Raw genomic sequence first — 44,278 nt, 5'->3', positions numbered from 1 at the left:
TGGATGTTACCCAGCTACAGAATCGTTCCCATACGTTGGCGCTTTCGCGTCTTTGTAAGGTTGTTGTCATTGTTTTATAAGTGCTTGATTTTTGGATAATCGGAAGCTTTTGCCTCCTTGAATTCAATATAACCTCATTATTTAGTTTTGTAAAGAATTTTTTATAATTTCTTTAGATAATTCTCATTTAGGCATGGTTTTCTTTAGGAAATTAACACCGCTAGTGCTTAGCCCAAGCATATTGTAGCCATTATTAATGATGGGCGTTCGCCTTAAAGCCCGATAATATACTTTTGCCACTCTTCATGCAGCCCGCTTTTTAGATGCTTGCTGACTTCAAAGTAAAGACTGCTATAAGGTTTGCGGGGTTGGTGGTATAACGGCATTTTTGCTTCTTGAGGGGTGCGACTGCCCTTTCTCACGTTGCAACGAACGCAGGCCGTCACCATGTTTTCCCAAGTATCAGCCCCACCACGCGATCGCGGAATGACATGGTCTAAGGTCAAATCGTCACCAGTGTAGCCACAGTATTGGCAGCCATGACCGTCCCGGTGGAGAATATTACGACGAGTAAGAGGAATTTCTTTGTAGGGTACGCGCACGAAATGACGTAGCCGAATAACGGTGGGCAAAGGGAACCCTGTATAAATAAACTTACCGTTATGTTCTACTTGCTCTGCTTTGCCTTTAATTAACAAAACAGCGGCTCGTCGCCAACTTGTGATGTTGAGCGGTTCGTAAGAGGCGTTGAGAACTAAAACCTTGGCCATCGATTAATTGCAAATCGCCAACATTTTTTACCGATGTTAACACAATTTAGCTAGGTGTGAACCGAAGATCGCCACACTTATCTAGTGCTACTACTAATCTACCAATAAAAGAGGTGATCGCGCCGGAAGAATCCTCTTAAATTGCGACTCTTTTTTGCTATTAGTTAAAGCTAACGATTTTATTACGTGTGAGATTGAGAACAGTGATGGTAAATCGAAAACCAGTCCAACAAATAACATCTATTGGCTGCGATCTTGGGCTTGGCTCCCGTCAACGCGCTTGGGTGGAGATCGATCTAAGTGCCATCAAACATAATATTAAGGAATTAAAAAGTCTGTTATCGCCCCAAACAGCGCTCATGGCGGTGGTAAAAGCTGACGCTTACGGTCATGGGGCTGTTACGGTTGCTAAAACGGTTATAGAAGCTGGCGCTAACTGGCTAGGAGTGGCAACTGTACCGGAAGGAATTGAACTGCGCTCTAGTGGGATTAAAGCACCAATTTTGGTATTGGGAGCAACCTATACTGTTGAGCAAATTGAGGCGGTAGCTCATTGGCAACTTCAACCTACTTTATGCAGCCCGGAAACTGCTAAATTGTATTCTCAAACTTTAATTGACACTCTGGCTGTACATATTAAATTAGACACAGGAATGTCGCGCTTAGGACCATCTTGGCAGCAAGCAGTAGAATTTGTGCAATTGGTGCATAGTCTGCCGCATCTCCAGATTGCTAGTATCTACTCTCATTTGGCAACGGCGGAATGTATTGATCGCACAGTGATGAGACAGCAACAACAACGATTTGACCAAGCTACTTCTCAGCTTGCAGACATCAACTTACCTCTACCTTGCTTGCACCTAGCCAATTCTGCCGCTACTTTGACTGAGATTGGACTGCATTACGACTTGGTGCGGGTAGGTTTAGCCGTTTATGGTCTTTACCCTGCGCCGCATCTGCAAGCGGCTGTTGACCTCAAACCAGTTTTGCAGGTAAAAGCTAGGGTAACGCAAGTAAAAACTATTGCGCCTCACACTGGTGTAAGTTACGGTTACAAATTTGTAAGCGATCGCGTTACTCTGCTGGCTGTTGTGGGAATTGGTTACGCCGATGGAGTTCCGCGTAATTTATCTAATCAGATGATGGCGATCGTTCGCGGTCAAAAAGTTCCCCAAATTGGGGCAATTACCATGGATCAATTGATGCTAGATGTTAGTGCTATTCCCGATTTACAACTAGGAGAAGTAGTCACTTTGCTAGGAATTGATGGTACAGAACAAATCTCTGCTGATGATTGGGCAACCCAACTAAATACAATTTCTTGGGAAATTCTGTGCGCCTTCAAGCACCGCCTACCTCGGATAGCTATATAAAAGCAATTAATTGCCCAAGCTACAAAGGTTTAGGACTCTATTTAGCTGGATAATTTTAATAATTAGTTTTGCAAATAGCTCTTAACCAACTGATAAGTTGCGTTTGTTTAATCCAGTATTGTTTTAAATATAGCAATAGTCACTGTTGGTATTACTTAGTTAATAATTAATTAAAATCTTGACGATTGAAAAATCTAAAGGCTAGTTTATAGCAATCAATTAGGCTAGTTTTGCCCGCTCCGACCCTTGGGCATAGAGAATACCGCTCATGAAAAATATAAAAATCTGGAAATCGGCTTTAAGTTTTATAGCATTAGTTGTTTTATCTGTGCTTGGTACAAAACCTAACTCGGCAACAGCAACAATGCCAAAAGCAGACATCCAAGCAACGACGACAAGCAATGAAATAATAATTGCTCAAGCTTATCCGTACAATAATCCCCGGTTGAGATACGGCAGAGTAGCAACTCAAGACGGTGACGATCTATACATTCGTTCGCGCCCTAACGGCAGAGTAATTGGAGCCGTCCCTTTTGGTTGGGTAGTAGTTACAGTTAAAAGAGATGCTACTAGCCAGTGGATTTATATTGACGAGCAATATCCTTATAATTCGGCTCCGGCGCTAAAACGAGGCTGGGTAGCGGCTAAATTCATCAAACCCATAGGGCGATTTTGCGAAAAGCCTAGGGCTTTTATTCGCACTAATATGAATGGATTGTTTGCAAGTTCGCAAGTTTTAGTTAATGAAGATTGAATACAAATGGGCGATCGCCTAGCAAGTTCGCTGAAAAAAGATCGCTAATCTACCAGCCCCAAGTCCCGGCTCCGCCTTTAAAAGGACCTACGATATCGCTAGTAACCCAGCCGCCGTAAAAATCTCCTGGTTGGGGCTGCACCTTTTCCCCGTCAATATAGCAAGCATCCATTAAATGCGGATAAAAAGCTACATAATCTTTGATTGCTGCGAAATCTATTGTCGGAGCTGGATAAAACCAAGCAGCATTTTGTTCTTGTTTTTCGCCAACTAATACAGTGTAATAGGCGGCTCTACCTTTCCACTCACACCAGCTAGAATGAGGCATTAATACTAGATGCTCCATTAATAAGTCGCTAGGTGGAATGTAATAAACTGGCGGGTGACTTGTCTCTAATACGCGCTTGGCATGATGCGTATCAGCGATTTTGACTTGATTAAATATAACTTGAATATGCTTATTTGTATCCTCTAGGCGAGGGGGACGCGGGTAATCCCAAACAGATTCTTGACCGGGCTGTGGTTCAATGCGTTGCCGATTAAACATTTTTAGTTAAGCCAGAGTAAGTTTGTTTTCAACTTAAATTTAACTTACTCTGGCTGCATTACTTAAACCTTGTATTAGCGGAAACGACCTGGGTTTAACTGGGGCTGATTTCTTGTTGGTACGCTATTGTTGAGCATTGCACCTGTTCCGCCATCGGCACGATCTAAGAAAGGTCGAAGATTGATAGCTTTGCTTGGTTGGCTATTATTTGCACCACCTAATATCGATCTGCCTTTATTTATCAATCGATCTACTTGATTGTTACCTCGTCCTTCGGTGTAGGTATAGACTCCCTGAGTTTGCTGTCCGCTATCGGCTACCGTCAAATTTTCAAAGACGCGATCGCGTGTGGTCAAAGGATCTTGTCCGGGGGGGACGGTAAGTACAATTCGACAACTAGGAACTTTCTCGGTAGTGACGCAAACGGTATTGTAACCATTTTCGACATCTGTCGTTAGTTCAATTAAGCCGTCTGGTCTGTACTGCTCTAGTCTTCTAGCAATTTCGTTGCAACGTTTTTGAGGATCCCAACCCCCACCTAATTGCGAAGGAGTTGCCCAAGCAAAAGCTTGATTTGGTTGACTTTCAGGAAAATACATAACGGTGTACTGACCGTTGTTAGACTGACATCCAAAACGAGTATTGCGATCGTAAATGGGATTTGAGCCGCTATTTGAACCCGTAGAAGCACCGGAGTTGGTATCGACAACAACATCCGATGGAGTTTGAGCCTTAGCCATCAGGCTAGTTTGTCCGAGCATAAAAGCCGCACCGAGAACTAAACTCAAACTTTTTACTGGGAATTTAAACTTGTTTGGTGACATAAAACCCCTGTTAATTTCGTTAAACGACTCTTTTTTTAGTTTTGCAACCATTCTTCATTTATGACGTTTTTTTTGTCTTGCTGTTTCTGTTTTACCAAAAGTTTTTTAATTTTGCTTCCTAAGCCTCTGTTACTTTAGTTCCAACAAGTATTCTGTATAAGTAGCAATGCTTGTAAAACCTAGCTTTTTGTAGCAAGCGATCGCGCTATGATTATCTGCTTTAACATTTAAACCTATATGGTCTACTGCTTTTAGCAAAACTTGGCAAAGTTTTGCGCAAACGGTCGTTCCTAGTCCCTGTCCCCGCCATTGAGGATGAGTTGTAATACTGCCTATTGCCGCAACTTTGTATTTTTGGGAGTAGCTATGAACCCCTGCAACACTCACCAAAGTCTCGCCACGTCGAATGCCGTAATAGTAACCAGTTTTCAGCATAAACGGTTCAAACCAATTGCCTGGATAGCTGAAATCGTATAGTTGTTCCAATTCCTTGGTATTTGCTGCTGATAGGGCGATTGCTTCCGATACATCAATAGTATCTAGTTGCGAACTCTCTGTCAGCGCCATTTTGTAGTGTACGCCGTGGGATTGGATGTGATAATCGCCTGCAAGTCCATTTACCGCATCATCACTTAAATGAGCATAAAATCGCCGTGGCAAAAGGGGTAAAAGAAGTCTCAGTAGTTCCTGCAATTCCTCAGCGTCTTCACTGAGTCCTAGTAAAACAGGCATTGACTTAGTGTACAGCAAGACAATTTGTTTAATTTGTTGTTCGCTAGAGAGGGCGTACCAACTTGTGTAATCCCAAAACAACTCATCCAAGTCGCCAATACTATACAAGTTTAGAAATGTATGCTGCCGTAAAAAGGCTTCAATTTCAGCTTTATCGTGCAGACATATCCTGTGCATAGCTCAAACTAGCCAATCGCTTGTTGCAACCGAGGCTTATCTTGCCCAAGCTGATGCAGAATTAGCCATGATTGAATCAAATCAGGTCCGTGCATAGAGCCAGTCAATGCGGCTCTGAGACTCCGCATCACTAAGCCTTTTTTAACATTTTTCTCTTTGGTTACTTGTTTAATAATCTCTTGAATCGCAGATTCGCTAAAATCTGCGGTGTTGTCCAATGCGGTAAGAATACCTTGCAAAACAGTGTTCGCCCCTTCTTGCTGCAACGAACTGCCTGCTTCTTCGCTATATTCCATCGATTTGGTGAAAAATAGCTTGCTCATTTCTACCGCGTCGGGAAGGCGAATTAGACTAGCACCAATTAAACTTGTAACTTGCTCAAGCCAAACGCGATCGCTTGTAGCATCAAATTCATACCCAGCTTTTTGCCAGTAAGGAATCAGCAAGTCTGTTAGCTTGCTTGCAGGCATACTATGCAAATATTGACTGTTTAACCAATCTAACTTTGCCCAGTCAAACTTTGCGCCAGCTTTGTTGACGCGCTCAAACCCAAATTGCTCGGCGGCGGTTGTCAGAGCGAATATTTCTTGAGTTGAGTCTGGGGGCGACCAACCAAGCAAGGTCATATAGTTGACCAGTGCTTCGGGGACAAAACCCATCTCTTTGAAGTCAAAAATCGAAGTTACACCATCGCGTTTAGAGAGTTTTTTGCCTTCTATATTCAAGATCAAAGGTGTATGGGCAAATTCTGGGGCTTTGGCACCAAAAGCTTCGTATAACAAAATTTGTTTAGCAGTATTTGCTATATGATCCTCTCCCCGGATAACATGACTTATTTGCATATCCATGTCATCAATTACTACGGCAAAATTGTACAAAGCTTGCCCAATCTCATTTTCGGCGGCACGGGCAATTACCATATCGCCCCCCAAATCGCTACCTTGCCAACTCATTTGTCCGCGTACCATGTCGTTCCAAACAATTTCGCGATCGTCTTCTATTTTGAAGCGAATTACCGGGCGACGACCTTCGGCTACAAAAGCCGCTTGTTGTTCTGGGGTTAAATTGCGGTGGCGGTTGTCATAACGGGGTGCTTCATTTCTAGCTCTTTGCTGCTCTCGCATTTCTCCTAGCTCGGCTTCGCTAGTATAGCAGTAGTAAGCTAATCCTTTGTCTAGCAAGGTTTTTACCCCTTGCTTATACATATCTAGGCGCTTGGATTGGTAAAAGGGTCCTTCGTCCCAAGTTAGCCCCAACCACTGCAAACCGTCGAATATATTTTGTGTATATTCATCGCGCGATCGCTCTATATCCGTATCCTCAATCCGTAAAATAAACGTGCCGCCATGATGACGAGCGTATAACCAATTAAAAACAGCAGTTCTTGCCGTACCAATGTGTAGGTTTCCGGTAGGACTAGGAGCAATGCGGACGCGAACAGTCATAAATTCAGGCTGAGTCGATATCTAATTTTTACTTAAACGGGACTGACGGGGCTCGAACCCGCAACTTCCGCCGTGACAGGGCGGTGCTCTAACCAATTGAACTACAGTCCCTTATTTCAGGGCTTTACTATACTGACAGCTTTTTGAGAGTTTGTCAAATAATCAATCGCCTTTAAAATTAATTGTCTGCGTTAGTGAGAATGTCGCCTAGAAATTTTAAATTTGCGTTTGACGATTAGCCCTGCAACGGCAATTACAGCTAACCCAGCACTGGCGGAAGGTTCGGGTACTGGTTCCACACTAAAAGCTAAGATTTGGGTAAACTGAGTAGAACTAAAATTATTATCGCTAACAACAATCAAAGAACGTCGCCCGTTTGGTAAATCGGGACCAAAAGTAAGACCTTCGATATTATCTAAAGTTAAATTTAGATCGTCGAAATCAAACAAAAGCTCTTTTTGAGCAGAGTTGATATTGCTGATATCGGCGGTACTCAAACTATTAATATCGCTGATATCTTCTGCCCCTTCTAGAGACACCTCGTACAATTTAATTGTGTTTCCTGCGCCCACAGAGAAAGAACGCTCCAAACTGAGAAAATGAGTATCGTCAATGGCGAGTAAATCTACCAGTCCATTAGTATTAAACCCCTCCGCCGTAGTCGGAGGTTCAGCAACTTTATCTGTTAAGTAAAGATATTCTGCGGCGGGTTTACCCGTATCTAAATTGTAGCTAAGAATTCGTGAAGGACTGCCATTCCTGACTGTTGCTACAGCGCCATCTTGAACTAAAGCATTTTCTGTAGCTGTAAATAGATAATTTTGACTAGGCGTTACTGTCAAGCTTTCAAATGCTAAGTTATTGCGAATACCGCTAGTTTGGGGAGAAGTTGGCAAGTATTTGGGATCGATAGGTAACGCTTGTAATTGCTCTCCAGTTAAAGAAAATTCATTAACAAATGGGTTTGTTAAGTTAGTAGCAGTGGCATCACCTTCTGAAGAAATATATAAAGTATTCTTACTCGTCAAAGCAATTCCTTCAGGATCGAGACTTAAAGCCGGAAAATTTTGCCCAGATTGGTTTGTTAATAAAGTAACATCAGTAAATTTAACTTTTCCTAAAGAGTTTTTATCAAGTTCGATAGTAAGTGTATAAAATCTTGCAGGCGCGTTTTGACTGCGATCGTCAGAGATACTGTAATAGACATTTTTACTAGCATCATAAGTAATTCCAGAAAGTCCGCCGAGTTCAGTTCCTTCTACTTGCGTATCGGTAGGGAACGTAGCTTCGCCAATAAAATCTATATCTTTGATAGTAGAAGCTATGCTTGGTGTTACAGAGAGTAAGGTAGCGGTAACGCCACCGATTAAACTAAGAACAATGACTTTATATGGAGAAAATATTTGGGTAATATTGCTCATGAAAATGGAGACATCATAATCTACATCAGCACCTTATCAGTACAAAGATAAGCAGGAATTAAAGCAAGGTTATCTGAGCGTTATTAGTTAGGAATTTTGCAGGAAAGTAACAAACCAATCTTTGAGATGGCGAGTAGCCAGACAGTCATCTTCGTTGTATTGAACGATCGCATCGAGTAAAGTGCGATCGCCTGTTTCTAACCATTTATCGTACCAAAGTATCGACTGAGAACCGTTTGCTTCTGGGTTGCGCCACTGGAAACCCAACCAGCGCGCCACAGTTTTGAGAGCATAACTTTCTGTGGGTAAAACTACCGTTTGTGCTACTTGTTCGTAAATGTCTATAAATCTTGCCAGTAATGCTGATATTTGCTCGTTTGGGGTGTGATAAAGCTTGGCTAATCGCTTGACTGTATCAACTTCGTAGGGGCAAAAGTGAAAGATGGGTGCTTGGGGATATTGCGCAACTAGATCGAGGAATTGGTGCCAAATTTGTGCTTCTTGGGCTTGGTTTTCTGCTAAAAAGGCGTAGTATTTGCTGGTATTTGCAATGCGATCGCAAACTATAACTCCTAACAAGTAATCTAAATTTAGGTCTGGCTGCGCTTCAATATCAAAATAAAGTTCTATAGGAGCAATTAAAGATCCAGGATTTGGCGGCAGATATTTACCTTGCAATAAATCCCGTAAAACTGTTTGAGATGTTGGCGTGGGTAAAGTTGCTTGAATTTCATAAGCACTACCAAAAGGTAAAAGAATCGGGCTATTTTGCATTGCCGATTGAGCTTGCAATACCAATTGCTGGGCGCTTTTACCTTCAAAACTTGGTAAACTATCAATTTCGTTGGGATTTGCTCTAGCTAGAGACTCTAGAGTAACTAGGTTAATAGTTTGCAAATCGCTGTAGCGACTAGGCGTTACCCCAGGTAAAAGGGAAAGATGTTCAGTAGCTTTTGCTTCGGCGTAACATTGAGTAAGCCAGCCACAAAAGTTGCATTTTTGACGAGAAATGAATACTTCAGGAATTTCTGGCGAGTTTAGGGTACTAATGCACTCCTCAACTGATAGGTGCATTTGGGGAATCCATTTATTCAAATTCACTTCATAGGCATCGGTACGCCGCAGTATAAGTAAAGCTGTGGGAGGATCGGCGGATTGGCAAGTCGCCAACATTTCGGCATCATACGCTGCCACAATTTGATACTCTAATTTGGGACGTTTGCCTAATTGAATATTTGCGGGGAGATAAAACCAATCTCCAAATTTGGAACGTCCTTCTTGCTTAATTAATAAATGCGGACGACTTAGTAAACTAATTTCCTCAGAGTAAGGTGCAAGTATTACTCCCTTGTAAATACATTCAACCCCTTGCTGCATTAATTCTAGGGTTGCTTTTGTTCCTGCTTCCCAGTCATTTTTAGGATATTCTGGGCGGTGATAAGTGTACTGAGCTAAGACAAATTTTTGATAGGCAAATTTTTCTTGAATTAATCTATGCAACCCATCACCAACTGGATCTCTTTGGCTAAGATCGCCATTAGTATCTAAAAAAGCCCTCCGCTTGCAGCGTTGGTATTGTAATAGTAATTCAGCATTAAGCAGCATGACTCTAGCCTAACAATAATTCGCAGGCAAATTCTTACTTTTCTACCAGCTTGCTCCACTAAAGTTAAGAAAGCTGTTATTTTTTGTTTATGAGTATTTCTACTTCCCAATCTCAGCTTGAACTACACAGGCAGCAGTTTCCAGCTTTAGCAAATAAGACTTATTTTAATTATGGCGGTCAAGGTCCAATTCCTCAATCGGCAATTGAGGCAATAAATAATGCTCAAGAATATATCCAGACTCACGGACCATTTTCAACTAAAGTTAATGGTTGGATTGCTCAAGAAGTCGAGCAAACAAGAAATGCGATCGCATTTGAACTAAATACTTCTGCCGATACTATTACGTTAACGGAAGATGTTACGGTGGGCTGCAATATTGCTTTGTGGGGCAACGATTGGCAACAAGGCGATCGCATATTACTCACTGACTGCGAACATCCAGGTATCATTGCTACGGTAAGGGAAATTGGGCGCAGATTTGGGGTAGAACTTGATACTTGTCCCATTATGGCTACTTTGAATGAAGGCGATCCTGTACAGGTAATTGAGCAACATTTAAAACCGCGTACTCGACTTGTCGTATTAAGTCATTTACTTTGGAATACTGGGCAAGTTTTACCGCTTGACAAAATAGTTAAAGTATGCAAAAGCGCTAATGTAAGAATTTTAGCAGATGCGGCGCAATCGGTTGGCTCTTTGCCCTTAAATTTAGCCCAATTAGGAGTAGATTATTATGCCTTTACAGGACATAAATGGTGGTGTGGTGCGGCGGGTGTAGGCGGCTTGTACGTGCATCCAGAAGCTAGAGAGTTTTTGCAGCCAACGTTTATTGGCTGGCGGGGAATTACTATCGACAATCGAGGAAATCCCACAGGTTGGCAACCAGATGGACGCAGATATGAAGTAGCAACTTCAGCTTACGGACAGTATGCAGGACTCAGGGCAGCGATCGCAACTCATCAGCAATGGGGAAGTGCGGAGGAACGCTATCAGCAAATTTGTCAATTAAGTAAGTATTTGTGGGAAAAATTAACTCAGATACCTAAAGTTAAATGTTTGCGAACATCTCCCCCAGAGGCGGGACTTGTATCATTTCAAGTTAGTAATAATCAAAATCGACAATTGGTAGAGTTTCTAGAGGCGCAAAAAATAATGACACGGATATTACTCGACCCTGATTGCGTCCGTGCTTGCGTTCATTATCTAACACTGACCTCAGAAATAGATCGATTAGTTGAAGGTATCGAAAGATTTTCCAGCAATATTTAGCTTACATTGCGATCGCTTATACCCCAAGAAGATTCTCAATATTGGCTATTATTAGCAGCAGGTTCGACTTTGGCAGGAAATTTGGCGCTATTTGGTGCGGTAGCTAATTTAATTGCGGTCGAAGCAGCAGGCAAATTAGGTTATAAACTAACATTTTGGCAACACTTGCGGCTTGGCTTGCCTTTGACGGTGGTAACTTTGCGGATAGCTTACTTTTGGATTATTTAAATTGCTACCTTATGCCTAGACCGATTATTTATATAGCTATCACCAATCACGGTTTTGGTCATACTACTCGCGCAGCTTCTATTGCTGCAACTATTCAAAAACTTTGTCCCGATGTATTGCTAATCATAGTTACAACTGCACCGCGTTGGTTATTGGAGTCATATATAGAGGGAAATTTTATTTATCGCCCACGTAGCTTTGATATTGGTGTAGTACAAACAGATAGCTTGACAATGGATAAAGCCGCTACTTTAGAGAAATTGCAAGCACTTAAGGCAAAACAGCGCAGTATTGTGTCTTCCGAAGGCAACTTTATTCGCCAAAATTGCGTTAGCCTAATTTTGGCTGATATTCCCCCTTTAGCTGCAATATTTGCGAAAAATGCTGGAATTCCCTGCTGGGCAATGAGTAACTTTAGCTGGAATTTTATTTATCAAGATTGGGGAAAGGAATTTAGAGAAATAGGCGATTGGATGAGCGAATGTTATAGTCAATGCGACTTGTTGTTTCGCCTACCATTCCACGAACCGATGAGCGCTTTTAATAATATTACCGATGTTGGTTTGACAGGCGGTTCTCCTCGCTACCAATTGGATGAACTGCGCGCAACTTGGCAAATAACTACTCCCATAGAACGTACAGCTTTACTTACCTTTGGTGGCTTGGGTTTGCAGCAAATACCCTATCATAACCTGAAGAACTTTCCAGATTGGCAATTTATCAGCTTCGATGCTTCTGCACCCAGTTTGCCCAATTTAATTAAAATTGCTGATAGAAAATATCGCCCAGTAGACTTTATGCAGCTATGTAGCAGAATAATTTCTAAGCCAGGTTATAGCACTTTCGCTGAAGCAGTACGTTTGGGTATTCCTATTGTGACTGTGACTCGCGATGACTTTGCGGAAGCGGCTTTACTGCTAGAAGGTATTACCAACTATTCCCAACATCAAATTCTGTCGCCTGTAGAGTTTTTTCAGGGAAATTGGGAATTTTTACATCAATCGCCCCAACCACCACACAAAGCCGAATCTATAGCTAAAAATGGAAATGAAGAAGTCGCACAATCGGTTATTAGCTATTTTTCATAATTATGCACCATCAACAATTACTCAAAATTGCCACTAAAGGCAAGTCTCTATACAAAATTACGTCCAAAATAGAGTCTATAGTTGCCGACTCAGGGGTAAAAACGGGGCTTTGTACGATATTTCTGCGTCATACTTCTGCAAGCTTGATAATTCAAGAGAATGCCGACCCTGACGTACTTTTAGATTTGTCCAACTTCCTCGCCAAATTAGTCCCCGAATCTGCACTCTACATTCATAATGCCGAAGGGGCGGACGATATGCCGGCCCATATTCGTACAGCCTTAACTCATACCTCAGAACAAATACCCATCGCTCAAAATCGGCTCGTATTAGGCACTTGGCAAGGAATTTATATCTGGGAACATCGAGAACGAAGCCAACAAAGAGAACTTGTAGTTCACATTATGGGAGAGTAATTTTTGCTTCTGGCAATATTAGCATGGCATCGCCAAAGGAATAAAAACGGTAAGCAGATGCGATCGCTTCTTTATACAAGTCTAACAATCGCTGTCGTCCAATTAACGCACTAACTAGCATCAGCAAACTAGAACGGGGCAAGTGAAAATTAGTAATTAACCCCTCTACAACTCGCCATTGATAGCCAGGATAGATGAATATCTGAGTCTTCCCGCAAAACGGCTCTAATTGCCCCGATTGCGCTGCCGCCCCTTCTAATGCCCTAACCGCCGTTGTTCCCACCGCAATAATTCTCCCGCCTTTAGCTTTGGTAGCGCGGATTTGTTCTACGGTGGCGGCGGAAACTTCTATCCATTCGCCGTGCATTTGGTGAGTAGTTACGTCTTCCACTTCTACCGGGCGAAATGTACCGACACCAACGTGCAGAGTTACAAAAGCCGAGTTTATGCCCGATTCTGCCAGTTTTTGGATTAATTCAGGTGTAAAGTGGAGTCCGGCGGTGGGAGATGCGATCGCGCCCAAGTTTTGAGCGTACACTGTTTGATACTGGTCATCTTCTGCCTGGGAATTTGTAATATAAGGCGGCAAAGGCATTTTCCCAAAAGAGTCTATTACTTGCAGCAAAGATAAATTATTAGGGACATCAAACCGCAACAAACGCCCTCCTGTTGGTTCATCGACTTCCAGTACCGTAACTGTGACAGATTTTTCTCCTTTACTCTCAAATACAATCTGCGCCCCTGGCTGCAAGCGTTTTCCTGGCTTAACTAAAGCCAGCCAAATATTAAACTGTTTTTCTTCTAGTAGCAAAACTTCTATAGCTGCGCCGCTAGTTTTGCGCCCGTAAAGCCGTGCAGGAATAACCCGCGTATCGTTCATTATTAGCAAGTCACCCGATTGCAGCAGTTGAGGCAAATCTCTAAAAATGCTGTGCTTGTAACCAGTGGGCGAATCTACAACCAGTAGCTTAGCGCTATCTCTAGGAGATGCTGGATTTTGAGCAATTTGTTCTAAAGGAAGTTCGTAATCATAACTAGCCAAAGAGTAATCTAAAAAATTCAGCGATTTTGCTGCGTCAAAAGTAGGACTAAAATCTCTAAATGAATCTTGAGGCATAATCTCGAAAATTAGTAAACTATAGAACTATAGTTTTTGAAACTTTTATTGGACATAAAATCAAAAACTTTGGGTAGATCTACCCAGCTAAAAGTAGGCGTTACCCCCTAGTCATAAAGATCTCCGCTTTGTCACAATGGAGGTGTAAGATTGACTCGTCTCCAAAAAGCAGCAATGGAATACCTTTATTATCTTGCTAATGCTACCCTCACCTTGAGGATTGTCGAGCATCTGCATCGCAGACCCCAAATGCCCGTTAGCTTTGTTAGTGTAATTCATCAAATTGATGGCTGGGTTGTCAAAATTAAAATGGCATCTCCCCTAGATTCGCAACAGGCTGGAGATCTTAGGGCATTTTTGCATGAGTTGGGCATACCCTACGAGGCTCCCATGCGCGTAAATATGGCTCTTTGGAGCTTAGAAGCTGGGCAATCGCCCATTGATGTCATGCGGCGCTATCAAGTAGCAGTGGTTTCTCATGGTAGCCCGGAAAGAGAGGAAATTGAAGCCTTTCGGCAGCAATTTGTGCAAGGGTTGGGTTACTGTCCAGAGACTTTAGCTTAGTTGGAAGGCAGCAGGGATATATTCTTGTAAAGATAAATTGTATGTTAGGTCAGGCAAAGTCTTTTTACAATAAACCAGTGCCACATCGAAGCTACAAGTATAATCGGCAAATTCTTGATTAGTAGCCAAAAAGCAGCTTGCAGTTTTCCAGAGTTTGGCTTGCTTTTGGGGTGTAATTGCGAGTAACCCTCCTGCGTCCCAACTTCCCGCACTGCGCGTTTTTACTTCTACAAAGGCTAAACAATTGCAATTATTAGCAATCAAATCAACTTCTCCCCAAGGACAGCGCCAGCGACGAGCCAAAATTTTCCAGCCGCTAGATTGTAACCATTGAGCAATAAAATCTTCTCCTAAAACACCTATGTCGAGATAATGAGATGATTGATGGTTTGCCATTGGCTCAAAATAAAATGAATTCTACAACAGTGCTATACAAGCGGATTTTGAGAAGTGTACTGTGTTTATTAGCGGTGCTAGTAAGTGTAAGTATTTGGGCGACTTCCCCAGCTTTCGCTCTCGACTATAACAGAGAAAACTTGCTTGGTAGAGATTTTTCCGGGCAAGTATTGACAGATGCTAGTTTTACTAAAGCCAATTTACGTAACAGCAATCTCAGTCACAGCGATTTGACAGGGGTAAGTTTTTTTGCGGCTAATTTGGAGTCAGCAAATTTGGAAGGCGCAAATCTAACTAATGCCACCTTAGATGCAGCCCGAATTATTAAAACTAACTTGACTAATGCTGTTTTAACTGGGGCTTTTGCTGCTAATGCTAAGTTTGATGGCGCAATTATTGACGGGGCAGATTTTACTGATGTATTGCTCCGCCAAGATGAGCAAGACAAGTTATGTAAAGTAGCTCAAGGTACTAATCCTACTACCGGGAAAGAAACTCGCGCAACGTTGATGTGTAGATAAATGTATAGATGCGCCACTACAGTAAATCTGTTAGACAAAATTGGCGCATCAAGTCTAACTTTTGCAGCCGCCTTTGTTCGGTGTATAACGACTGATAATAAAATTGTGACTTCTCCGGCTCGTTTACAGGATCGGTTTGCTCCCACAAATCCAAAAACAAGCGATAGCGTTTTTCACACAGCACTCTTTCCATACAAGCAGTAGCAGCTTGAATTACTTGCGTACCCCGTAGCAAATCTTGCTGAGTTTTCTCATCTAAGTGAAACAAGGAAGAAACTTGGGCTATTTCTGTTGCAGATTCTAAGCAGCGAGTTTGGATGCGAGAAACTAAACTCTCTTGAAAAGCTTGGGGGAGGGAAACCGCTCTCTTGGGAAAATCTGTGGAGGGAGACCCTCCCCACAGATTTCCCGCTCCCCCCAACTTTTCGCTCTCTTGCGCCTCCATTGGGTGTATTTCAGATTTTTCGTCTAAAATTTGCTGCCACAAAAAGCGGTGATGAGACAAACTAAACTGCAAATCTTGCTCTTGCAAGGCGCTACTTACAGCTTGGCGGTGTTCCGGACAGTGGAGATAAATTCGCAATAGCAAAGCCTCTGCTTGCTCTAATAGACTGCGCTCCGAGGCTTCGGGGAAGGCTTTATCTTTGGGGTTAGTCTGCTTTTGAGTTTTGAAAGCAATCGGTTTACTTGACTGATATTTGGGAGAAATTTGCGCTAATAGATTCTCCGCTCGTAGCGGTACAAGTCGCGCATCGCCAAGGCTGAGAATTTCTGCGCAGCGACTTACATAGTAATTGCGAGTATCGCTATTATCGATTTGTTGGAGGAGCTTTACCATTGCTTTAGCTACTTGCTGAAACGCCGTAGCTTGTTTGAGATCGCGATCGCCTATTAGTTGCTCAATTTGCCAATCTAGCCACAATGGAGCCTTTGCTAATAACTCTTTGTACTCCTCTGGGGTGGAAGTATGCAGGTATTCATCCGCATCTTTCCCGGCGGGTAAATTGAGAATTTTTAGTTGCACTTCTCCGCGATAAGCAAGGGCGGCAATTTCTCCAATCGCTCTTTCTGACGCTTGGATACCCGCCACATCCGCATCAAAGTTGAGAATTAATTGTTTTGATTCGCTATAACGCAATAGTCGCCTAACTTGCTCTAAACTTAGCGCTGTACCAAGAGAAGCCACTGCATTATTGATTCCCGCCGCGTGCAGGGCGATCGCATCAAAGTATCCTTCGACTACTACCCCACAATCGAGTTCGGAAATTGCCGACTTGGCTTTATCTAAGGCAAATAAAGTCTTCCCTTTACTAAAAAGCTCTGTTTCTGGAGAATTAAGATATTTTGGTTGTTCATCTCCCAAACTTCTCCCCCCAAAGCCAATAACTCGCCCTTGCAAGTCGAGGATGGGGATAATTAAGCGATTTCGGAAATAGTCATAATAGCCATCCCCAGCTTGACGCTGGCGAACTAAACCCGCTTGTTGTAATAGCTGTACCGGGTAACGTTTTTGTTCTACTAAGTAACGATACAAAGTTTCCCAACTATCAGGCGCGTAACCCAAGTTAAATTGTTGGATAGTCTCAGCTTTGAGTTGCCTAGAAAATAAGTAATTTAAAGCTGCTTGTCCTTGGGGTTGGTATAAGGCGTGTTGATAAAAGCGACTTGCGATCGCTAAAATCTCGTATAGTTGCTCTCTTAAAGACAACTGTTGCTGCAATTGCTGGCGTTGCTCTGGTTCTAAAGTTTGTACCGTTACTTGATAACGTCGTGCTAAATCTAGCACTACTTCGCTAAATGACTGCTTTTGTAGTTCCATCAAAAACTTAATCGCATCTCCACCCGCATTACAGCCAAAGCAGTAATACATTTGCTTAGATTGACTGACACTAAAACTAGGGGTTTTTTCTGTGTGGAAAGGACACAAACCTACAAACCCTTTACCACCTTTGCGTAAAACGACGTGTTCAGAAATGACATCGTAAATGTCTGCTTTTTGCTTTACTTGCTCAATAGTGTCGGGATGCAAGCGAGGAATTTGCATAATTTTTTATTATAGATAGTCAATTATAAATAAACTTACCCGCTCAATTTTTCTCTAAACGGCTTGAATCTAGCAAATATAGCTCTGCACAAATTCAATTACCGTTGCGACTCCTATTTGCGTCTTTAAATTAGTAAATACAAACCCTTTATCACCCCGCATTTTCTTAGTATCGCGCTCCATGATGCCCAGATCGGCTCCTACATAAGGAGCAAGATCGATTTTATTAATTACTAGCAAATCGGACTTAGTAATTCCAGGTCCCCCTTTACGGGGGATTTTGTCTCCGGCTGCAACATCAATCACGTATATAGTTAAATCTACCAATTCTGGGCTAAAAGTTGCTGCCAAATTGTCGCCGCCACTTTCTAGAAATACTAATTCTAGGTTAAAAAATCTTTGCTCTAGTTGCTCGATGGCGACTAAATTTATTGACGCATCTTCCCGAATCGCCGTATGCGGACAACCACCCGTTTCTACACCAATAATGCGATCGCATTCCAAGGCTTGACTTTGCACTAAATACTGTGCGTCTTCTTGAGTGTAAATATCATTGGTAACTACGCCAATATTGTACTCTTGGCGCAATGCTTTACACATAGCATCTACCAACGCTGTTTTACCAGAGCCAACAGGTCCCGCTACTCCGACACGAAAGGCATTCACGTATATTTGCCAAAGTTGTATTTTAACTTAAAAGGCTTTAACTGCGAAACAAGCGCGTGTACTGGGTTTCGTGTGCCATACTTGCAAAAGATAAACCCCAAGAGCAACTACTAAGCTCATCATCCTCTAAGCTCATGATTTCTGTAACCGCATCGCTCATATTAGCGTGTAATTCGTACAGTAAAATTTGTCCGGCAGTTTGTCCTAAAGGAATCAATTTTACGCCCGCAGTGATTAAATTAGTAGTCCAACTGTGCAAATAGCCAAGAATTACCGATTTTAGGTCTATTTGCTCTAAAGCGGCAGCAATTGCTAAAGAAACTGCATAATTGCATTCACCTTGCAAACAAAAATTCTGCGCTTCCACGGGCTTAATCGCCAACAGCAATCGCATTAAACTTTGCCCCATTTGCCAACTAGAGGCGCGTAACTCGCTAGTTTCTCTAGCGGCGGATAGCCAGTCATTCCAGTAACTTAAAGCAGCGCGATCGCCGATCGCAGTAGCTTGATACCCCCGCACCACTACCGCCGCTTCAATGCGAATTGCGCCATAACTCAATTCTTGCTCTAACCAATGCTTGAGAGTGCGATCGCACTTTATTATTCCTCTTTCTACCAGTGTCTCTAGTCCTTCAGAATAGCTATACGCTCCCACGGGTAAAGCTGGACTAACTAGCTGTAACAAGCTCAACATCTGACTATCCATCAACATGATGCTTGTACGCGCCTTGTTCGGGATAAAATGGCTGAAGCTCGGAAATTATCTCAAAATTTAGCCTTTCTAGCATTTGTTGCAATACCGGATCGGGCGCTAGACGTAAATAGTGCTGAGAAATTTCTACAGGTACATGACGATTACCCAAGTGATAGGCAGCTTTTAGTAGTTCTAGAGAATTAGTCGCAGTTATAGTAAGAACTTGCTCTAATTTGGCACTAACTCTCACTAAAACAGTTTCGGCTTCATCTTGCAGCAAATCTCCATCTTGCAATACCGTTCCTCTAGGCAAATTTAAGTAGACAATTTGTCCTTCTATAGTTGTAAAACGGTGGCGGCTGCGAGTACGTTCTTCCGCCGTTAGGGCTAAAGTCAGGTTAACTACCATAGACCCATTTGAGGGCTTAATTTGCGTCAAAGTCAGCATAAAAACTAATTTCAACCCTTACCCAAGCGACCCAATTCCTGATTTACTCGCTTTTTAATGGCGGGATCGCTGTTATACCTGGTTTTGATGGCGTTAAATTGTCCTACATCTAAGCCATTTTCTCTAATCTTGTTCGCCGAAAATCTACAAAAATCAACCACCGCGCTGCGGACATCTCCCGAAAGGCTACCTAGACTTTCTGTTTGATTGCAGGCAATTTCTGGTACATTTCCCCCAGTCATACCTTTAATTTTTTGCTCGGTATTTCGGCGCTCTATTTCGATCGAAAACGCTGCACGAGCAAATTTGGCAATATCCCTATCGCTAAATTCTTGAGCGTAAGCGGCGCTACCAAAAGCTATCCGCCCAAAACGTCCAGAAATCTCAGGAGCAAGCCCAGAGAGCAAGCCTAGAGACGAAAAAAACACAACAACAAAAAGTCGCGACAACATCCGGTTTGGGTGAGATAGGAATGATAAATAAGATTTGAACATAATTTCGGAGCTTTACAAAACTACAACACCGGAGCGGTCTTATTTGTTTTGAAGTGTTTTGGGCGTTAGAAGTTCCAGCGATTGATTACCATACAAGAAAGTTTATCGCTAACTTAGAGGAAAAGTTGACATAGCTGAATAACTTTTGTTTGCAGCAAAGGCATTTCTTGCGCCCCTTGCTTGAGACTTGCTTCTAGTTCTAGCAGCAAAGGTAAAGTAGCCGCAAGTTGGTTGACGTTGAGAGCAGAGACTTCTTGCTGAAGAAAGTAAACGCGGTTGGGGTTGCCAATTTCTGCCGCTTGAGCAATTACTTTTTTATCGCGCTCTTGAGCTTGGATCATCATTTTTACCCATAACCAAGTCCGAAATTGTCCGACTAAGGTGGCAACAATTTTTAAAGCTGGCTCATTGCGATTTAATAGTTGGGCTACCAAAGTTAGTGACTGGGCGGTATTTCCAGAGGCGATCGCTTTTACTAAGTCTAAGCTCGTTTGCGATGTGGCTTGAACTAGATTTGTAACAACTTCTGGACTTATTGGCTCTTGAGACTCTCCCGCATACAAACGCAATTTTGTTAATTCGTTGTAAAGTTGGCGCGTATCGTTGCCTACAGATTCAGCAATTAAGCTTGTGCTACTAGCAGTAAGTTTTACTCCCACTTCTTGGGCAATTTTTTCTACTTGTTGTACTAGCTGTTTGGTTTCCCAAGGTGGAATCAGGGCAAACTCCTTTATTTGCGCGTACTTTTGCCACAAAGCCGTAGCTTTTAGCCGTCCATCGAGTTTGCTAGGGCTAGTTAGTAACAAAACTGACGTTTCAGGAATTACTGGCAAGGTACGCTTTAATTGCGTCAGTAGTTCTTCCGGGCATTGTTGACCAATCGTAGTATTTACGAGCCAAACTAAACGACTACCGCTCCCAAAAGGTGGAGTCATAGCTTGATTGAGCGCTTCAATCGCCGCATCGGCAGTATCAGAAACGTGTTGGGTATAGTTAAAACTAGCCCAGTTGGGATCGACGGTGCGATCGCGCAATTTTTGGACAGAAGATGCGATCGCAAATTCATCATCTCCCCAATAGTAGTAAATTGGCATAATAAAGTATTTATTAGCTATACAAATTTTATGTGGCTAGAATTGGCGTAAAATCTAGCAAGTGAATCGAGGCGACGGATCTTGGATGACAACTATCAGACTTATTTGAATCGAGTGGTAAAGCTGGCGATGCCAGAAAACTACAAAGCGCAAGTGCAGCATATCCAACCGTCGCCGAAGTTTCAAGTGCTTCCCGGAGGTGGGAAAAAAGCTGTGCCTTTTGCGGGTTATACCGTAATTGCGCCCCCCGCTCAGGAAGACAACCAAAACATCGATTTCTATCAAAGTCTCAACAGCTTCCAACAGCAGCTAATTGAACTTACTCCAAATAATTTGATTGTACCCGTACCGCCTGGTAGCCTCCACGTTACCTTGGCAGATTTGATCTGGGAAAGTGCTTATCACTATGCCCAAGAAAAGGTAGAAAATTTTGATGTCCAGTTACACAGCGCAATTTCTAAAATATTTGAGCAGTATCAGCAATCAAAAACCCTAAATACGCCGATTGAATGGCAAGTTTTGGGGATAATAGTCATGCCAAGAGCAATTGGTGTATCTTTAGTGCCAAAAAATGAAAATTCTTACAACCAAATATTAAATCTCCGGCGAGCAATTTATCAAAGCCCCGATCTAACGGCTTTGGGGCTAGAACAGCACTATCACTTTACGCCACATATTACGTTAGGCTATTTTGGGGAAGTTGCAATAGACAAAGATCGCGATCGCCTCGGCCAGACAATTAGTGAACTAAATCAGCAATTGTCAGATTACCCAGAGTTTAAAATTTATCAAGCCGAGTTGCGAAAGTTTGATGATATGACACTCTATTACCGCCAATCAGATTGGTCAATTTTGACTTTTTAACTGCGGTATGCTATTTATTCATCCCATCATGGTGCAAAGTTTTGCCGCAATCGATCGTGAAATTGGCACGCACAATTTTACGAATGCGGAGTATGCAATTATTCGGCGCGTAATTCACTCTACGGCAGATTTTGAGTTTAAACAATTGATTTACTTCAGCCCAGAAGCAATAGAGCAAGGGGTTGCAGCTTTGCGCCGTCGCGTACCAATTATTACTGACGTTAGTATGGTCAAGCAAGGCATAGTGAATTTAGTCGCTCAAACTTTTAATAACCCGATAATTAGCGCTGTAGAGCAGGCATCAGTAGCACTTCCTGGCAAAACCCGCACTGAAACAGGTTTAATTGAGTGTTGGCGACAATTTCCTGAAGCAATTTATGCGATTGGCAATGCTCCTACGGCGCTTTTGGCACTATGCAACGAGTTAAAATTTACCAGCATAACTCCCCCCTTGGTAATTGGCGCACCCGTTGGCTTTATTTCAGTTGTAGAATCAAAAGCTGCTTTAGCAAATACTGCTGTTAATCAAATTCGGATTGAAGGGCGCAAAGGTGGCTCCCCTGTAGCCGCAGCGATTGTTAATGCTTTAATTGTGATCGCCTGGGATGAGTAAAGTCCATGTAGTCGGGATTGGCTTAGATGGCGTGGCGGGGCTAACAGAGCAAGTACGCGAGGGAGTTAATCGCGGCACATTATTAATCGGAAGTAGTCGCCATTTTAGTTATTTTCCTACTCACCCCGCCCAGCAACTAACTCTTGACGACTTTACCCAAGCAATTGAGGCGATTCGCACCTCGGTAGATGAATGTATTGCAATTTTAGTTACAGGCGATCCTTTATTTTTTGGTTTAGGGCGGTTGCTGTTATTAGAATTGCCTGCGGAGAATTTGACTTTTCACCCGCATTTATGCGCCGTACAGTTAGCTTTTAGCCGGATTAAAGTTCCCTGGCAAGATGGGTGTTTTGTAAGCGTCCACGGGCGTTCTAGCGACCAATTAGTTCAAGTTTTGCAGCAAGGTAAAGAAAAAATTGCCGTACTGACAGATGGGATCAATACCCCAAGTGCGATCGCGCGGTTATTTTTAGCTTTAGATTTACCCACTCCTTACAAATTCTGGGTATGCGAAAATTTGGGCGGCGACAACGAGCAAGTTAGTTGTTTTTCGGCAACAGAGCTAATAGAGCGAACTTTTGCGCCGTTAAATGTAGTTGTTTTACTTCGCCAAGCCGAAATAATCGACTTGGACATCACAAAATTACCGCATTTTGGCATCAGCGATCGCCATTTTTTAGGTTTTAGCGATCGCCCCGGCTTAATGACTAAGCGAGAAATCCGGCTATTGGTACTGGGGGAACTTGCTTTACAGCCAAAACAAGTAATTTGGGATATTGGCGCTGGTACGGGTTCAGTATCTATCGAAATTGCGCGTTTATGCCCCGATTGCCAAGTATATGCGATCGAAAAAACTGCTGTAGGCTACGGGTTAATTGCTCAAAATTGCCGCCGTTTTCAAGTAGATAATGTTGAGGCAATTCAAGGCTTTGCGCCAGATATTCTAACTAATTTACCTAATCCTGATCGCATTTTTATTGGTGGTAGTGGCGGAAATTTGAGCCAAATATTAAATGCTGGCGATCGCATCTCACCTCAAGGCGTAATAGTTTTAGCAATAGCTACGGTGGAACACTTAACTATGGCTTTGTCATGGCTAGGCGATCGCGATTGGAATTATCAACTATTGCAAGTACAACTATCTCGCTCCGTACCCGTTGCCCACTTGACGCGCTTTTCTCCCCTCAATCCCGTCACAATTATTACTGCTTCCCCAGCCACAAAACTGCTCCTGTAGCGAGTAAAAAACTAATTCCCGTGACTCCTGCTAAAGGCTTGCCATACTTCCCCGTTACCCATTCGGGTACTTTCCCTGTATAGGTTATCAATCCAGCCGTGTCGATTGTGGCGATCGCCCAAACAAGTCCGCTATGAAATCCCCACGCTAAGCCCAAGTTTCCCCGATCTACGTACCTTGCTAAAACTAATATCATGCCCATTAACCACAAACCGGGCAACTGAGGTATGGTTTCTTTTTGTTCCCAAATTAAATGCAGTACGGCAAAAATTACACTTGCAATTGCTGCGGCTAAATATATTGAGTAGTTTTGCTGCAATTGCGTCAACAAAAAACCGCGAAATATTAACTCTTCTATAGCGCTAATCCCAACTGCTAATAACAAAATTGGTAGCGTAATTAATACGATTTCCTTTCCAATCGCTTGCCACTTTACCCAGCCAAGTAGTGTCTGCAATCCAAATAAAATTGCTAAACCAACTATGCCAAGGACAAATCCTATACCCAAGGATTGTAAACTTGACCAATCCCAGATTACGCCATAACTATAAAAAGAATTATCAAATATTTTGTTAGCTCCCCACAACACCAAGGGAGCTATTAGATAAAGTGATGCTAGTAAGGGTAATTTTTGCTCTGCGGTTATGGGTCTAAATGGTTGCCAACTTGCAGAAGTCGCCTTATCTTTTTGCAAAATAATTGTACTTGCAACTGCTAATGGCAACCACAAACACACCCAAGCACCAAAAAAAATTGTCACTTGAAGCAGTGATGAAGGTATTGCAATCAAAAAATCTAGCAAAATAATCTCTGCTAAGTTTAAATCCAACATTGATCCCATCATCACACTGTGATAGTTTTCCAAGCTGAAATTAATAAAATCTAGCAGGAGCTACTACTTCCTATTTTTTCCTAGCCAATTCTCCAGTATTATCCCAGTAGTTATTCGCTCCACTACATCTCTATTTATTTATTCTTCATCCTCATCACTATCGCTACCATCTTTGTCGCTGTCAATCTGAATTAAGTGGATATGCTTATAACCTAGCTTGATTTCAAACTGGTCTCCACTTTTCAAACCCATTTGCTGAGTGTAGGTTGCACCAATCACAATTTGATAGTTTTTGTGTACGCTAACTTTGTTCGTTGGTTCCCGTCCACGTCCATCTTTTGGTTTTTCGGGGCTAAGAGGAATTCCTCTAGCTGCTAACAATGCGTCGTAAAAGTCCGTTAGATTAACACGAGTCTGATTGTTTTTAGTTACGGTGTAATATCCGCAACGCTTGGCTCTTTCTCGACGCGGCAAGTCAGAGAGTTCTTTAACCTTTTGCAGTAGTGCTTTTCCTGTTAATGGTGAAGTTTCAGTAGTCATCTCACTCAAGTATCCTTACAATTTCCAAACAAATAAACCGTGGCTTATGATATTTCATTCACTTATAAAAAATATAGCCTCAAATCTCTCTCTTTACACATTTTTTCTTGTCTACTTACATATTAGTCTGCTTTTACTAAAGTTATTAAGTCAATCGATAGTTTATAAAGTTTACCCTATTCAAGTCAATTTATAGCAATAGAGAAATTTTACATTTGAAATTTTACTTACTTCTCTAAGCTTTCACATACATCTTTTCTTACTACCCAATTTTAAGATTAAGATAAATGTACTTAAAATTACCAAGAAATTAACTTACTACAGGTTAGCTGCATTCAAGTGAACTTATAGATAAACATCAGTCTCAAGATATATCTATTGATACAAAATTATTTGCTAGTAGTTGTTCTCGCTAGCATTACTGACGCTGAAAATGAAGGCGATGAGCTTAAAAAACCTACCTACAAGTAGTAAGGCTTTATAGCCCAAACACTTTTTAATCTTAACAGTGGTGCTAATAAGCTTGTAATAGGCACTCCAGCCAATAATCATAAACCTACGAAACGAAAATAGAGTTATAAGCTTGGGGCAAAAGCTAGTTATTGAACTTAAACTTTTGGCTAATTAAGGGGAGCTTTTTCGGAAAATTTAGTGCTTGGGTCTTAAAATAGAGTCATCAGCACGGGAGTAGTTCTAAAGAGCCAGAGAATATAGATTAACTTACCCAAGCGGTAAAAACGATTTTTAGTCATCAGTAAATAAAATCACTAATATCTTCCTATAAAAATGCAAGTTATTTTTAAAATCGTTAGACAAGCAGGCAATACTGCACCACAAGTTCAAAGTTACGAGTTAGAGGTTGAAGCTGGCAATACTATTCTGGATTGCCTTAACCAGATTAAATGGGAGCAAGATGGAACTTTGGCATTTCGTAAAAACTGCCGCAATACTATTTGTGGTAGCTGTGCAATGCGAATTAATGGACGTTCGGCTTTAGCTTGCAAAGAAAATATTGGTAGTGAAGTAAAGCAATTGTATGGCGCAAGCAATCTAGCCAACGATCTGATACCAGAAATGACTATTGCACCAATGGGCAATATGCCTGTAATCAAAGACTTAGTAGTGGATATGAGCAGCTTCTGGAACCACTTAGAAGTTGTAAAACCTTACGTTAGTACCGAGGTAAATGTTCCAGAAAGAGAATTTTTGCAAACACCCCAACAACGCTCAAAAATTGACCAAAATGGTAATTGTATTATGTGTGGTGCTTGTTATTCAGCTTGCAATGCCAGGGAAGTCAACCCCGAATTTGTAGGTCCTCATGCTTTAGCTAAAGCGTATCGCATGGTCGCAGATAATCGCGATAGGGAAGCTGAAAATCGATTAGCACAATCAAACAAGGGTACGCAAGGAGTTTGGGGCTGCACTCGTTGTTTTAACTGCAATAGCGTTTGTCCGATGGAAGTAGCGCCATTAGATCAAATTACCAAAATCAAACAAGAGATTTTAGCAGATAAAGAAGTAGAAAATAGCCGCCAAATCCGCCACCGTCAAGTATTAATAGAATTAGTCAAGCAAGGTGGTTGGATTGACGAGCGAGCCTTTGGTTTGCAAGTAGTGGGCAATTATTTACGCGATATTAGAGGCTTGCTGAGCATTGCTCCCTTGGGATTGAGAATGTTGGCTAGAGGGAAGTTTCCACTCAAGTTTGAGCCTTCAGAAGGGACTGAGGAAGTAAAGTCACTAATTGAATCTGTACAATCACTAAAAAAGGATAGTCCTGAGTAGGCGAGCGCAAATTTTGCTTTATATACCTACTTATACTAAAGATGAATTAAATCCAATTAACGTGGTTCAGTAGGGACGTTTAACCTTTCTCCGGAACGTTTATAAACTAAAATATCCCACTGACCATTAATGCTAGATTCAAAAGCAATAGTATTGCCATCACTGCTAATAGTAGGATTTTGAACTTGGGCGGCGAGATTGGCGGTAAGATTGCGCGACTGACGCAGTTCGCGATCGTAAACAAAAATTCCCGTGCGTCCTTGGCGACTAGCGATAAACACAATGTAGCGCCCGTCGCTGGAAACGTCTGGGTTGGCAGAAATTGTATCAAACTGATTCAAGCCTGGTAAATCGACTAAATTTTGGGCAACAGTATCAAATAAATAGACATTTTGACGACCAGCGCGATCGCTTGTAAACACAATGTATCTTCCGGCAATTCGAGGAGTAATATCGCCACTAGGACTATTTAGGCTTTTCCCTCCTGGATCGAAAGGATAGTTTAATAAGCCCGAATAGCTTGTACAGCCGCTTAGGAAGCTAATCAAAACAATTATTAGCGCCAAAATAAATCGGATCATAAATATTAGAATCCGCCTTACCTTTACGGGTTAGGGGATATTCCCGGTAACGGAGAATCAGGAAGATCCAATTCTACATTAGTACCTCGATCTAATACTTCAATATCCCACTGACCGCGACGGCTACCTTCAAAAACAACAAAACGGCCATCAGGACTAATATTTGGGTTGCGTACCCAGCCTTGATACCATTGGTTGAGTATTTGGGGATTACGAGTAACGCGATCGTATAACACTAAAATTGGTCTACCGTGATCGCTTGTCACATACACAATGTAGCGCCCTGTATAGCTAATACTGGGATTTTCGACAATGGTTTCGCGCCGATTTAAGCGCGGTAACGGGACTAATTGCTGCAACTGCAAGTCGTATAACAAAATATTGCGACTTCCTGCGCGGTTGGAAACATACGCCAAATACCGCCCGTTACCGCTTAAGGCTGGTTGTTCGTCGGTATAGCGACTATTTAGCGCTCCGGAACTAATAATAGTTTCAACCCCCGGACTGCAAGCGACGATTAAAAAAACTAAACTCAAGCTAAAACTCCAACGCCACCAGCGCTGGAGTAATTGTAGGCAAAACTTCTTCACAGTTTTATCGATTTCCCCTCACTGCTAATTTGAGGCGAGTTCTTTTTACTCATTTCGTCTAAAACTGGTCAAAATCTGTGGATGTATCTGTATTCTCATCATTTGAGCGATCGATAGGCTTGTAATCTACGTAGTCTGTAGGGATAGCATCGTCATCTCTACGCTGCCCTGGCTCTTGAGTTGGGCGGCGCTTTCGCGGTCTAGGAGATGGGGTATCAATGTTTTCCGAAGTTCGCGTAGGGGAATTGTTATTAGGACGCGATCGCTTTTTGGTACTGCTAGAATTACTCCATTCTTCCTCTGGATTTTTGGGCGAATCCCATTCATCTTGATAGCGAGTTTCTACCCGTGAGGGCGACGAGCGCCGTTTGCGCGGTTTATCTGCTTGTCCGAGCTTGTCCACACTTCCCCGGCTAGCGGAGCGCCGATTTGACTCATCTTCATAACTATCGTTGCGGAGGCGGCGGCGAGGAGTTTCGTCTTCGTAAGACTCCTCCGAGCGCCGGGCTACTGGATCTCGACTTCCAGGAATCCGGGGACGTGCTGGGCGATCGTAATCAAATTCTTCTAATTCATCTATTTCTGCTTGCTGATAGTAATTGCTTACGGGGCGATCGTCGTCTACAATTTTTGTGTTGCGCTTGGCTTGCTCGGTAGCAATGCCTCTTAGGCGGATACTCTCAACGGCAAAAAACACTGTAGAACCAATTAGTAGCACTTGACCAAATTCTAAAATTGGGTCTAGTCGCCATCCTTGGGTAATTAAAATGATTCCACAAGCTAAACCTACAGCAGCAAAAAAGATATCGTGATCCCGCGAGAGTTCTGGGCGAACCGAGCGCAGAAAGTACAACGCAGCCCCGGCTACTGCCAACAAAATACCCAGTAGGGTGTGCGTCCCACCCCCAAAATTCACCTGAGCAAGTGTACTAGCCCAGTTCAGCCCAAAATTTACCATTACTGTTTTACCAAGACTCAAATCTATGTTAACTACTTGTCAATAAAATCTCTAGTCTAGTTGCACTTTCAACCCCAAGGGAACCAAGTTCTATCTAAAGTATATAAAGAAATATTCCCTGCTAGTCGGCAAACCGAGTAAAGAAAAGAAAAGTAAAAAGCCTCGGTTTATGTCTTTAACACCTGAAGGCGTACCGAGGATAAAAGTAGCTTGTTTGCTATTTGAGTAAAGGATTTGGGAGCCGACAATCGGGACTCCCAAGCAGCTTAAGAGCGTTCAATTTTATCTTTTTGGCTAATAAAAATTAGAAAAGCGGTGGCGGGAATCACAATAATTACTGCACCAGCCAGCAAACTATAAAAGAAATTCATTAAAGAAGGGGTCATTTATTGTCAACCTTTGTTTACACACTGCACTTTAATTTTAATCGTCTGTTACACCCTTGCAAAGAAGTTTTTAGCAGCTAGGTTCATTTGTTTGACCTAGAAGCATTACGTTAAAATAAACTATAGGTTTATTTACAAACTTTAAGATTTTTTGACTGTCTGACTTGAGGAAGGCGATTGCTACAACAAATTATGAGTGCTATTACTATCACTACTTGGGTTTTGGGGATATTTTTGGGTTTGATGATTTTATTGTTTATTTTCCGTATAGTTCTTAGCTGGTATCCCCAAGTAGACCTCAATCGCCTGCCATTTAATTTGGTTGGTTGGACTACAGAACCCTTCTTAGTCCCGGTGCGGAAGCTAGTACCGCCCATTGGCGGCGTTGATATTACGCCAATTATCTGGATTGGTATTTTTAGCTTACTTAGAGAAATACTCATCGGTCAGCAGGGATTGCTGCGAATGGTTGCCCATTTGCAATAAGTAGCTTATTCTTGCGGGGGAAACATGACTTTTTCGATAAAGTCAGTGTAAACTTCTCCTTGTAAAAATTCTGGTGTTTCCAAAATTCTTTGGTGAAAGCCAATCGTAGTGGGTACGCCCGTAAGTGCAAACTCTCGCAATGCTCTTTTCATACGTTTAATTGCACTAGGGCGATCGCTTCCCCACACAATTAATTTGCCAATTAGCGAATCGTAATAAGGCGGAATCTGGTAATCGGTATAAACGTGGGAGTCGATCCGAACTCCCGGACCTCCAGGTGGCAAGTAGCCGCTAATTCTGCCTGGTGCGGGACGAAAATCGCGATCAGGGTCTTCCGCATTGATGCGGCATTCAATCGCATGACCGCGTAACACTACCTGCTCTTGGGTTTGTTGCAATTTTTCCCCTTGAGCAACTCTAATTTGCTCGGCAACTAAATCGAATCCTGTCACCATTTCAGTTACTGGATGCTCTACTTGAATGCGGGTATTCATTTCCATAAAATAAAACTCGCCATTGGGTGCTAAAAGAAATTCCACCGTCCCCGCGCCAGTGTAATTAATTGATTTAGCCGCCCGCACCGCCGCTGCGCCCATTTTTTCCCGTAATTGGGGGCTAAGAGCAGGGCTAGGGGCTTCTTCTAATAGTTTTTGGTGGCGGCGTTGAATCGAGCAATCCCGTTCGCCTAGGTGCAAAATATTACCGTAATTATCGGCAATAATTTGAAATTCTATATGGCGGGGACGTTCGACAAATTTTTCTATATACAGTCCTGGGTTGCCAAAACTCGCCTCTGCTTCACCTCTAGCGGCGAAAAATAGCTTAATTAGTTCCGTGCGATCGCGTACTAGACGCATTCCCCGTCCGCCACCTCCGGCGGTGGCTTTAATCATCACCGGGTAGCCGATCGCATCTGCCACTTCTTGGGCGACTTTTTCGTCTTGCAGCAAGCCATCGCTACCCGGTACGGTTGGTACGCCCGCCGCGATCATCGTTTCTTTGGCGGTGGATTTGTCTCCCATTGCCCGCATCGCCTCTGGGGTCGGTCCGATAAAAGCGATTTTGTGGTCGGCACAAATTTCTGCAAACCGAGCATTTTCTGCTAAAAAGCCATAGCCGGGATGAATAGCCGTAGCGTTGCGGGTTAAAGCGGCGGCGATTATTCTTGGTATATTTAGGTAACTTTTACTACTAGGAGCTTCGCCAATACAAACCGCTTCATCGGCGAGTTGGACGTGGAGGGCGTGACGGTCAACGGTAGAATGTACGGCAATAGTTGCAATACCCATTTCTTCGCAGGCGCGTAGAATGCGTAAAGCAATTTCTCCACGATTGGCAATTAATATTTTGTTGAACTGCATTTTTTAAAAATAATAATAATAATGTCTGTATCAGTTAGGTTGCCATCCTTCGAGGGCTAACTGCAACAAGTATATTCAAGTAGTTTTGAGCCAAATAATTATAATCTAATTTCAAACTAGAGTAATGAACGTCCCAAGTAGCGTTAAATCAAAATTATTTTCTTCTTTGCAAAAAGGTGTTACATTGGTTTATGCCAACAGCCCGTGCGGATGTGGCGGAATTGGTATACGCGCACGCTTGAGGTGCGTGTGGGCTTGCCCTTGCGAGTTCGAGTCTCGCCTTCCGCATTGTAAAGTTAAAAGTCCTGAGTATTAATTTACTCAGGACTTTGGTTTTGTTAGGGAAACAACTTTTTTTCAGAGAATTGTTATATTTAAGATAGATGATGAAGTTTTGTAAATAAAATTGACTGCAATTACTACGGCAAACAGCGTAATCTTACCGACAACCTGGCACAGTCTTATACCTCTATGGCAGGGAAATGAGGCAGAGGTGCAACAAGGCTTACCGCACACTCAATTAGCCCCAGCTTGGCAATTACTATTATTGGGTGATGGTTCGCCGACAAGACACTTACAATTATTGACGGGGGAACCTACGGAAGTAGATGTAATTGATATGTCTTTAATTGGTGTAGATTTGGATGGTGCGCCGGACTTGATTCAGGCTGTACCAGGACCAAGATTGAGGAGACAAGTATGGCTGCGGACTCCTTCTGGTCAGCGCCTCGCTTATGCTACTTCTTGGTGGGAAGCAAGTCATGTAGATGAGTATTTACAAAATCGATCCTTGCCCATTTGGGCTAGTTTAACTCGCCTGCGGACGGAGTTATATAGAGATGTACAAGGGATTTATTACGGCAACTGTGCGGCTTTAGAATCAGCTTTTGAACAGAAAGGTCCTTTTTGGGGGCGGCATTATTTGTTTTGGCATCACGGGCAGCCATTAACGTTAATATATGAAGTATTTTCGCCTTATTTGACTAAGTATTTAGGTGCAATGCAGTTAGAGAGTAAGGTTTAAGCGTTGAAACTTTCGTGGTGGACATATTTAGGGCTTGTATGTCAGTAGCACAAATTTTTGCAGAGTTTGAAGGTCTAGATTTATTAAGTCTAGAGCCTTCTATGCCAATCATACTTTCAATAGGGAAGGTACTTGTCTTTACTATTACACTCATGGCTGTGATTCTCAGGGATATGATGCAGCTTTGATACTAGATTTTTTTAATAACTGTATCCGCTTCACTAACTACAGAAAGCCGCATTCGACAGAGAAGTATAAGCCATACTTCAACAAATTTACTTACCCTTGTTTGTCTTGTAGCTACAACGATTTTGAACAAAAACTGGCATCAGTTGTAGATATTAAAATCTTAAATTTGATGGCAAAGCACTGGGAAATTTCTCAAATGCAGTTTATTAATACTTTAATGATTGCTGGGCAGTTGTTACGGGATGCTGAAAATGAGGGATGGGTGGATTTCTCTTGGTGGGAAGGTGGAGAGTTTACAGGTACTTTGCCACAACCAAAACATCGTTAAGGACTCAAATATAATAGTATTTGGAGCTTAACAGCTTCTTTGCAGCACAGCATACTTATAGGCGATCGCTCATGTTACGTTAAAAATAAGAGGGTTACTAAGCTATACTTGCCTATCAATCTTGTGTGGATGGATGAGCGCACTGGAAATATCTTTTTCTTTGCAGGTGAGGAGAATATTATAGAAATATATCCTAACGGCAATTGGATCTACACAAGATGAGCAAGCCCAATTTTCAGTCAATGAGCCAAAAAGATTTGCACGATTACGTTATGGCGCATCGAGACGAGCAAGAAGCTTTTTATGCGTATGTAGATAAACTCCATGCCGAAGCCACCTGGATTGAGATGCCAGCAATAGAATCTTTGCAAGACTTGGAAAATTATCCTGAGTTCACCAAACGTTTTAGTAACGGCTCAGAGCCTCAAGATAATGCAGTTTAAACTTTTGTTGGCTCTAGCATTAATTTGGAACGCTTGACAGTTTCGGGAATTGCGATCGGATAATCGCCATTAAAGCAGGCTGAACAAAAATTAGTAGGATCCTCTTTGGTTGTTTGTAGCATACCTTCATGGCTTAGATAAGCTAGTGAGTCTACTTCCAACAACTTCGCTATTTCCTCTACAGACTTGGTAGCAGCAATTAATTGATCTTGGTTGTCGGTATCAATACCGTAGAAACAAGGGTAAGTTACAGGGGGAGAAGATACGCGCATATGTACCTCCGTCGCTCCAGCATCGCGCAGAGCCTTAACCAATTTGCGGCTAGTTGTTCCCCGTACAATGGAATCGTCAACAATAATTACTCGCTTACCAGCCAATACATCTTTAAGCGGGTTGAGCTTCATGCGGATGCCAGACTCGCGCATAGTTTGCGTAGGTTGAATAAATGTTCTCCCTACATAACGATTTTTGATTAGTCCTTCAGCGTAAGTAATGCCTGATTCTTGAGAGAACCCAATCGCCGCCGGAATACCCGAATCAGGTACGCCAATGACAATATCCGCATCTACAAAAGATTCTTGGGCTAATTGCCGCCCGATTCGCATCCGATAGCTGTACAAGCTTTCACTATTCATAATGCTATCGGGCCTTGCAAAATAGATCATTTCAAATATACACAACTTTCGCTGAGGCTGTTGCGCCCAGTGGAAAGAGGCTAATCCTTCCTCGGTAATCCAAACTAATTCTCCAGGCTCTACATCGCGCAGGTAATTAGCACCAATAATATCTAAACCGCAAGTTTCCGAAGCAAGAACGTAGCGCTGAGGAGTGCTGTCTAAAGTACCAATTACTAAAGGACGAATCCCATTGGGATCGCGCACGCCCATCATGCCTACAGGTGTGCCAATAACTAAGCTAAAAGCTCCTTGACAGCGTTGAAACGCCCTAATTGCCCCATCTAACCATTCTTTGCCTGCATCAATTTCTTCAGCGATCGCAAAAGCTATAACTTCTGAATCTGTGGTAGTCAGTAAATTATGCTTATTCTGCAATAACTCCTCTCGCAAAGCTGGAGTATTGACTAAGTTGCCATTGTGTGTTAATGCTAATGCCCCGCGTTTAGTTTGTAAAACTGCTGGTTGAGCATTTACAACCCGGCTAGAACCAGTAGTTGAGTAACGAGTGTGACCTACAGCTAAAGTTCCAGGCAACTTATTTAAAATTGTTTCGTTAAAAACTTGGGATACCAGCCCCATTTCTTTATGCAAGTGAACTTTGTCGCCATCAAAAGTAGCAATTCCCGCCGATTCCTGGCCCCGATGCTGCAAGGCATACAAGCCAAAATAAGTAAGCTTGGCAACATCTTCCTCTGGTGCAAATACACCAAATACGCCACAAGCTTCCTCTGGCTTATCCGCAGAATGATTTGACTGTTCGGGCATATTTAGCTCATCGTTGGTAGTTTCTACGGGGGGATAGTTGGCGTTCATGCTTTGGCTTTACTCCTGAAAAGTATGCAGATTGTAGGGGATAAAACAGTTGGATGAGGCAAATTGCTTATGGGTTCAAAAAGATTATTTTATAAATTTTAATTAGGCTTAATAAAACGTTAACAAGTTCTACTTACAAGATTAACGTAATTATGCTCATTGCCAACAAAATTGCTCTAAGTATTTAGGCGGCGTTCGACGGCATTGTAGAAAGCTTTGCCCATTTCCTCGATAGTAACCTCAATTAAAGTGCGATCGCTCTTAGCGCTACGCTTTGCGTAATCGCTTGTAGTAAAAATCTGCAAACAATCATTATTAGCAACCACACCGATTTTTTGCCAAGTAGGTCCTAGTTGCTGTTGCAAATAAGCTTCCCAAGCCTCGGTATGGGCGGGAGAGACAGAAACTAAAATGCGTCCGGTGGCTTCTCCAAATAGCATCTCATCAGTGCGATAAGTAGAATTTGATAAGACGTGGACTTGCGCCCCTAAGTTTCCCGAAATGCAAGATTCCGCAAGGGCGACGGCAATTCCTCCTTCCGCGCAATCGTGAGCCGAGCGTACCCAACCGTTGCCAATTCCTTCACGACAAGCCTTTTGGACGCGGCGCTCTAAGTCAAAATTTACCTGGGGTGGTTTTCCCGCTACAAGCCCGTGCATGGTGGCTAAATACTCCGAACAACCAAGAGTTAAACTCTCATCGCATCCTAATAGGTAGATTAAATCTTCGGCATTTTGCCAACCTTGACCGCAAATATGAGTAAAATCAGCAATTAAACCCACCATCCCCACAACCGGAGTTGGATAAATTGGTTGAGGTACGCCATTAGCATCAAGGGTTTCATTATAAAGAGAGACATTACCGCCAGTAACGGGCGTACCAAGTTCTTGGCAAGCTTCCGCAAGTCCCCGACAAGCTTCGGCTAGTTGCCAGTAGCCAATCGGTTTTTCTGGGCTACCAAAGTTTAAATTATCGGTAACTGCAATGGGTTCGGCTCCCACACAGCTAAGATTGCGGGCAGCTTCGGCGACTACGGCTTTTGCGCCTTCGTAAGGGTCTATATATATGTAGCGGGGATTGCAATCAACTGTAGCAGCAACTCCTTTATTATGCGATCGCAAGCGAATGACTGCCGCATCAGCGCCTCCAGGTAGTAACACTGTATTATTTTGTACTTGGTGGTCGTACTGGCGGTATATCCAGCGCTTAGAGGCAATATTTGGGGTATCGAGGAGAGTAATTAAAATATCTTGCCAAGAGTAGAAACTATCTTTTATTTCAATGCCTTCTAAAGTACAAGCAGGTAAGTTTTCGCTTGTCCAGGCGGCGGCTTTAATCGCATATTCTGGAGGCTGGGTTAATAGTTCGTGATGATAAAGGGGGGTATTTTCTGCCAAAGCTGCGGCGGGAATTTCGGCTGCAACTTCACCTTTAAATAGAATTTTGACAATTGGCTCGGCAATAACTGTACCTGCAACTACTGCTTGCAATCCCCACCGATGGAATATCTCAATTAACTCTTGTTCTCGCCCTTTATGCGCCACAAACAGCATCCGCTCTTGAGATTCCGATAGCAGGTATTCGTAGGGAACCATCCCGCTCTCGCGCACGGGAATTAGGTCTAAATCTAACTCAATCCCAACCCCACCTTTTGCCGCCATTTCTGCCGTAGAACACGTAATTCCGGCGGCTCCCATATCTTGCGCCGCTACGACTGCGCCAGTTTTAAAAGCTTCTAAACACGCTTCAATTAAAGACTTTTCTAAAAAAGGATCGCCTACTTGCACGGCGGGGCGGTCTTTTTCCGATTCTTCGCTTAGTTCCGCACTCGCAAAACTTGCTCCTCCCATGCCATCCCGTCCAGTTGTCGAACCAACATATAAAACTGGGTTTCCAATCCCTGCGGCTCCAGACTTGACTATTTCGGGAGTTTGCATCAAGCCTAATGCCATTACATTTACTAATGGGTTGCCAGAATATGCCGCATCAAAATAAACTTCACCGCCAACGGTAGGAACTCCTACGCTATTGCCGTAGTGAGAAATGCCTGAGACTACACCATTAAACAACCGCCGAGTGCGCACATCGTCTAAAGAGCCAAAACGCAGAGAGTTTAATAAGGCAATGGGACGCGCCCCCATGGTGAATATATCTCTAAGAATGCCGCCTACGCCTGTAGCTGCGCCTTGGAATGGTTCTATCGCTGAGGGGTGGTTGTGGGATTCAATTTTGAAAGCTAGTTGCACTCCATCGCCTAAATCTACTACGCCAGCATTTTCGCCGGGGCCTACAAGTATGCGCTCTCCAGTAGTAGGAAATTGTTTGAGTAAGGGGCGGGAGTTTTTGTAACAGCAGTGTTCTGACCACATTACCCCAAACATCCCTAGTTCTGCTTTGTTGGGCTCGCGCCCTAGTCGATTGACTATTTCGGTGTATTCTTCAGGCTTTAAACCTTCGGTGGCAATTTCTTCGGGGGTAAAGGACATGGTGGCTATGGCAAAAACGGCACAGGCTCAATTTTATCTACAATTGTCAATTATTAGGTAAGGCAATGGGCGATCACTAAATTATTACCGTCAATTAAAAAAGAGATCGTAAGCAAGCTTGACAATTAACAGCGAAACTACTGCTATAAATAGAACTCTAACAAAAGCACTACCTTTAGCGATCGCTAACTTAGCACCAATAATAGCCCCAACTATATTAAATATTGCCATTGGTAAAGCAATACTATAAATAATCTGGTTGTTAGCAGCAAAATAAATAGTTGCAGCTAAATTTGTAGATAAATTAACGATTTTGGCTGAGGCGGATGCTTTTAGGAAGTCAAAGCCTAATATTCCAATGAAAGTAAAAATTAAAAAGCTACCTGTTCCTGGTCCAAAAAAACCATCGTAAAAGCCGAGTGATGAGCCAATAATTGCCGCATATGTACTTTGTTGTATTCCTTGAACTTTGACAATATGCTGAGAACCAAAATCTTTTTTACTCCAAGTAAAAATTGCAACTAATACAAGTAGCAAAAGTATGAGGGGACGCATCAAAGCGGGATTGATAATACTTACAGTGCTTGCGCCAATAAATGAAAAAATAAATGCGGTTGTGGTTGATATTAAGACTATTGACCAATTAATTTGGACTTGCTGAGAATAATAAATTGCTGCTGCCGATGTCCCGGCGATTGAAGATAATTTATTAGTACCAAAAATCAGTGGTATGGCTGTATTAGGGAGAAAAACTAAAAGTGCCGGAAGCTGAATTAAACCGCCACCCCCAACAATAGAATCAATTAAGCCTGCTAAAAATGCAAATATAAAAAGAAAAATTAGTTGCTCCACAAAAAATATTTAGTAATAAGTCGCACAAATATTGGGGCTTTACTTCCTGCTAGTAACAACCTAGCCTATATTGAGGACTACGAGACTTCGCCCAAAAGGTATGAATTGTTACTTGCCACCACCACTAAAACCAGGAGACTTATTAAAAGTAATTGCTCCTAGTGGTGCATTAAGAGAGATTGAAGCTTTCGAGCGCGGGGTAGAAATATGGCGATCGCATGGTTATAAAGTAGAAATAAGTGAAAGTATAGGCGATCGCTTTGGGTACTTAGCCGGGAAAGATCGCGATCGCACTCAGCAATTATCTGAAGCATGGAACGATTCGCAATGTAAGGGTATTTTATGCGCTAGAGGTGGTTATGGTAGCGCCAGAATTTTAGAAAATTGGACTTGGGGAAACAACCATAAATGGCTAATTGGCTTTTCTGATATTACTTGTTTATTGTGGAGCTTGTACGGACAAGGCAAATCGAGCGTACATGGCGCAGTATTAACGACTTTAGCTTCCGAACCCGATTGGTCAATAGAGCGCTTATTTAACCTCGTAGAAGGTCGTCCCCTAGCATCACTCCAAGGTACAGGATGGGGGGGAGGAATTGCGGCAGGGATACTGTTACCCGCAAACCTAACAGTAGCTACCCATTTACTCGGTACATCTATGCAACCCAACTTAGACGGCGTAATTTTAGCCTTGGAAGACGTAACTGAAGCACCTTATCGCATAGATAGATTGTTAACTCAATGGCGTTTAAGCGGAGTTTTGGCAAAAGTTAGCGGGATTGCGTTAGGACGATTTAGCCGTTGCGAAGCACCGCCAAATATTCCCAGCATGACTACTGGCGAAGTATTGCGCGATCGCTTATCCGACCTGAATATTCCCATAGTATCCAACCTAAGCTTTGGACACGATGGTTGCAACGCTGCCCTTCCTGTAGGATTACTAGCAACACTAGACGCAGAGCAAGGTATTCTAGCTATTTAAGGATAAACATTTACATGACGCACTTTGGTATTATTTGTCCTCCTGTAACAGGTCATCTCAATCCGATGACAACCTTGGGATACGAACTGCAAAGACGGGGACATCGAGTCACCGTAGTGGGAATCCTTGATGCTGAAAAAAAAGCCTATGCAGCAGGATTGGATTTTAAAGCGATCGCGCCGTCAGAATATCCCTATGGAACTATGACACAATTTTCTGAAGGACTGGGAAAATTAAGCGGATTAGCTGCACTGCAATACACAATAAATTATCTCCAAAAATCGACAGCTATTTTTCTTCAACAAGCACCGAAAGTAATTAAAAATGCTGGTATCGACGCATTATTAGTAGACCAAATTTTGCCAGCCGGGGGAACTGTTGCAGATTATCTAGGTATTCCCTTTATGAGCGTGTCTGCTGCCTTGATGATGAACGACGATGTTAGCGTTCCTCCTTTTAACACTCCTTGGAACTACAATCGTGCTTGGTGGGGGAAAATTCGCAACAGAATTGGTTATCGTTTGTTAAGTCGGATCAGGAAGCCAATTCGGGCAACTATCGCCCAATATCGACGCGAATGGAATTTGCCGCCACACGATGGGCAAAATGATGCTTATTCGCAATTAGCTCAATTGTGCCAGCAGCCTGCGGAGTTTGAATTTCCACGAGAAAATTTGCCGGGATGTTTTCATTTTACTGGCGCTTACCACAACCTAGCTTCTAGGGCGAAACTTGAATTTCCTTTTGAAAAATTAACAGGTCAACCGTTGATTTATGCTTCGATGGGAACGTTGCAAAATCGCCTAATTGGAGTTTTTGAGACGATCGCCCAAGCCTGTGCTGGATTGGATGCACAATTAGTAATTTCTCTAGGTGGTGGAATTGCTCAGGAATCTGTGCCAAAGCTACCTGGTTCGCCTTTAGTTGTAGGAAATGCGCCTCAACTAGAATTGTTGCAACGCGCGAGTCTCACGATTACCCACGCCGGGTTAAATACGGCTTTAGAATCAATTAGTCATGGCGTACCAATGGTTGCGATTCCAATTACTAATGACCAACCAGGAGTAGCCGCACGTATTGTTTGGACTGGTTGTGGTGAGATGGTCAAGCTGCAAGGCTTGAATGCTTCTAAACTGCGAATGGCGATTGAGCAAGTTTTGGGGCAAGATTCTTATCAAAATAATGCTATTAGATTGCAAACCGCTAACCAGCAAGCCGGAGGCTTTACTAAGGCTGCGGATATTATCGAGCAGGTGATATCTACGGGAAAACCTGTATTATCTGGCTCAAATTAATCAATATTAACTAGCGCGCAAAGCACTTTATCTGGAGATTGTAACGGTCTTATCAGCTTGTGGCGCTCGCATTATTTACAACGACAGAGGTTAGAGCGATCGGAATTTTGGCCCTAAGACCCTTGCTCGAATCGAGAAAGAGGTTCATCATATTACTTTACAAGATAATTTTTTTGAATGAAAAATACGATCAAAAAGTCAGACTTTGTGCTAACTCCATACATGAAGAGCAACGACTTTCAGGCAACTTGGCAGATTTTAAATACCGTTGTGCCTTACATACTTTTATGGTTTTTGGCAGTTAAAGCGGCAGCAATTTCTGCTTGGTTTCTTCCCCCCATCATAATTTTAATGACGCTGTTTTCTGTACGTTGCTTTTCTTTAATGCATGATTGTGGACACTATTCACTCTTTAATTCAAAGAAGATTAACAGGTGTGTAGGTTTTATTCTCGGTATCATTAACGCCATCCCTCAATATCCCTGGTCAAGAGATCATGCCTTCCATCACAAAATTAATGGTAATTGGGAGCAGTATCGCGGTGTTGCTGACTTTATCTCAACTGAGGAGTTTTCTAAGCTCAATTCCTCTGACCAAAGGCTTTATGAACTACTGAGACATCCATTAATGGCTTTTCCAGGAGGTTTTTTCTACCTCGCGCTCCAGCCCAGGCTTGTCCTAATTGTGGGAATTTATGATTTTGTTGTCGAGCTATTTACTTGTTGGAAAAACAATCCTGGCATAGGTTTATCTACGATCGTCTCTGCTCATAAATCAAAACATTGGCATACAGCAACCGAGTTTTGGGATTTGCTCTTTAATAATATTTGCGTAGTTGGCAGCGTTATTATCCTTAGCAATCTTATGGGAGCGGCTTTTTTCTTAAGCATTTACTTAAGCGTCTTGACTTTTGCTGCGGTGATTTTTATCTGGGTTTTCTTCGTGCAACATATTTTTGAAGACTCTTATGCTCACAACACAGAAGGTTGGGATTACTTAAGTGGAGCTATTGAGGGCAGCAGCTATCTAGAATTACCAATAATTCTCAAGTGGTTTACCGCAAACATCGGCTACCACAACATTCATCATCTCTCAGAAAGAATCCCTAATTACAATCTCGAAGCTTGTCATCATAAAAATATTCACCTGCTCTCAAACATAAAAACATTGAGGATCGGTGATATGCTTGCCTGTTCAAAGTTTATTTTGTGGGATGGTGGATCGAGTCGCCTAGTATCGGTTGAGTCATTTCGTCAAGTTGCCCAATCGAAAGCTCTAGATCCAAATATGGTGTCCTGAATATAACCGAGATGGAAAGAGCGCTTGTTAAGCGATGCTGATTTGAGTGGAACTGATCTAACGGGAGCAAACTTGAGCGATGCAGAGTTAAATAAAGCAATAATTTCTACCGCAATTTTATAATGCCCTCTACATTCATGATTGAGAAGTACACCCATTATCGGCGCAATGAGGCGGCGGAAGTTTCGTTTGGTGTCCGCGATGCGATTTCTCAAGAACCGCGTAGTTTTGAAACCTTCGCCCGTGACTATGCAGCAACGCGATCGCTAAATGCGGTTGCAGTCAAAACAGTAAAGTTGAGATTGATTATGCTGGGTGGGGTTCGTTTCTAAACCGATAAAGCTAAATGATAAGCTAACAAAAGCATAAAACAAACTTAAGGTAAAACTTTAAATGGTCGTCTCCACCCAAGTTCCCCATCTTTTGCGCGCTGCTCGTGGTGAAAAAGTAGATCGTCCCCCCGTATGGATGATGCGCCAAGCCGGACGCTACATGAAAGCCTACAGGGAACTACGGGACAAATACCCATCATTTCGCGATCGATCGGAAATTCCTGAAGTAGCCGTAGAAGTTTCCTTGCAGCCTTGGAAAGCATTTCAACCAGACGGCGTAATTTTATTTTCTGATATTGTTACTCCTTTACCTGGCTTAGGCATTGAGATGGATATCGCCGAAGGAAAAGGACCAATTATCGAATCGCCAATTCGCACTTCTGCTCAAGTTGATAATTTGCGTCCCTTGCAACCAGAAGAATCGCTACCCTTTATCAAAACAATTTTGCAAGCCCTAAGTAACGAAGTAGGCGACAAATCAACCGTCCTTGGTTTTGTGGGCGCTCCTTGGACACTAGCTGCTTACGCAGTAGAAGGAAAGGGTTCCAAAACCTACGCAGCAATTAAAGGCATGGCATTTTCCGATCCTACGGTGCTGCATCAACTACTCGCAAAATTAGCCGATGCGATCGCAATTTACGCTCGTTATCAAATTGACTGCGGCGCTCAAGTGGTGCAAATGTTCGATTCTTGGGCGGGTCAACTTAGCCCCCAAGATTACGATACCTTTGCTTTACCTTATCAACGGCGCGTTTTTGAGCAAGTCAAACAAACTCACCCCGATACACCTTTAATATTGCTAGTTAGTGGTAGCGCTGGGGTATTAGAACGGATGGCGAAGTCAGGCGCTGATATTGTAACGGTTGATTGGGCGGTAGACATGGCAGATGCGCGCGCTAGATTGGGGCATGATATGAAAGTGCAAGGAAACCTAGATCCCGGCGTGTTGTTTGGTTCTAAAGAATTTATTCGCGATCGCATTTACGATACTGTGCAAAAAGCTGGTAACTACGGACATATTCTCAATCTCGGTCATGGTGTTTTACCCACTACCCCAGAGGAAAATGTTGCTTTCTTCTTTGAAACAGCCAAGCAGTTGAAATACTAAACTATGACCCCCAAGCGGATTTTGGTGACTGGTGCAAGTGGTTGCATCGGTCACTACATTACAGAAGCTTTAATTGAGCAAACAGACCACGAGTTGTATTTGCTAGTTAGAAATCCCAATAAATTACAAGTAGATACTCAATCTCGTCCGGGAATTACGGTTTTACAGGGTGATATGGGTAAAATCGAGCAATTTACCGATTTACTCAAAACTATCGATACGGCGGTACTCACAGCTACCATATGGGGCGGAGACGACATATTTGATATCAATGTTACTAAAACTGTTGAATTGATAAATCTGCTCGACCCCCAAGTTTGTCAGCAAGTTATTTACTTTTCGACAGAAAGTATATTAGATCGTCACAACCAGTTACTGAGGGAAGCGGGGGAAATTGGCACAGATTATATACGTTCTAAGTACGAGTGTTTTCAGAAATTGGCAAATACTGTAATCGCATCTAAAATAACTAAAATTTTTCCTACTTTAGTTTTGGGAGGAGATAAGACTAAACCTTATTCTCATCTATCGGCGGGAATATTAGACATTGCGAAGTTAATTAATATAATTCGCTTTTTTAAAGCTGATGGTAGTTTTCATTTTATTCATGGTAAGGATGTCGCTCAAGTTGTGAGTTACTTAATTGACAACCCACCCAAAAATGATGAATCGCGGCAATTAGTATTAGGTCAAAAGCGGATAACTGCTGATGAAGCAGTAGAGGAAGCTTGTGAATATCTCAATAAAAAGATTTATTTTCGCATTCCTTTATCTTTAGGTTTAGCTAATATTTTGATTCCGTTATTTCGTATTCAAATGGCAGCTTGGGATAGGTTTTGTTTAACTTATAGACATTTTAGTCACGAAAACCCAGTTAATCCAGAAAGCTTAGGGTTACCGAATTATTGTGCTACTTTTAGCGATGTTTTGCGAGTACATGGGGTTCCGCGTAAATAGGGCTAAGCAAAACGTTGATAAACTGAGTATAAAATGCGATCGCTTTTACACTGAAAAGAATTTTACTATTCTAGTTTGCGATCGCCTACTCGTTTAACTTTTGCCTTCTTACGATAGCTTGGGCTATTTCACGATAACGAGAACGCTTTAACTCTATTTGCTCTATTACTTGCAACCATCTTTATTAGTAAAACTTTTGCCATTTTTCCTCAGTTAGAGTAGCAATAGTATTGATAGGAATAGCTAACTCTACTTGAATTTTATGGTGATACCAAGCAAATAATCCATCTTCGGTTACAGCATTATTTAATACTCTTTCTACTAACTTTAATCCAGAGCGTGGTTTTTCTTGCTGGCACATATCTTTTAAAAACTCTTGAAGACAAAGCACTGCTATTTGTACGTGTTTTTTGTCTTGTCTACCAGATTGGGGTAAGCCTCGTGAACTACCCAACACTAATCGGAGTACCGATATAGTGTGGGCTTCCAGCTTCACGGACAGTCGCCTCTACGGAGGTCTTGCGACCCCGCTTTGGTCTTACACTCTCTCCACTGGCAGTAGCGCTAG

The 44,278-nt window shown here is 42.5% G+C and carries 49 protein-coding genes, 2 tRNA genes and 1 pseudogene; 25 read left to right on the top strand and 27 right to left on the bottom strand.

Features of this window, described 5'->3' with window-relative positions:
• Positions 1–272: 272 nt before the first annotated feature.
• A complete protein-coding gene (locus tag AC2VE5_RS11960; protein ID WP_486887966.1) occupies positions 273–770 on the bottom strand; it encodes an HNH endonuclease in 498 nt (165 codons plus the stop codon).
• Positions 771–976: 206 nt separating this feature from the next.
• Here AC2VE5_RS11960 and alr point away from each other — a divergent pair, with 206 nt between their 5' ends.
• Both alr and AC2VE5_RS11950 read left to right on the top strand, forming a co-directional pair.
• The gene (alr, locus tag AC2VE5_RS11955) at positions 977–2,143 is read left to right on the top strand and encodes an alanine racemase (RefSeq protein WP_486887965.1); all 1,167 of its coding nucleotides are present in this window, start codon (positions 977–979) and stop codon (positions 2,141–2,143) included.
• A 268-nt stretch (positions 2,144–2,411) separates the two neighbouring features.
• Complete coding sequence (locus AC2VE5_RS11950) at positions 2,412–2,897, top strand: hypothetical protein (RefSeq protein ID WP_486887964.1); 486 nt, start codon at positions 2,412–2,414, stop codon at positions 2,895–2,897.
• Positions 2,898–2,946: 49 nt separating this feature from the next.
• On the opposite strand, the gene AC2VE5_RS11945 is transcribed toward AC2VE5_RS11950, so the two are convergent.
• The 7 genes from AC2VE5_RS11945 to AC2VE5_RS11915 all read right to left on the bottom strand — a co-directional run bounded on the left by AC2VE5_RS11945 (position 2,947) and on the right by AC2VE5_RS11915 (position 9,648).
• Positions 2,947–3,444 (bottom strand): DUF427 domain-containing protein, encoded by a 498-nt coding sequence (locus AC2VE5_RS11945; RefSeq protein WP_486887963.1) that lies wholly within the window; start codon positions 3,442–3,444, stop codon positions 2,947–2,949.
• Between the two features lie 74 nt (positions 3,445–3,518).
• Positions 3,519–4,268 carry a COP23 domain-containing protein gene (locus AC2VE5_RS11940; RefSeq protein ID WP_486887962.1) on the bottom strand — a complete coding sequence of 250 codons (750 nt, stop codon included), beginning with the start codon at positions 4,266–4,268 and terminating at the stop codon, positions 3,519–3,521.
• Positions 4,269–4,397: 129 nt separating this feature from the next.
• Entirely contained in the window at positions 4,398–5,177 is a 780-nt protein-coding gene (locus AC2VE5_RS11935) for a GNAT family N-acetyltransferase (protein ID WP_486887961.1), read from the bottom strand.
• Between the two features lie 8 nt (positions 5,178–5,185).
• A complete protein-coding gene (gene gltX, locus AC2VE5_RS11930; RefSeq protein ID WP_486887960.1) occupies positions 5,186–6,622 on the bottom strand; it encodes a glutamate--tRNA ligase in 1,437 nt (478 codons plus the stop codon).
• 37 nt (positions 6,623–6,659) lie between these two features.
• Positions 6,660–6,733, bottom strand: a tRNA-Asp gene (locus AC2VE5_RS11925).
• Between the two features lie 80 nt (positions 6,734–6,813).
• Positions 6,814–8,043, bottom strand: a complete 1,230-nt coding sequence (locus AC2VE5_RS11920) for an esterase-like activity of phytase family protein (protein ID WP_486887959.1) — start codon at positions 8,041–8,043, stop codon at positions 6,814–6,816.
• A gap of 87 nt (positions 8,044–8,130) precedes the next feature.
• Positions 8,131–9,648: a TM0106 family RecB-like putative nuclease gene (locus tag AC2VE5_RS11915; RefSeq protein ID WP_486887958.1), complete on the bottom strand. Its 1,518-nt coding sequence runs from the start codon at positions 9,646–9,648 to the stop codon at positions 8,131–8,133.
• 89 nt (positions 9,649–9,737) lie between these two features.
• Between AC2VE5_RS11915 and AC2VE5_RS11910 the strand changes: the two genes are divergently transcribed.
• From AC2VE5_RS11910 to AC2VE5_RS11895, 4 genes and pseudogenes are all read left to right on the top strand, one after another.
• Positions 9,738–10,919, top strand: coding sequence for an aminotransferase class V-fold PLP-dependent enzyme (locus AC2VE5_RS11910; protein ID WP_486887957.1), 1,182 nt, complete (start codon positions 9,738–9,740; stop codon positions 10,917–10,919).
• Positions 10,920–11,147, top strand: a pseudogene (locus tag AC2VE5_RS11905) (anion transporter); the annotation flags it as partial.
• Positions 11,148–11,158: 11 nt separating this feature from the next.
• Entirely contained in the window at positions 11,159–12,235 is a 1,077-nt protein-coding gene (locus AC2VE5_RS11900; RefSeq protein WP_486887955.1) for a glycosyl transferase, read from the top strand.
• Positions 12,235–12,651 carry a secondary thiamine-phosphate synthase enzyme YjbQ gene (locus tag AC2VE5_RS11895; protein WP_486887971.1) on the top strand — a complete coding sequence of 139 codons (417 nt, stop codon included), beginning with the start codon at positions 12,235–12,237 and terminating at the stop codon, positions 12,649–12,651. Before AC2VE5_RS11900 ends, AC2VE5_RS11895 begins: the two co-directional genes overlap by 1 nt.
• Here AC2VE5_RS11895 and queA read toward each other — a convergent pair.
• Positions 12,638–13,768, bottom strand: coding sequence for a tRNA preQ1(34) S-adenosylmethionine ribosyltransferase-isomerase QueA (queA, locus tag AC2VE5_RS11890; protein ID WP_486887954.1), 1,131 nt, complete (start codon positions 13,766–13,768; stop codon positions 12,638–12,640). The genes AC2VE5_RS11895 and queA overlap by 14 nt on opposite strands.
• 174 nt (positions 13,769–13,942) lie before the next feature.
• Here queA and AC2VE5_RS11885 point away from each other — a divergent pair, with 174 nt between their 5' ends.
• Positions 13,943–14,332, top strand: coding sequence for a hypothetical protein (locus AC2VE5_RS11885; protein ID WP_486887970.1), 390 nt, complete (start codon positions 13,943–13,945; stop codon positions 14,330–14,332).
• On the opposite strand, the gene AC2VE5_RS11880 is transcribed toward AC2VE5_RS11885, so the two are convergent.
• A complete protein-coding gene (locus AC2VE5_RS11880) occupies positions 14,324–14,728 on the bottom strand; it encodes a YraN family protein (protein WP_486887952.1) in 405 nt (134 codons plus the stop codon). The genes AC2VE5_RS11885 and AC2VE5_RS11880 overlap by 9 nt on opposite strands.
• A 14-nt stretch (positions 14,729–14,742) precedes the next feature.
• Here AC2VE5_RS11880 and AC2VE5_RS11875 point away from each other — a divergent pair, with 14 nt between their 5' ends.
• On the top strand, positions 14,743–15,249 hold the full coding sequence (locus tag AC2VE5_RS11875; RefSeq protein ID WP_486887951.1) for a pentapeptide repeat-containing protein: 507 nt from the start codon (positions 14,743–14,745) through the stop codon (positions 15,247–15,249).
• A 16-nt stretch (positions 15,250–15,265) separates the two neighbouring features.
• On the opposite strand, the gene dnaG is transcribed toward AC2VE5_RS11875, so the two are convergent.
• The 6 genes from dnaG to holA form a co-directional block, all read right to left on the bottom strand.
• The gene (gene dnaG, locus AC2VE5_RS11870) at positions 15,266–17,293 is read right to left on the bottom strand and encodes a DNA primase (protein WP_486887950.1); all 2,028 of its coding nucleotides are present in this window, start codon (positions 17,291–17,293) and stop codon (positions 15,266–15,268) included.
• 69 nt (positions 17,294–17,362) lie between these two features.
• On the bottom strand, positions 17,363–17,959 hold the full coding sequence (ureG, locus tag AC2VE5_RS11865; RefSeq protein WP_486887949.1) for an urease accessory protein UreG: 597 nt from the start codon (positions 17,957–17,959) through the stop codon (positions 17,363–17,365).
• Positions 17,960–17,996: 37 nt separating this feature from the next.
• Entirely contained in the window at positions 17,997–18,671 is a 675-nt protein-coding gene (locus AC2VE5_RS11860; RefSeq protein ID WP_486887948.1) for an urease accessory protein UreF, read from the bottom strand.
• A complete protein-coding gene (gene ureE, locus AC2VE5_RS11855) occupies positions 18,658–19,101 on the bottom strand; it encodes an urease accessory protein UreE (RefSeq protein WP_486887947.1) in 444 nt (147 codons plus the stop codon). Before ureE ends, AC2VE5_RS11860 begins: the two co-directional genes overlap by 14 nt.
• Before the next feature lie 11 nt (positions 19,102–19,112).
• Complete coding sequence (locus AC2VE5_RS11850; RefSeq protein ID WP_486887946.1) at positions 19,113–19,553, bottom strand: DUF4168 domain-containing protein; 441 nt, start codon at positions 19,551–19,553, stop codon at positions 19,113–19,115.
• Between the two features lie 155 nt (positions 19,554–19,708).
• The gene (gene holA / locus AC2VE5_RS11845; RefSeq protein WP_486887945.1) at positions 19,709–20,689 is read right to left on the bottom strand and encodes a DNA polymerase III subunit delta; all 981 of its coding nucleotides are present in this window, start codon (positions 20,687–20,689) and stop codon (positions 19,709–19,711) included.
• Between the two features lie 81 nt (positions 20,690–20,770).
• Here holA and AC2VE5_RS11840 point away from each other — a divergent pair, with 81 nt between their 5' ends.
• The 3 genes from AC2VE5_RS11840 to cbiE are packed head-to-tail and all read left to right on the top strand — an operon-like array spanning position 20,771 to position 23,403.
• Complete coding sequence (locus tag AC2VE5_RS11840) at positions 20,771–21,553, top strand: DUF1868 domain-containing protein (protein WP_486887944.1); 783 nt, start codon at positions 20,771–20,773, stop codon at positions 21,551–21,553.
• A 7-nt stretch (positions 21,554–21,560) separates the two neighbouring features.
• A complete protein-coding gene (locus AC2VE5_RS11835) occupies positions 21,561–22,166 on the top strand; it encodes a cobalt-precorrin-8X methylmutase (protein ID WP_486887943.1) in 606 nt (201 codons plus the stop codon).
• Positions 22,159–23,403, top strand: coding sequence for a precorrin-6y C5,15-methyltransferase (decarboxylating) subunit CbiE (gene cbiE / locus AC2VE5_RS11830; protein WP_486887942.1), 1,245 nt, complete (start codon positions 22,159–22,161; stop codon positions 23,401–23,403). Before AC2VE5_RS11835 ends, cbiE begins: the two co-directional genes overlap by 8 nt.
• Here cbiE and AC2VE5_RS11825 read toward each other — a convergent pair.
• On the bottom strand, positions 23,369–24,244 hold the full coding sequence (locus tag AC2VE5_RS11825) for a CPBP family intramembrane glutamic endopeptidase (RefSeq protein WP_486887969.1): 876 nt from the start codon (positions 24,242–24,244) through the stop codon (positions 23,369–23,371). The genes cbiE and AC2VE5_RS11825 overlap by 35 nt on opposite strands.
• Positions 24,245–24,373: 129 nt before the next feature.
• Positions 24,374–24,775 (bottom strand): AbrB family transcriptional regulator, encoded by a 402-nt coding sequence (locus AC2VE5_RS11820; protein ID WP_486887941.1) that lies wholly within the window; start codon positions 24,773–24,775, stop codon positions 24,374–24,376.
• A 786-nt stretch (positions 24,776–25,561) separates the two neighbouring features.
• Between AC2VE5_RS11820 and AC2VE5_RS11815 the strand changes: the two genes are divergently transcribed.
• Entirely contained in the window at positions 25,562–26,563 is a 1,002-nt protein-coding gene (locus AC2VE5_RS11815) for a succinate dehydrogenase/fumarate reductase iron-sulfur subunit (protein WP_486887940.1), read from the top strand.
• Between the two features lie 56 nt (positions 26,564–26,619).
• On the opposite strand, the gene AC2VE5_RS11810 is transcribed toward AC2VE5_RS11815, so the two are convergent.
• The 4 genes from AC2VE5_RS11810 to psbX form a co-directional block, all read right to left on the bottom strand.
• Positions 26,620–27,144: a TolB family protein gene (locus AC2VE5_RS11810; RefSeq protein WP_486887939.1), complete on the bottom strand. Its 525-nt coding sequence runs from the start codon at positions 27,142–27,144 to the stop codon at positions 26,620–26,622.
• A 23-nt stretch (positions 27,145–27,167) separates the two neighbouring features.
• The gene (locus AC2VE5_RS11805; RefSeq protein WP_486887938.1) at positions 27,168–27,734 is read right to left on the bottom strand and encodes a biopolymer transporter Tol; all 567 of its coding nucleotides are present in this window, start codon (positions 27,732–27,734) and stop codon (positions 27,168–27,170) included.
• Between the two features lie 58 nt (positions 27,735–27,792).
• On the bottom strand, positions 27,793–28,692 hold the full coding sequence (locus tag AC2VE5_RS11800; protein ID WP_486887937.1) for a Ycf66 family protein: 900 nt from the start codon (positions 28,690–28,692) through the stop codon (positions 27,793–27,795).
• 266 nt (positions 28,693–28,958) lie between these two features.
• Positions 28,959–29,078, bottom strand: coding sequence for a photosystem II reaction center X protein (psbX, locus tag AC2VE5_RS11795; RefSeq protein ID WP_009631178.1), 120 nt, complete (start codon positions 29,076–29,078; stop codon positions 28,959–28,961).
• A 192-nt stretch (positions 29,079–29,270) separates the two neighbouring features.
• On the opposite strand from psbX, the gene AC2VE5_RS11790 reads away from it, so the two are divergent.
• Entirely contained in the window at positions 29,271–29,564 is a 294-nt protein-coding gene (locus AC2VE5_RS11790; RefSeq protein ID WP_486887936.1) for a YggT family protein, read from the top strand.
• Between the two features lie 5 nt (positions 29,565–29,569).
• Here the strand turns inward: AC2VE5_RS11790 and accC are convergent, their stop codons facing one another.
• Positions 29,570–30,925, bottom strand: coding sequence for an acetyl-CoA carboxylase biotin carboxylase subunit (gene accC, locus AC2VE5_RS11785; RefSeq protein WP_486887935.1), 1,356 nt, complete (start codon positions 30,923–30,925; stop codon positions 29,570–29,572).
• A gap of 206 nt (positions 30,926–31,131) precedes the next feature.
• Here accC and AC2VE5_RS11780 point away from each other — a divergent pair.
• The 5 genes from AC2VE5_RS11780 (at position 31,132) to AC2VE5_RS11760 (ending at position 32,909) form a co-directional block, all read left to right on the top strand.
• A tRNA-Leu gene (locus AC2VE5_RS11780) sits at positions 31,132–31,213 on the top strand.
• 118 nt (positions 31,214–31,331) lie between these two features.
• A complete protein-coding gene (locus tag AC2VE5_RS11775; protein ID WP_486887934.1) occupies positions 31,332–31,949 on the top strand; it encodes a chorismate lyase in 618 nt (205 codons plus the stop codon).
• Positions 31,950–32,307: 358 nt separating this feature from the next.
• On the top strand, positions 32,308–32,466 hold the full coding sequence (locus AC2VE5_RS11770; protein ID WP_486887933.1) for a hypothetical protein: 159 nt from the start codon (positions 32,308–32,310) through the stop codon (positions 32,464–32,466).
• Between the two features lie 39 nt (positions 32,467–32,505).
• Entirely contained in the window at positions 32,506–32,688 is a 183-nt protein-coding gene (locus tag AC2VE5_RS11765; RefSeq protein ID WP_486887932.1) for a DUF6888 family protein, read from the top strand.
• Positions 32,685–32,909, top strand: a complete 225-nt coding sequence (locus AC2VE5_RS11760) for a DUF6887 family protein (protein ID WP_486887931.1) — start codon at positions 32,685–32,687, stop codon at positions 32,907–32,909. The genes AC2VE5_RS11765 and AC2VE5_RS11760 overlap by 4 nt, the downstream gene beginning before the upstream one ends.
• Here the strand turns inward: AC2VE5_RS11760 and purF are convergent.
• The 3 genes from purF to AC2VE5_RS11745 all read right to left on the bottom strand — a co-directional run bounded on the left by purF (position 32,906) and on the right by AC2VE5_RS11745 (position 37,737).
• Positions 32,906–34,351 carry an amidophosphoribosyltransferase gene (gene purF, locus AC2VE5_RS11755; protein ID WP_486887967.1) on the bottom strand — a complete coding sequence of 482 codons (1,446 nt, stop codon included), beginning with the start codon at positions 34,349–34,351 and terminating at the stop codon, positions 32,906–32,908. The two genes, AC2VE5_RS11760 and purF, sit on opposite strands and share 4 nt — an antisense overlap.
• A 224-nt stretch (positions 34,352–34,575) precedes the next feature.
• On the bottom strand, positions 34,576–36,885 hold the full coding sequence (gene purL, locus AC2VE5_RS11750; protein ID WP_486887930.1) for a phosphoribosylformylglycinamidine synthase subunit PurL: 2,310 nt from the start codon (positions 36,883–36,885) through the stop codon (positions 34,576–34,578).
• A gap of 90 nt (positions 36,886–36,975) precedes the next feature.
• Complete coding sequence (locus tag AC2VE5_RS11745) at positions 36,976–37,737, bottom strand: sulfite exporter TauE/SafE family protein (protein ID WP_486887929.1); 762 nt, start codon at positions 37,735–37,737, stop codon at positions 36,976–36,978.
• A 100-nt stretch (positions 37,738–37,837) separates the two neighbouring features.
• On the opposite strand from AC2VE5_RS11745, the gene AC2VE5_RS11740 reads away from it, so the two are divergent.
• The 7 genes from AC2VE5_RS11740 (at position 37,838) to AC2VE5_RS11710 (ending at position 43,710) form a co-directional block, all read left to right on the top strand.
• Positions 37,838–38,719 (top strand): S66 peptidase family protein, encoded by an 882-nt coding sequence (locus AC2VE5_RS11740; RefSeq protein WP_486887928.1) that lies wholly within the window; start codon positions 37,838–37,840, stop codon positions 38,717–38,719.
• 14 nt (positions 38,720–38,733) lie between these two features.
• Positions 38,734–40,014 (top strand): glycosyltransferase, encoded by a 1,281-nt coding sequence (locus AC2VE5_RS11735; RefSeq protein WP_486887927.1) that lies wholly within the window; start codon positions 38,734–38,736, stop codon positions 40,012–40,014.
• 177 nt (positions 40,015–40,191) lie between these two features.
• Positions 40,192–41,313 carry a fatty acid desaturase gene (locus AC2VE5_RS11730; RefSeq protein ID WP_486887926.1) on the top strand — a complete coding sequence of 374 codons (1,122 nt, stop codon included), beginning with the start codon at positions 40,192–40,194 and terminating at the stop codon, positions 41,311–41,313.
• A gap of 24 nt (positions 41,314–41,337) precedes the next feature.
• On the top strand, positions 41,338–41,436 hold the full coding sequence (locus AC2VE5_RS11725) for a pentapeptide repeat-containing protein (RefSeq protein WP_486887925.1): 99 nt from the start codon (positions 41,338–41,340) through the stop codon (positions 41,434–41,436).
• Positions 41,436–41,645, top strand: a complete 210-nt coding sequence (locus AC2VE5_RS11720; RefSeq protein WP_486887924.1) for a hypothetical protein — start codon at positions 41,436–41,438, stop codon at positions 41,643–41,645. Before AC2VE5_RS11725 ends, AC2VE5_RS11720 begins: the two co-directional genes overlap by 1 nt.
• A 61-nt stretch (positions 41,646–41,706) precedes the next feature.
• Positions 41,707–42,753 carry a uroporphyrinogen decarboxylase gene (gene hemE, locus AC2VE5_RS11715; RefSeq protein WP_486887923.1) on the top strand — a complete coding sequence of 349 codons (1,047 nt, stop codon included), beginning with the start codon at positions 41,707–41,709 and terminating at the stop codon, positions 42,751–42,753.
• Between the two features lie 3 nt (positions 42,754–42,756).
• The gene (locus tag AC2VE5_RS11710) at positions 42,757–43,710 is read left to right on the top strand and encodes an NAD-dependent epimerase/dehydratase family protein (RefSeq protein ID WP_486887922.1); all 954 of its coding nucleotides are present in this window, start codon (positions 42,757–42,759) and stop codon (positions 43,708–43,710) included.
• 184 nt (positions 43,711–43,894) lie between these two features.
• Here AC2VE5_RS11710 and AC2VE5_RS11705 read toward each other — a convergent pair whose 3' ends face one another.
• Positions 43,895–44,167 (bottom strand): hypothetical protein, encoded by a 273-nt coding sequence (locus AC2VE5_RS11705; protein WP_486887921.1) that lies wholly within the window; start codon positions 44,165–44,167, stop codon positions 43,895–43,897.
• Between the last annotated feature and the right edge of the window lie 111 nt (positions 44,168–44,278).

Source organism: Aliterella sp. E5.1 (assembly GCF_057473825.1).
Note: the sequence above shows the minus strand (reverse complement) of the source record. Positions and strands in the feature narration are given on the sequence as shown.

What these genes read in the sequence shown, in the direction of transcription:
- AC2VE5_RS11960 (WP_486887966.1), bottom strand. Translation starts at nt 770, where the DNA reads ATGGCCAAGGTTTTAGTTCTCAACGCCTCTTACGAACCGCTCAACATC.
- alr (WP_486887965.1), top strand. Translation starts at nt 977, where the DNA reads ATGGTAAATCGAAAACCAGTCCAACAAATAACATCTATTGGCTGCGAT.
- AC2VE5_RS11950 (WP_486887964.1), top strand. Translation starts at nt 2,412, where the DNA reads ATGAAAAATATAAAAATCTGGAAATCGGCTTTAAGTTTTATAGCATTA.
- AC2VE5_RS11945 (WP_486887963.1), bottom strand. Translation starts at nt 3,444, where the DNA reads ATGTTTAATCGGCAACGCATTGAACCACAGCCCGGTCAAGAATCTGTT.
- AC2VE5_RS11940 (WP_486887962.1), bottom strand. Translation starts at nt 4,268, where the DNA reads ATGTCACCAAACAAGTTTAAATTCCCAGTAAAAAGTTTGAGTTTAGTT.
- AC2VE5_RS11935 (WP_486887961.1), bottom strand. Translation starts at nt 5,177, where the DNA reads ATGCACAGGATATGTCTGCACGATAAAGCTGAAATTGAAGCCTTTTTA.
- gltX (WP_486887960.1), bottom strand. Translation starts at nt 6,622, where the DNA reads ATGACTGTTCGCGTCCGCATTGCTCCTAGTCCTACCGGAAACCTACAC.
- AC2VE5_RS11920 (WP_486887959.1), bottom strand. Translation starts at nt 8,043, where the DNA reads ATGAGCAATATTACCCAAATATTTTCTCCATATAAAGTCATTGTTCTT.
- AC2VE5_RS11915 (WP_486887958.1), bottom strand. Translation starts at nt 9,648, where the DNA reads ATGCTGCTTAATGCTGAATTACTATTACAATACCAACGCTGCAAGCGG.
- AC2VE5_RS11910 (WP_486887957.1), top strand. Translation starts at nt 9,738, where the DNA reads ATGAGTATTTCTACTTCCCAATCTCAGCTTGAACTACACAGGCAGCAG.
- AC2VE5_RS11900 (WP_486887955.1), top strand. Translation starts at nt 11,159, where the DNA reads ATGCCTAGACCGATTATTTATATAGCTATCACCAATCACGGTTTTGGT.
- queA (WP_486887954.1), bottom strand. Translation starts at nt 13,768, where the DNA reads ATGCCTCAAGATTCATTTAGAGATTTTAGTCCTACTTTTGACGCAGCA.
- AC2VE5_RS11885 (WP_486887970.1), top strand. Translation starts at nt 13,943, where the DNA reads ATGGAATACCTTTATTATCTTGCTAATGCTACCCTCACCTTGAGGATT.
- AC2VE5_RS11880 (WP_486887952.1), bottom strand. Translation starts at nt 14,728, where the DNA reads ATGGCAAACCATCAATCATCTCATTATCTCGACATAGGTGTTTTAGGA.
- AC2VE5_RS11875 (WP_486887951.1), top strand. Translation starts at nt 14,743, where the DNA reads ATGAATTCTACAACAGTGCTATACAAGCGGATTTTGAGAAGTGTACTG.
- dnaG (WP_486887950.1), bottom strand. Translation starts at nt 17,293, where the DNA reads ATGCAAATTCCTCGCTTGCATCCCGACACTATTGAGCAAGTAAAGCAA.
- AC2VE5_RS11860 (WP_486887948.1), bottom strand. Translation starts at nt 18,671, where the DNA reads ATGTTGATGGATAGTCAGATGTTGAGCTTGTTACAGCTAGTTAGTCCA.
- ureE (WP_486887947.1), bottom strand. Translation starts at nt 19,101, where the DNA reads ATGCTGACTTTGACGCAAATTAAGCCCTCAAATGGGTCTATGGTAGTT.
- AC2VE5_RS11850 (WP_486887946.1), bottom strand. Translation starts at nt 19,553, where the DNA reads ATGTTGTCGCGACTTTTTGTTGTTGTGTTTTTTTCGTCTCTAGGCTTG.
- holA (WP_486887945.1), bottom strand. Translation starts at nt 20,689, where the DNA reads ATGCCAATTTACTACTATTGGGGAGATGATGAATTTGCGATCGCATCT.
- AC2VE5_RS11835 (WP_486887943.1), top strand. Translation starts at nt 21,561, where the DNA reads ATGCTATTTATTCATCCCATCATGGTGCAAAGTTTTGCCGCAATCGAT.
- cbiE (WP_486887942.1), top strand. Translation starts at nt 22,159, where the DNA reads ATGAGTAAAGTCCATGTAGTCGGGATTGGCTTAGATGGCGTGGCGGGG.
- AC2VE5_RS11825 (WP_486887969.1), bottom strand. Translation starts at nt 24,244, where the DNA reads ATGGGATCAATGTTGGATTTAAACTTAGCAGAGATTATTTTGCTAGAT.
- AC2VE5_RS11820 (WP_486887941.1), bottom strand. Translation starts at nt 24,775, where the DNA reads ATGACTACTGAAACTTCACCATTAACAGGAAAAGCACTACTGCAAAAG.
- AC2VE5_RS11815 (WP_486887940.1), top strand. Translation starts at nt 25,562, where the DNA reads ATGCAAGTTATTTTTAAAATCGTTAGACAAGCAGGCAATACTGCACCA.
- AC2VE5_RS11810 (WP_486887939.1), bottom strand. Translation starts at nt 27,144, where the DNA reads ATGATCCGATTTATTTTGGCGCTAATAATTGTTTTGATTAGCTTCCTA.
- AC2VE5_RS11800 (WP_486887937.1), bottom strand. Translation starts at nt 28,692, where the DNA reads ATGGTAAATTTTGGGCTGAACTGGGCTAGTACACTTGCTCAGGTGAAT.
- psbX (WP_009631178.1), bottom strand. Translation starts at nt 29,078, where the DNA reads ATGACCCCTTCTTTAATGAATTTCTTTTATAGTTTGCTGGCTGGTGCA.
- AC2VE5_RS11790 (WP_486887936.1), top strand. Translation starts at nt 29,271, where the DNA reads ATGAGTGCTATTACTATCACTACTTGGGTTTTGGGGATATTTTTGGGT.
- accC (WP_486887935.1), bottom strand. Translation starts at nt 30,925, where the DNA reads ATGCAGTTCAACAAAATATTAATTGCCAATCGTGGAGAAATTGCTTTA.
- AC2VE5_RS11770 (WP_486887933.1), top strand. Translation starts at nt 32,308, where the DNA reads ATGGCAAAGCACTGGGAAATTTCTCAAATGCAGTTTATTAATACTTTA.
- AC2VE5_RS11760 (WP_486887931.1), top strand. Translation starts at nt 32,685, where the DNA reads ATGAGCAAGCCCAATTTTCAGTCAATGAGCCAAAAAGATTTGCACGAT.
- purF (WP_486887967.1), bottom strand. Translation starts at nt 34,351, where the DNA reads ATGCCCGAACAGTCAAATCATTCTGCGGATAAGCCAGAGGAAGCTTGT.
- purL (WP_486887930.1), bottom strand. Translation starts at nt 36,885, where the DNA reads ATGTCCTTTACCCCCGAAGAAATTGCCACCGAAGGTTTAAAGCCTGAA.
- AC2VE5_RS11740 (WP_486887928.1), top strand. Translation starts at nt 37,838, where the DNA reads ATGAATTGTTACTTGCCACCACCACTAAAACCAGGAGACTTATTAAAA.
- AC2VE5_RS11735 (WP_486887927.1), top strand. Translation starts at nt 38,734, where the DNA reads ATGACGCACTTTGGTATTATTTGTCCTCCTGTAACAGGTCATCTCAAT.
- AC2VE5_RS11730 (WP_486887926.1), top strand. Translation starts at nt 40,192, where the DNA reads ATGAAAAATACGATCAAAAAGTCAGACTTTGTGCTAACTCCATACATG.
- AC2VE5_RS11720 (WP_486887924.1), top strand. Translation starts at nt 41,436, where the DNA reads ATGCCCTCTACATTCATGATTGAGAAGTACACCCATTATCGGCGCAAT.
- hemE (WP_486887923.1), top strand. Translation starts at nt 41,707, where the DNA reads ATGGTCGTCTCCACCCAAGTTCCCCATCTTTTGCGCGCTGCTCGTGGT.
- AC2VE5_RS11710 (WP_486887922.1), top strand. Translation starts at nt 42,757, where the DNA reads ATGACCCCCAAGCGGATTTTGGTGACTGGTGCAAGTGGTTGCATCGGT.